This window comes from Aureimonas sp. Leaf427 (genome assembly GCF_001425485.1).
Taxonomy (GTDB): Bacteria; Pseudomonadota; Alphaproteobacteria; order Rhizobiales; family Rhizobiaceae; genus Plantimonas.
Map to the genome: position 1 here is coordinate 55862 of NZ_LMQW01000004.1, position 57671 is coordinate 113532.

Below are 57671 nucleotides of genomic sequence, written 5' to 3' on the forward strand. Positions count from 1 at the left end.
AGCGACTGGAGATAGGCCGCGAACGCCCTGGACCCCTCATCGATCTCGCGATAGGTCGTCGTCGTCCCCATGAACTCCACGAGCGGCCGGTCGCCGAAGCGCGCGAAGGATTCCGTCAGAAGCTCGGTCAGCGAGCGATACGGAAATTCCGGCAGCTCATGCGGCATGCTCGCAGGGTAGTGCTGAAGCCAGGGCCTGTTCACGCGTTTCCTCCCACCGTTTTCACATAGGGATACAGGAGACTGCGGCAGAACGAAACATATTACGTTTACGTAAGCGTCGATGATTTTCGAGGGTTGTTAACGCGCCCGGAGGGAGACCCTGCCGGCGGAAGGCGGCGGCGGCGCGGGCGGGCGTTTCGCGCCCCGAGCCAAGCCGGCAGGCATCAGGCGCCCGTGGTGGGCTCCGGTCCGTATCCGGCCAGGAAGAGGTCGATGCCGCTCTCGATTCGCCGCTTGGTCGTCCCCGGCGCATTCGGAGCGATGCCGAGCAGGCCGCGGGTCGGCACGTCGCCGGCCATCAGCTGCACGAACTGGATGGCGCCGAGACCGGGATCGTCCACCCGCAACAGTCCGCGGCGGGTCGCTTCGGACAGGAACTCGGCCAGACGCAGCTCGAAACGTTTGGGGCCCGCCTCGTAGAAGCGCTCCCCCAGTTCGGGAAAACGGACGGTCTGGGAAACGACGCTGCGATAGAGCCGCATCGTCTCCGCCTGTTCCAGCAATTCGACGAACTGGCGGCCGAACCGGCAAAGCTCGTGCCGGACGTCGCCAAGCTCGGACGAGGAATCCCAGACGTCGTCCGCGATCTTGTTGCAGCGCGCGCCGATCAGCGTGGAGAAGAGATTCTCCTTGCTGCTGAAATAGGCGTAGAGCGTCGCCTTCGACACCTTCGCCTCGCGCGCGATCGCATCGGTGCTGACCGCCTCGTAGGGCAATTGCATGAAGAGGCGCCCGGCCGCTTCGAGAAGCTGCCGGACCTTCGGATTGTCCTGATCGAGACGATGGGGATCGAAAGCGTCGCCGACGTCGGCCGTGCCGCTTTCGGCCATTTCGGCCTGCTTGTCGCTCTTCAGGGTCACGGCATCCTCCCCCTACGGAACCGGTTCGCATCGAATTAAACTGCACGGTTCAGTTTTCCCGTTGACGGGTGACGGATTCTGCGTCATCCGTCAACACTGAACTGAACGGTCTAGTCGAACGAGGCTCCGCGCCCTCATGCCCCTTCCTCATCCATCGAGCATCAAGCGCTCGCCGGTCTCCCGTGCGTCCCTCTGGGCCGCGGGCCTCGCCGCCCTGTTCCTGTCCGGCTGCGGCGAGCCCGAGGCGCCGCCGCCCAAGACCGCCGAGCTCGTGAAGGTCGCAACCGTCCGCTACGAGTCGATCGCGCGCACCGTCTCGCTCGCCGGCACGGTGGCGGCGCGTGTGGAGAGCGATCTGTCCTTCCGCGTCGCGGGGCGCATCGCCGAGCGGCGGGTCGATGTCAGCGACATCGTGAAGAAGGGCGATATCCTGGCGACGCTGGAAACGGCGGAACAGGAGTCGGACCTCCAATCCGCGGAGGCGACGCTCCAGTCCGCACGCGTCACGCTCGCCCAGGCCGAGACGAACTTCCGGCGCCAGAAGACGCTGAACGAATCCGGCTACACGACCCGCAGCACGCTGGACGCCGCCCAGGAGCAGTTCCGCACCGCTCAAGGCTCCGTCGAATCGGCGGAGGCCGATGTCGGCACGGCCCAGGACCAGCTGTCCTTCACGGTCCTGCGCGCCGATGCCGACGGCGTCGTGACCGCCCGCAACGCGGAGGCCGGACAGGTCGTCGCCGCCGCGCAGACCGTCTTCGCCATCGCGCAGGACGGCGAGCGGGACGCGGTCTTCGACATCTACGAGGCGCTTCTCGCCACCTCGACGCCGGCCGGCGCGATCGATGTCGGCCTCGTCTCCGATCCCAGCGTTCAAGCCGTCGGCAAGGTGCGCGAGATTGCCCCGACCTTCGACACAGCGACCGGCACCGTGCGCGTGAAGGTCTCCCTCCTCGCTCCGCCGCCCTCCATGAGCCTCGGGGCGGCCGTCGCCGGCAGCGCCGCGTTCGAGCCGAAGCGGCTCTTCGCCCTGCCCTGGCGCGCGCTTTCCTCCGGCCCCGGCGGCCCGCGCGTCTGGATCGTCGATCCCAAGACCTCGACGGTCTCGCTTCGCGCCATCACCATCGACCGCTACCGCACCGGCGAAATCCTCGTCCAGGGCGGGCTCAACGACGGCGAGATTGTCGTCACCGACGCCAGCCGATTCCTGCGCGAAGGCCAGACCGTCGCCATCTCGACCGGAGACGTCTCGTGAAACGCCTGGCTCTCCTCGGCTCCCTTCTCGCCGCCGCTTCCGCGCTCGCCGCCTGTCAGGGCGAGGAGGAGGCACCGCCTCCCCCGGTGCGACCAGTCCTGTCGGTCGTCGTCGCCCCGCAGGTGCAGGAGCAGGCGGGCTATACGGGCATCGTCGAGCCGCGCTTCTCGCGCGATCTCGGCTTTCGCATTCTCGGCCGCATGGTGGCGCGCGAGGTCGACATCGGCCAGGACGTGAAGAAGGGGCAGCTCCTCGCCTCGCTCGATCCGACCGCCGTCGCGCTGACCGTGCGCCAGCTCGAGGCCGAATATGCCAAGGCCGAGGCGCAGCTCGTCAACGCGAGCGCGACCCGCCAGCGCCAGCAGGCGCTCGTCGAGCGCCGCGTCAACTCGCAGGCCGAGCTCGACCAAGCCGAGCAGGCCCGCGCCAGCGCCGACAGCGCCGTGCTGCGCGGTCGCGCCGCCCTCGACAAGGCGCGCGAGCAGCTCTCCTATTCTCGCCTGATCTCCGACACGGACGGCGTCGTGACCGCGGTCGGCGCGGAGGTCGGCCAGACCGTGACGCCCGGCCAGACCGTCGTCACGGTCGCGCAGGCCGAGGTCCGGGAGGCCGTCGTCGACATTCCCGACGAGGTCGCCCAGCGCCTCAGCGAGGGAGACCGGTTCGAGACCGCGCTTCAGGTCGATCCCAAGATCGTGGCCGAGGGCATGATCCGCGAGATCGCGCCCGAAGCCGATGCGGCCACGCGCACCCGCCGCGTGCGCATCACGCTCGACGACCTGCCGCCCGCCTTCCGCATCGGCACGACCGTGACGGCGCGCCAGAAGGTCAAGGATCTGCAGTCGATCGACCTGCCGCGCACCGCGCTTCTCGAAGAGGGCGGCAAGAGCTTTGTCTTCGTCGTCGACGAGGCGGCGTCCAAGGTCGTGCGCCGGCCGGTCGAGATCGACGGACTCGCCGGCTCCCTCTTCCGCATCAAGAGCGGCATCGACATCGGTGCCCGCGTCGTCACCGCCGGCGTTCACACGCTGAAGGACGGCGATCCCATCAAGCTCGGCGAGGAGATCGCCCCGTGACCGAGAAGCAGCCCTTCAACCTGTCGAGCTGGGCGCTCAAGCACCGCTCCCTCGTCTGGTACTTCATGCTGGTCGCCTCGATCGCGGGCACGCTGGCCTACATGAACCTCGGCCGCGAGGAAGATCCGAACTTCACGATCAAGACGATGCTGATCACGGCCACCTGGCCGGGCGCATCGGTCGACGACACGGTCGATCAGGTGACGGACCGCATCGAGAAGAAGCTCGAGGAGATCACCACGATCGACTTCACGCGCAGCCAGACCACGCCCGGCCGCACGACGATCTACCTGCAGCTTCTCGACACGACGCGCGGGCGGGCCGTGGCGGACGCCTGGCTGCGCGTGCGCAACATCCTGTCCGACATCAAGGGCGAGCTGCCCGCCGGCGTCCAGGGACCCTTCTTCAACGACGATTTCGGCGACGTCTTCGGCAATATCTACGCCTTCACGGCCGACGGCCTGTCGCAGCGCCAGCTGCGCGACTATGTCGAGGCCGCGCGCGCCCGCATCATGACCGTGCCCAATGTCGGCAAGGTCAATCTCGTCGGCGAGCAGAACGAGGTCGTCTATCTGGAATTCTCCACCCAGCAGACCGCCGCGCTCGGCCTGACCCAGCAGACCATCATCGACGCCCTCGCCGCTCAGAACGCGATCTCGCCCTCCGGCACGATCGAGGCGGACGGCGAGCGCGTCTCGGTGCGCGTCAACGGCCAGTTCGCCTCCGAGGACGGCCTGCGCGACGTCAATCTCTACATCAACAACCGCTTCTTCCGCCTGTCGGACGTCGCCACCATCACGCGCGGCTATGCCGATCCGCCGACCTCCCTCTTCCGCTACAACGGCGAACCGGCGATCGCGCTCGCCATCGGCATGAAACCCGCCGCCAACCTTCTGGAGTTCGGCGAGGCGCTGACCGAGGAGATGCGCGTCATCACCGAGGAACTGCCGGTCGGCGTCGGCATCCACCTCGTCTCCGACCAGCCCAAGGTCGTCGAGGAGGCCGTCGGCGGCTTCACCAAGGCGCTGGCCGAAGCCATCGGCATCGTTCTCATCGTCTCCTTCATCAGTCTCGGCATGCGCGCCGGCCTGATCGTCGCGCTGTCGATCCCGCTCGTTCTCGCCATCACCTTCGTGACGATGCAGTATTTCGGCATCTCGCTTCAGCGCATCTCGCTCGGCGCGCTGATCATCGCGCTCGGCCTTCTCGTGGACGACGCGATGATCGCGGTGGAGATGATGGTGTCGCGCCTGGAGGTCGGCGACAAGCTGGAGAAGGCGGCGACCTACGTCTACACCTCCACCGCCTTTCCCATGCTCACCGGCACGCTGGTGACGGTGGCGAGCTTCATCCCCGTCGGCCTCAACAATTCGGGCGCCGGCGAGTTCACCTTCACGCTCTTCGTCGTGATCGCGGTCTCGCTCCTCGTCTCCTGGGTCGTCGCCGTGCTCTTCACGCCGCTGCTCGGCGTGACCTTCCTGCCCAAGACCATGAAGAAGCACCACGACCGGCCGGGCTGGTTCACGCGCGGCTTCCGCGCCCTGCTGCTCGTCTGCGTGCGCTTCAAATGGCTGACCATCGCCGCGACGCTGGCGATCTTCGCCACCTCGCTCTACGGCATGGGCTTCGTCCAGCAGCAGTTCTTCCCCTCCTCCGACCGTCCCGAAGTGATCGTGGACTGGACCGCGCCGCAGAACGCCTCGATCACCGAGACCAAGGCGGAGATGGACCGGTTCGAGCGGCAACTTAAGGAAGACGAGGACGTCGCCTACTGGTCGTCCTATGTCGGCGAGGGCGCGCAGCGCTTCCTGCTCTCCTACGACGTGCCGACGCCGAGCCCGAATTTCGGCCAGATCGTCATCATGTCCAAGGGGCTGGAAGAGCGCGACCGGCTCATCGCCCGGCTGCGCGAGATCGGCGAGACGCAGTTCATCGGCACCGACGTCTTCGTCCACACGCTCGACATCGGCCCGCCCGTCGGCCGCCCGATCCAGTACCGCGTGAGCGGGCCGGAGCTCCAGTCCGTTCGCGAAAAGGCGCAAGGACTTGCCGCCATCGTCGGCGCCAATGCCAACACGAGCCGCGTCACCTACGACTGGAACGAGCCGGCGCGCGTGGTGAAGGTCGATCTCATCCAGGACAAGGCGCGCCAGCTCGGCATCACCTCCCAGGATGTGGCGACCGTCCTCAACGGCGTCGTCGGCGGCTCCACCGCGACCCAGATCCGCGACTCCATCTATCTCGTCGACGTCGTCAGCCGGGCCCGCCCGAGCGAGCGCTCGTCGATCGAGACGCTGCAGAACCTGCAGATCCCCGCGCAGAACGGGCGTTCCTTCCCGCTCGCCTCGATCGCCCGCTTCCACTACGAGCTGGAGCAGCCGGTCGTCTGGCGACGGGACCGCATCCCGACCATCACCATCAAGGCCGCCCTCACCTCCTCCGTTCAGCCCGCGACCGTCGTGGCGCAGCTCAAATCCGAGGTGGACGCCTTCATCGAGAAGCTGCCGCCGGGCTACAAGGTCGAGACCGGCGGCGCGGTGGAGGAAAGCGCCAAGGGCCAGGGCCCGATCGCGGCCGTCGCGCCCATGATGCTGATCGCCATGACGACGCTTCTCATGTTCCAGCTGCAGAGCTTCCAGCGGCTGTTCATCGTCGTGGCCGTGGCGCCGCTCGGGCTGATCGGCGTCGTCGCGGCGCTTCTACCCTCGGGCGCACCGCTCGGCTTCGTCGCGATCCTCGGCGTCCTCGCCCTGATCGGCATCCTCATTCGAAACTCGGTCATCCTCGTCGTGCAGATCGAGGATCACATCAGGGACGGCCACGACAAATGGGATGCCGTGCTCGACGCGACCGAGCACCGGATGCGGCCGATCCTGCTCACGGCCGCCGCCGCCTCGCTCGCGCTGATCCCGATCTCGCGCGAGATCTTCTGGGGGCCGATGGCCTACGCCATGATGGGCGGCATCGTCGTCGGCACGGTGCTGACGCTGCTCTTCCTGCCCGCGCTCTACGTCGCCTGGTTCCGCATCAAGCCGCCAAAGACGGACGCCTCGGCCTCGACGGATGCTCCGGCGGCGCATCACGGCGGAGAGGCCCCCGCGCCCGCGGCCTGACGAAAACGGCTCGGCATTCTTGAAACGCGAAGGGCGCGGACGATCATCGTCCGCGCCCTTCCGATTTGCGACCCGCAGCTTCCTCGTCAGACGACGAGGTCGATCAGGAAAGGCCCCTCGCGCCGGAAACTGCCGCGAAGGAGATCGGCGCATTCGTCCAGCGTCGTTGCCCGCGCCGCTTCGACGCCCATCCCTTCCGCGATCTTCACCCAGTCGAGCCCGGGATTGCCGAGATCGAGCATGGCCATGGCGGTCGCGCCGGGTCTGGCGCCGACGGCCTCGTATTCCCCGATGAGGATCTGGTAGCGCCGGTTGTTGAGGAGGATCGTCGTCACCGGCAGCTTCTCTCGCGCCTGTGTCCAGAGCGACTGCACCGTGTACATGGCCGAGCCGTCCGCCTGGAGGCTGAGGACGCGCCGGTCCCGGCCGGCGGCGATGGAGGCGCCCGTCGCCACCGGCATGCCGTCGCCGATCGCGCCGCCCGTCAGCTGCAGCCAGTCATGCGGGGCGGCCGCATGGGTCACGCCGTAGAAGCTCCATCCGTAGGTGAGACTCTCGTCGGAGACGATCGCATTCTCCGGCAGGAGCGCGGCGACCACGCGCGCCAGCCCTTCCGGCGTCGGCGCGCCCCGCGCGATCTCCGTCACGGGGCCGGGATCGTCGAAGGGCACGTGCGGCGCGTCCAGCGCCTCGGCGAGAGCCTCCAGCGCCGCCTCGCTGTCCTGCTCGTAGCGGCAGAGCGTGTGGATCTCGGCATCGGGCCGGTGCTGGACGGAGGGCTTTCCGGGATAGGCGAAGAAGCCGACCGGCGGTTTAGCGCTGACGAGCACGATCTGCCGGAAGGGCGCCAAAGCCGCGACCGCGAGGTCGAACGGATAGGGCACGCGGTCGAGCTGCATGCGCCCGCGACCGCGCTCGATCCGCGCGTTGACATATTCCGCCTTCACCGACGCGCCCGTCGCCTTCGCGATCCGAAAAGCCAGCGCCTGCGCCTTGGCCGTCACGCCGCGCCCGCCCAGAAGGAGAAGCGTGCCCGGATGGGTGCGAAGGACGCGCGCGGCCGTCTCGATCGCCAGCGGATCGATCGCCGGCGGCGCCGGCGGCGGGTTCACCTCCGCCACCACGCCGCCCTCGCTCCAGGACGTGTCGGAGGGCAGAATCAGCGTCGCCACCGCGCCCGGCAGCGTGCGCGCCGCCGCGATCGTGGCCGCCGCGTCCCGTCCGACATCCGCCGCCCGCGCCGAGGTCCGCACGAAGCCGGAGACGGTCCGCGCCATCGCGTCGGTGTCGGCGGTCAGCGGCGCGTCGAAGGGCCGGTGATAGGTCGCCTGATCGCCCACGATGTTGACGATGCCGCTCCGCGCCCGGCGCGCATTGTGGAGATTGGCCAAGCCGTTGGCGAGGCCGGGCCCGCAATGGAGCAGCGTCGCGGCGGGCTTTCCGGCCATCCGGAAATAGCCGTCCGCCATGCCGGTGACGACGTTCTCCTGCAACCCCAGCACGCAGCGCATGCCCGGGATCTGATCGAGCGCCGCCACGAAATGCATCTCGCTCGTGCCGGGATTGGCAAAGCACGTATCGACCCCGCCGCCGAGCAGCGTGCGCACCAGACTTTCCGCACCGTTCATGTCGTCTCCTCCATCTCGGCGACGATGGAACCAGACATGGACGCCGAACGGAACCTCCGGGCGGACGGTGGCCGAGGTTTCTTGCCGCCGACGCGGTTCGGCGAGCCTTCGCAAAAGGACTTGCACCGCCGCGACCGGCGTGGATTGCTGAAGCTTCCAACAGGAGAAACGTTATGTCGCTCGAACATTGGCTGGCCTTCGTCGCGGCGTCTGCCGTTCTCCTCGCCATTCCGGGGCCGACGATCCTTCTCGTCATCTCCTACGCGCTGGGCCATGGACGAAAGGCCGCGTCCTCGACGGTCGCAGGCGTGGCGCTCGGCGACTTTACCGCGATGACCGCCTCCATGCTGGGGCTCGGCGCGCTGCTGGCGACCTCGGCCGCCCTCTTCACGGCGCTGAAATGGATCGGGGCCGCCTATCTCGTTTATCTCGGCATCAAGCTCTGGCGCGCGCCGGTCTCCCCCGGCGGCGTCGACGCCGCCGTCGAGGATGCGCCGACGGAACGGCCGCTCCGTATCTTCCTGCACACCTACGTGGTGACGGCGCTGAACCCGAAGAGCATCATCTTCTTCGTCGCCTTCCTCCCCCAGTTCCTCGACACCTCGCGCCCGCTCCTGCAGCAGATGGTCGTCTTCGAGGTGACGTTCCTCGTTCTCGCCACGCTGAACGCGGCCCTCTACGGCCTCCTGGCGTCCCTCGCGCGCAACTCCATCCGCCGTCCAGGCGTCCAGCGCGCGGTCAACCGGGTCGGCGGCTCCCTGATGATCGGCGCCGGCGCCCTCGCCGCCGGCTGGCGCCGCACGGCGTAGAGTTTGTCGGGCATCAGCGGAAACCGGCTATTCCGAAAAGACAAACGGAATCAGATGAATACAGAGTCTGACGGAACCCTCGGCGCCCGCGTTCCGGCGTTACATCACCGGGATGCTCCAAAGACTCGCCAGACGGGCTGACTCGCCGGGGCTCGGCACGAGGGGACGCCGTTTCCCGGCGAGCTAGGACCTTGCTCACGCCGGAAAAGCTCGCCACTTGGTCGCGTGGCGGGTCGAATATGATAGCGTCTCAGGCAGCATTTATCTGGGACGCTTAGTAGTTCGGAATGATCGAATTTATTGACAGCTATCTGAAGTCTCCAACCCTCGCGATCGTGGTCGGCTTCCTCTTTACGATAGTGCTTCCTCGATTGTGGAAGGCAATCACAAAAGTATTTTATCAAATCCTTCGGCACTCAAACGACCGAGTGTCAGAGATATTTCTTACATGGGAGATTGAGAAAATCCTTCATGCCCGCACCGAAATAAAAGAAAATCGCTTTATATACTCCTTTCATTTAATGAATACAAAATTCATTTTTTGGTCAATTGCATCTGTTGGAACGTATATATTCGCAATTCAGGCTGTATATGAATCGACAGATGGCGATCCAATAAGGGTTATAGTATGGATGTTTTTCTTTTACTGTGTCGCCGGCATGGCGCGGAATGCCCTCAAGATTGCGATGTCGATGGCTTTAGTGGAAAATCTTGAGAAGGAACTCAGCAATAACATTGCTAATTCAAAAATTCTGAAACGACGTGGATATGCGATTAAACCCAAATATCAATCTCTTTTAGACTCTGCTAATCGGGATGGGGAATTTCCATAATCGGTGCGCTTAAATACCGAGTCGGAGGAAATTTAAGATCTCAGCTACTCCGCCAATAAGGCAGTAAAGCGCGATTGTAGCCATTGAGATCGCCATCCATCTAGATGCGGTTACTTTGGCACCGAGATCATCGTCGTCTTTCGGCCACGCCTCTGACGTCTCGATCATACGAGGGTCCGCCCAATTATCGTAGACCTCTGTCGCAAACGACCAGTTGAACCATGTTGCCGCCCCGGCGACGAAGGTGAAGCCGATGCCTGCCACGAACCATGCTCCGGCAGCCATAAAGAGCGGCTTCGCCAAAGTATCCAACTGGGTGATTGCGACAATCGAACCGCCATTCATCAGAAGGAGCCAGTTCAGGAGCCAACGCCCATAAGCGACTTGCGCTTCAAACGCTCGTTGCCGGAGATCAATAAAGCTGTCGAAATGTGCCCGTGCGACGCGCTTTGTAAGCTTCAGAGGCTTCGTCAGGTTCAGCCATTAATCGGTCTCCATAGGGGGCTTTGATCGGTGCGCGGACGAATCATATCAATCGCCCGCGATATTGACCATGTTCCCTATTTGTTCCGATCATGCCGCATGAGTCGTTCGGTACGAACTCTCAGGGAAGCCATGCATCGGCATATGGACGTCGAGGTTCAGTGCTGAGCCTTTCGGCATTCGGCGCACTTCGTCGCGTCAGACCTCTTGCCGATCGCGAAGACCGTCAGCGTCGAGGAGCGGGCTTCAGATGCTTTCACTGCTAAAGCGACCAGTTCCGCGCCTATCCCCGCGAGATCGCGAGCAATACGGAGCACGTCATCATCTATCGGCCATGGTCTCGATGTACAGGTTCCATACGCCGGAAAACTGTTCCGGCTGCCTGTTCCGGCGAATCAATAAATATATGATTTTATTTGGGAATAGGACGCTGGCTGGGGCGCCAGGATTCGAACCTGGGAATGGCGGTACCAAAAACCGCTGCCTTACCACTTGGCGACGCCCCAATGCCGGTCGGGCCGGGGCCGTTTCATAGCGGGGTCGGGGCGTGCTGGCAACGGTGCTGCGAGGGACTCGGGTGGCAGCGCGTGCGTCGGCCCGGTCGAGGGCGCGAAACCGGAATGCCGATCGTCCTCACTTGTCGCTTGCAGGGCGCGGGAAGGGTCGCTATAGACGGCTCCGCACGGTCACGGAGTGTAGCGCAGCCTGGTAGCGCACCTCGTTCGGGACGAGGGGGTCGCAGGTTCGAATCCTGCCACTCCGACCATGCGCTTCAAAGCTTCCCGAAGGCCGAGCGTTTCCACTTTCAAGACATCAGCATCGACGACATCGGTACGCCGCCGCTGTGTCATCATGTCGCCGGACTCCCACCCTGGATCGGATCGCGATCCGTCCGTCTCGGGCAAGTCCCTCACGATCTCGCAAGATCGAGATACATCTCGGCCGATCGGGAGACCGTCGGCGGGGGGGTGAGATTTCCGGCGAGGGCGGGGCCGAGCGCCTCCTCCATCAGCAGCCGTCGCAGCACATCCGCCAGCGCCCGCGCGTCGCCCGGCTCGAAGAGGAGCCCGCCCACGCCGTCGCGCACAGCCTCCGCCATGCCGCCGAGGCGGGCGGCGAGGACGGGGCGGCCATGGGCGAAGGCCTCGTCGATGACGAGCGGGGCGTTCTCCCACCAGAGCGAGGGAACGAGGACCGCGTCGACCGCGGCCATGCGCCCGCCGAGTTCGCCGCGGGTGTAGGCGCCGCGCCAGCGGAGCACGCCCGCCTCGCGCAAGGGCTCGGCGAGCCGCTCGACCAGCGCCCGATACCAGCCCTCCTGCGCTTCGATGCGGCTCGCATTGACCTCCAGGCGGATGCGGGCGCGATGGACGGGCTCCAGATGATGGAGGGCGGCGAGCGCCAGATGGAGGCCCTTGGGCGGCCGGGCCTGCCCGAAGAAGCCGAGCGCCAACGTCGGGCCGAAGACGGGCGGCGCGATGGGCTCGCCCGGCCGCGCCATGCCGTTGGCGATCACATGGAGGCGCGCGGGATCGAGGCCCCAGCGGCGATAGCGCTCCGCGAGAAAGACGGATGGGCCGACGAAGGCGTCGACCTTCGCGAAGGCGGCACGAAAGCGGGCGAGACGCTCGGCGGCGACGGCTTGTCCGTCCTCCGGAAAGCAGCGGGCGCAAGGCTCGATGCCGCTTTCGGCGCAGAGGGCGCTGGATAGAGGCGGCGCGCCCGGCGAAACCCGGGTGATCATGAGCCCCTGGTTGCGGCAGATGCCGAGATAGTCGTGCAGCGTCAGAACGATGCGGGCCTTTGGAAGCGCCGATCGGATCTCGGCGATGACGTCGAGGCCGAGATGGACGACATGGTGGAGAAAGACCACGTCCGGCGAAAACGCCGCCAGAAAGTCCCGAAGCCCCCGCCCCGGCGGCGCCTCGTCCGGCCGGGCCTTCAGAAGCGGCCAATCCGCGATGTCGCGGCGGATGAGATACTCGCCAGGACGCAGGCAGCCGATGGCGCCCTGCGGCAGGCGGGGCTCGCCGGTCCGCGCCAGGAAGCGCGCTTCGCCGATGTCGGGGTGAACCGAAAGCCCCTGAAAGAGCGCGTAGGCCGCGAGTTCGCCGCCCCCGGGGCCGAAATCGGGATGGCCATGGGAGACGACCAGCGCTCTCATCGCCGCCTCACCGCTCGCGGAAGGCTTCGTCGAGATTCTCGGCCACGGGCGCGACGAGATACTGGAGCACGGTCCGCCCGGCGGTCGGCAGGATGACGGAGGCCTCCATGCCCGCCGAAAGCTTGCCGCGGATTTCCTCCGGCACGTCGTCGCGCCCGACCGAGACCTCGATCGAGAAATAGGGCGGAATGGCCGGATTGGCTTCCGCGATGGCGTCGCGCGAGACGTAGCGCAGCGTACCCGGGATCATCTCGCGCTTGTACTTCATCAGCGCGCCGAGATTGATCTTGGCCGCCATCCCCTCCTTCACGCGGTCGATGTCGGAGGGCGTAATCTTGCCCTTCACGACGAAGCGGTCGGAATCGGGCACGATGTCGAGAATGGGCTCGCTCGGCCGGATCACGCCGCCGACGGTGAAGATGCGCATCTGCTGCACCGTGCCGGAGGCGGGCGAGCGGATGGCCGAGCGGGCAAGCATGTCGAGCGCGACCTGCCGCTCCTGGCGGAACTGCGAGATCTGCTTGCCCAGTTCCACCAGCGCGTTCGAGGCCTCTTGCCGATAGTCGCGCCGCAGGGCCTCGCGGCGCTGCTTCAGCTCGCCGATCTTGTCGGCGGCCTTCTGCGCATCGTTGCGCGATTTGGAGGCGACGCTCTCGAACTGCACCTTCTGGCGCTCCAGCGCCGTCACGCGGCTCATCGGCACCAGCCCCTTGGCGAGCAGCGGGCGGACCGATTTCAGCTCCTTCATCACGGTGGCGAGCTGCGCGCTGGCCGAAGCCTCGTCGAGGCGCGTCTGCTCGATGTCGTTGCGGATCTGCTTCTCCTGCGTGTCGAGAAGCTCGATCGAGCTCTTCAGCACGAGCTTGCGGATTTCGAACTCGCGGTGATTGTCGTCGATCTCGTTGCCCTCGCCGGGGCCGAGCAGGCTCTTCACCTCGTCGGAGACGACCATGTAATCGACGAGGTCGCGCTGGGCGACGAGGCGCGCTTCGGTGGCGAGCGCGGTGGCCAGCGATTTGGAGACGGCGGTCGCAGAGGCCTCGAAGCGCGTCGTGTCGAGGCGCACCAGCGTCTGCCCCTCCTCCACCCGGTCGCCGTCGCGCACCAGGATTTCCGAGACGATGCCGCCCTCCAGATGCTGCACGGTCTTGCGGTTGGCCTCCATCGAGAACGTGCCCTGCACCACGACGGCGGAATCGATATGGGCGAAGGCCGCCCAGGTTCCGCCGACGCCGACGGAGAGGAAGAGCACGAGAAAGCCCAGACGCAGCGAAGCCCGCCAGTCTGTGGCGGGCTCGGGCGCGGCGGCAAGGGCGGGGAGCGCGAGGGTCACGTTCCGTAACCCTTGTTGTGCGTGAGATCGAGGATCGGCGGCGGCGCGGCGGCGGTCTCTCCGCGAAAGCGCGGCAGGCGGTTGAAGATCTGCTCGCGCGTGCCGAGCGCCTGGACCGCGCCCTCATTGAGAACGAGGATGTCGTCGCAGAAGCCGAGAAGGCTGACGCGATGGGAGACGACGATGACGGCCGTGCCCTTGTCGCGCAGCGAGCGCAGCGTGCGGCCGAGCATCTGTTCGGCGCCGGCGTCGAGATTGGAGTTGGGCTCGTCGAGCACGACGAGCTTGGGCGCCCCGTAGACCGCGCGCGCCAAGGCCAGCCGCTGGCGCTGGCCGCCCGAGAGGATGTGCCCGCCCATGCCGAGCCGCGTCGAGTAGCCGTTGGGAAGGCCGCGGATGATGTCGTGGATCGCCGCCTCCTCGACGGCGGCCAGAATCGTCTCGCTGGAGGCGTTCGGATCGAAGCGAGAGATGTTCTCGGCCACCGTTCCCGGCAGGAACTCCACGTCCTGCGGCACGTAGCCGACGAAGCGGCCGAGATCGTCCTGGCCCCAGTGGGAGAGGTCCTGCTCGCCGAAGACGATCGTGCCGCGCCGCGCCTTCCAGATGCCGACGAGAAGCCGCGTCAGGCACGACTTGCCGGCGCCGCTGGGACCCACGATGCCCATGATGCGGCCAGGATGGAGCACGAAGGAGACGTCCTGGATGACCGGCTTCTCCAGCCCCTGCGGCCCGCCGACGAGGCGGGTGACGACGAGCGGCCCGGTCGGCATGGGAAGCTGCAGATGGCGCGGCGCGCCCTCGACGGCCCGCAGCAGCACGTCCAGCCGGCGCGCCGCGAGCACGAAGGACTGGATCTGGCTCCAGTTGTTAATGAGATATTGCAGCGGCCCCTGCGCGCGCATCATCAGCATGAGGATGACGAAGAGCACGCTGATGTGGATCTGTCCCTCCAGGAAGAGGAACCCGCCGAGGCCGTAGACGATGATCATCTGCCCGTTCTGCAGCATGCGCGGCACGAGGCCGATGCGCGCGGCGCGCGTCTGGGCCGCGTGCCGCCAGCCGAGGCCGTCGCGGTGCATCTGGTACCAGCGGTCGGTCAGCCAGGGCAGCATGCCCATGGCGCGCAGCGTCTCGGAATTGCGCGAGACCGCCAGCGCGAACTCGTTCGCCTCGCCGTCGCAGCGCTGCGCCGCCTTCAGCGACCCGGTCACGGCGTAGTGCGTGGCGACCGACATGGCGGCGGAAAGGCCGAGCAGGCCGAGGATGAGGAAGCCGAAGGGCGCCGAGATCACGAACATGGCGACGACGAAGATCGGCGACCAGAAGGCGTCGATCAGCGCCGAGAGCGAGGGCCCGCCGAGAAAGCGCCGCGTCGTCTGGAGATCGGACAGGGCCTGCGCGGCCGTGCCGCCGCCCACGCTGCCCTTGTCGCGGTTGAACGCGTCGAAGCAGATCCGCGTCAGGCGCTGGTCGATGACCGTCCCCATCCGGTCGAGCACCTGCGAGCGGATGCTTTCGAGCAGCGTGTAGGTGACGGTCAGAACCGTGGCGATGACGATGAGGGCGGTCAGCGTCGATGCGTTGCGGCTGGTGCCCACGCGCTCGATGATGCCCATCGGAACGAGGGACATCGCCATGAAGAGAAAGGGGAAGAAGAAGCCGAAGGCGAAGAGCGCGGCATAGCCGGCCGAAAAGCCGCGCACGATGGCGAGCAGCGGCGAGGAGAGGACGGGGTTCACGACCGGCCCCCCGCAAGCACCCGCGGGCCGTTTCCCTTGGAAACGACACCGATCAGGGCACGTCGACCCGTCGGTCGCGGCACTCGGGGCATGGAGATGAACACGGCGATCGTGGTTCTTCTTCTCGCATCTCGGCCCTGCGACGTCACACCGCCTCAGGGTCTTTCACGAGAAACATGCCACATCCGTCTAAAGCTTTACCTAAGCTCCGGACCAGCTTTCCCTGGAGTCACATCCGAGGCCTTGGAAAGGACTCTCGAATGTCTGCTTCGGGGAACATCTCCAGCTTCGTGTCCAGGCGAGACATCCGCGATGTCTGCGGCAGCCGGATGTCGAGGCCTGCTCGCCCTTGGTGTCAGGCGTGAAGAACGGGAGCGGCCGAGAAGACCAGAGGCGGCAGGGAGGCTGCGGCGAGCGCGATGGCGTAGCGCGTGCGCAGTTCCTCGACATGAAGGCCGGCATCGTCGAGCATGAGGGCCAGATAGTCGAAGCCGCCGCGGCCGCAGGTGGAGCGCACGCCTGCCGCGACCGTTTCCTCGGCGAATTTCGCCGCGTCCGTCTCGGCAAGACCGAGGCGCCCCGCGATCCAGAGGCCGGCATCGCGATCGACCTTGGCGCGGCTGTGGAAGGAGCGCTCCTCGGTCAGAAGAAAGCTGCGTTCCGCCATGTCGGTGCGGTGCTGGATCGACTTCATCTGCGTCTCCTGAAACAAGATCTGTTGGACGAGACGGAGCATGCAACCATCAGCTGAAGATGACGCGAACTTGATCGATAGAATTGTTCCAATCCCTAGAGAAACCCGGCCGCGCCATGTCCGGTGAGATTGCGCGGCAAGGCAGGCCTCGGCCCGGACGGCGCCGCACCGCCGCGCTGCTGCAGGGCGCCCTCATCTCGACGCTCGGCGCCGCGCCGGCCCTCGCCGCCGGTCCGCTCGTGATCGCGCTCGCGGGCGAGGAGCGCGTCCTCATCGACCACGACCGCGACGCCTGCGAGGCCTGGGACATACCGGACACGCCGACGCGAGCCTATCGCGACGAGAAAGGGCTCGTTCACCTCTTCCAGACCCATCACCGCAACCGTGCCTCCATCGGCCCGAGCCTCGACGCGCTTCGCCACCGCTGCGACGTGGTCTTCGAGGGCGACGAGCGGGGCGACCCCGCATCCTTCGACAATCAGAGCTGGATCGCCGCGACGCACACGCTGGACGGGCGGACCGTCCATGCCATCGTCCACGACGAGTTCCGCGGCCATCGCAGCGGCGTCTGCGGACCCGGCGAAGCCTCCGCCTGCTGGTACAACGGGCTGACGGCGGCGGTCTCGACGGATGGCGGTGCCAGCTTCCGGGCCGCCGAGCCGCATCTCGTCGCCGCCCTGCCTTTCACGGCGGAGGAGACGCGCGGGCATCACGCCGGCTATTTCGAGCCGACCAACATCCTCGGCTTCGACGGCGCCTTCTACATGATGGCGAACGTCGTCTCTCCGCCGCCGCAGAAGCCGGGCAACTGCCTTTTGCGCAGCGAGAACCTCGCCGATGCCGGCGCCTGGCGCGGCTGGCGCGACGGGGCCTTCACGACGCGCTTTCGCAATCCCTACGGCCCGGAGAGGATCGCGCCGGACACGCAGCTCTGCGATCCCGTCGCGCCCGCCGCCCTGCCCTGGCCGGTGACGAGCCTGACGCGCTTTGCAAAGACCGGCACGTTCATCGCCACGATGAAGGGACGCAGACGGGATGACGGGGGCGTCGAGCGGACGGGCATCTACGTCGCGACGAGCCCGGACCTCGTCCGGTGGACGGGCCCGGAGCTTCTTCTGGAGGCGCCGATCTTCGGCGCCTGCGAGCCGGCCGAGCCGATCGCCTATCCCGCGCTGATCGACCCCGAGAGCACCGACCGCAATTTCGGAACGGTCGGCGGGACCGCGCTCCTGACCTATGTCCGTGCAAGGCCGGACGGCTGCGACCTCGGGCCGGACCGGGACGTCGCGATGCGCCCGGTCACGATCCGGGAGCGCTGATCCATCACATGCGTGATTTCACGCCGTTCTTCTCGATGAAGGCCTTCATCCGGTCGTAGCGCTCGGGGAAGAGCGACTGGAAGCGATCGAAACGCTCGGGCGCCAGGGCCTGCGCCAGCGTCTGTCGCTCGAAGGCTTCGGGGCTGAAGATCGGAAGGTCGAAGGTCTCGGCCAGCTCGCGCGAGCGCGTGTCGTAGGAGAAGAGCACGCCGGGCACGCCGACCGCCACCGCCGGCAGGACCGCATGGACGCGGTAGCCGAGAGCGGCGTCGAACTGGGGCGCGTAGACGTCGTAGTCGCCGGGCGCGCCGACATAGTAGAGGCGGTTCTCGTAGAGCTTGGTCAGCGTGGCGCCCGTCACCTCGTCGAACCAGCCCTCCGCCACGAGCTTGGCGCGGGCGGCTTCCATGTGGCGGGGCGCGCGGAAGAAGAAGGCCTTCTCCTCCGGCTCGCCATGGCAGGAGAGGTAGAGGTCGGAAACGAGGTTCAGCTTGGCGATGATGCGCTTCTGCGTCGCCGCGAAGGCGACGGGATCGACCGCATAGGTCGAGCCGATCTCGCGGCGGAGCGAGAAGGTCACGCGCTTGGGGCCGCCCGGCGTGTGGCGCAGCTTCATTTCGCGGTCGAGCCCGCGGAACATGGACGGGCAGCCGACGATCTCGACATTGTGAATGCCGTTGCGGTGCAGCGTCTCGGCGCTGAAGGCGCCGCGGACGCCGATCGAGGGCGTGCGGTCGGAAATCGCCTGCCAGACGCGCCGGTTCTCGGTCGGCAGAAGGATCGGACGCTCCTTCTCGGCTTGCGCGCCGACGCCAATGCAGAGCACCGGCATGTCGAGCGCCTCGATCCAGGCGAGGAAATGGCCCCAATCCATGTCCTCGTGGATGTAGTTGGAACCGCGCAGCAGGATGAAGTCGCAATTGGCCTTGATCGTCTCGACGGCCGCGTCGGTCACGGGCTCATCGATATTGACCTCGGTGCCGGCCGAGTAGTTCACGAGTTGCAGCGTCGAATCGTAAACGCAGATATCGCCGGTGTTGTAGTAGCGCTCCAGCGTGGATTGGAAGGTGGACTCGAACCAGACGGCCCGGTGATTGCCGATCCGCCGGCCCGAATATTTGACGAGAGCTGCGCGCATGGTCCTGAAGACGCCTTTTATGCCACCGGGGCGTGGGCCCACCCGAAAGCCGGTCGAGACGATCGGAATTTAATCCAAGTGTATGAATTAACGCTTGCGGCGCGGCCCCTAACCCAGCGGCCAGGCCCCGGGCTCGACGCATGCCCCCTGCCCGGCCGGCGCCGACGCTGGCGCCAGCGCCGGTGCGCCGGGCTCGATCCTCAGAATGCGCATCATCTCGGGCAGGCAGACCGTGCGCGTGTCGAAGCGCTCCACCGCCGTCTGCCGGGCCGCGATGCCGAGCGGGGCGAAGCGGGCGCGGTCGGCCAGCACTTCGGCGACCGCCTCGGCCAGCCTGTCCGGCTGATGAAAGGGCACGAGCACGCCGTTCACCCCGGTCTCGACGACCTCGCGCACGGGCTGCGTGTCGGAGGCGACCAGCACGCAGCCCGTCGCCATGGCTTCCAGACACGACCAGGAGAGGACGAAGGGATAGGTCAGATAGACATGCGCCGAGGAGACCTTCAGAACGTCGAGATAGGCCTCGTAGGCGAGCGGCCCCAGAAAGTGGACGCGGGAGAGATCGATCTCGCCAGCCACCTCGTCGAAGAAGATCTGGTGCCAGGTCTTTCCCGGCGGCGGCCGCTGCCCGTAGGAAACGCCGAAGCCCCCGACGATCAGGATGCGCGCCATCGGCCGAGCCTTCATCAGCGCGGGCAGCGCGCGCATGAAGACGTGATAGCCGCGCAGGGGCTCCAGATTGCGCGCGACGAAGGTCACGACCTCGTCGGCGCGGGTGACGGTGATGCCGTTCTCCAGCCGGCAGACCGCCTCCGCGTCCGGCGCGACCAAAGCGGTGTCGACGCCTTCGTGGACGACGTGGATCTTGTGCGCGAATTCCGGCGGAAAGGTCGATTTCTGCCAGTTCGTCGGCGCGATCGCGAGGTCTGCATCGGCGAGCGCGAGAAGGTTGGTCGCGTTGCGCGCGTTCAGCCCCACGAGGCCGTCGACCCCGAAACCGGGAAACTCGGGGTCGAAGTTCACGTCGGAATGCTGCGCGCGGTAGAAATACTCGCAGTAATGGATGATGCGCGCCTCCGGCCAGACCGCGCGCAGCGGCATGGCCTCGCCCCAGCCGCCATGGGCGACGATCACGTCCGGGCGAAACCCGTTGGCCGAGAGCATGGAGGCGACGTAGAGCGCCTGTTCCGCCCGCCGGCATTCCAGGTCGAAGCGCCGCGCGAAGGCATGCGTCTCTGGCGACTGCACGGGCTGGAAGCTGTAGCGGTGGAGCGAGACGCCCCGCGGCGCCGCCGCGCCCTCCGCCCCGATCGCGCGAACCTCGTTGGCGGGGTCCTTGGCCAGAAGCCGCGCCAGATGCCGGAACTGGGCGGGGAAGTTGTTGTGGACGAAGAGGACCTTCATGCCGGGACCGGCTGCGGCGCGGGCACCGGAGCGAGGAGATCGGCCTGCGCCGTCGCCGCGAAGGCGGGCGCAAGCGCCTCGATGGCGCAGTTTGGCATGAGGCAGAGCGCCCAGAGATCGAGCCGCCCCTTCGCCAGCCGCACCTCGGCAAAGCCCGCCTCCAGAACGACCCGCGCCAGCCGCGTCACGGTGAAGCCGGTGCGGTGCGCCATGAACCCGTGGCCGGCCGCGATCGAGGCGCCGTGGCCGAAGAGCATGTCGAGCGGCGTGACGGGGCCTGCGGGCGAGACATAGGCGACGGCGTCGAGACCCTTCTCCAGAACGAGCGCCGCGACGGCCTCGACATCGGGACAGGTGATCAGCGCGAAGCCGTCCCCCTTCAGCACCCGCCGGAATTCGGCGAGCGCCGTCGGCACCTCGTGGGCGTGCAGATGCTCGATATTGTGCGACGACCAGATCGCGTCGATGCTGCCATCGGCGACGGCATCGCCCATGTCGGTCATGCTGCCGATAATGTCGGGCTCGACGGCGGGATCGATATCGAGGCGCAGCTCGCGCCAGTCCGCTCCCCGAAAGGCCGGATGCAGCTTTTCCGGCCGCGCCGGTCCGCTGCCGATATTAAGGACGGTTCGGTGCATCGCGGCTCGGCTCGTCGGCATCGGTGGAGCTTTCGGCGACCCGGTCAGGCGACCGCCCGCTCGGGAACGGTCGTAGCGGCTTCATCTTGCGCGAGCGGTTCGCCCGGCCCTTCAGGGAGAAGGCCGAGCCCCTCCATATCCGTCATGTCGAAGAGATCGCTCCCGTCGAGCGCGAAGTTCATCGTCTCCAGATTGGCGAGCACGAAGTCCATCGGATCGGCCTGCGGCGCGGGTGCGGCAGCGCCCGGCCGCTGCGGCGCCTCGGCGGCGGGCTGCGGCAGGCGGTCGATCGAGAGATGGCGGCGCGAGAAGAGAAGGGCGTTGGCAAGGTCGAGGGCCAGGAAACTCTCGTGGGCGAGCGCCCCGATCGTGCCCTGGTCGAGCGCGCCGAAGCGCTGGGGATCGACGGTGAAATCGCCGGAGCTGCGGTCGTCCATCCCGCGCAAAGGGGTCAGCACGCCTGCGATCGTCAGGAGATCGAGCGCCCGCGACAGGCGCGCGCCGCCGGTGCGCATCATCAACAGCGTGTTGCGGATCGCGGACAGTTCCGGCCCGAGCTGCCCGCTCTCGGGATCGGAGCAGATCGCGACGCCCGTCTCGCCGAGCAGCCGGCTGGCCACGAGCACGTCGAGATCGTCGATCGGCCGGGGCCCGGCCGTCTTGGCGAGGAGGAACGGAAAGGTGCGCAGCGCGATCGGCATGTAGCCGCCGCGCCAGCGCCCGGCCTCGTCCACGAGTTTTCGCGCCAGATAGCCCGGATGCATCAAGACGCCGAGCCGGGGCTCGCCGCCGAGGACCCGGACGGAGAGCGGCAGGTGATGGGCGGAGAGCAGATATTCCGTGTCGTTCAGCGGCATCCAGCCCATGGCGCCGGCAAAACCGTAATGATCCGGCGCGCGGCAGCGCGCGGCGGCGAAGCGCGAAAGGGGCTGAAGCCCGCTCATGCCGCGGCCTGCGGCTTGGCCATCGCGGCGACGGCGGCCTGGGCCGCCTGAAGCAGCGCGCCCGCCCGGAAGAGCGAGAGCCGGTGATGGCCGAAGAGACGCGCCGCGCCGACGCCGAACTCGGAAAGGATCGGCGAGAGCGCGGGCGTGTCGAAGCTCTTCGGCGCAACGATCCAGAGATCGAGGATCTCGCAAGCCCGGCCGTGGCCGAGATCGAAGCGCAGCGGCCAGGGCTCGAAGAGCCCGCGCGTCTCGACCGCCCGGCCGATCGCGGCGGTCCGCTCCGTGTCCCATTCGTAGAGTTCGAGCGCGCGAAGCCGAAGCTCGGTGCCGCGGGACAGGCGCCCGTCCGCACCGGTGATCGAGGCCCCCGCGTCGGTCGGCTCGTCGGGCACGGCGACATCCACCATGCGCTTGCCGGCCCCGCTGCCGCCGCCCGAAAGGAAGGGATAGGCCTGGAAGACGAGCGGCAGCAGCGACAGGACGCGCTCCGTGCCCGGCGCATAGCCCGCCCCGTTCGGCAGAAGCGTGCGCAGGGTCACGAGTTCGGGCCCGTCCTCGCCGCGCCGCCAGACGATCGGAAAGCTGCCCGCCAGCCGCTCGGCCTCGGCCGCCACGATCGGCACGATCTGCGTCTGGCGCGGCAGCGGATAGGCGAAGGGCGAGTAGATGCGCGCCGTCATCAGTTCGCCCGTCAGCGCGTGCGGGTCCTCGGCCAGAAGCGGGCTCATGGCGCGGGCCGCCTCGGCACGAAGACGGTGAAGCCCGACCGCGCCTCCTCGAGGAACGTGTGGGCCGCATCGAGATCGAGCATCAGAAGATGGCGCTCCCCGAAGCCGTACTCGACCCCGCCGACGGCCCGCCCGCCCGTCCCTTCGAGATGCGAGCCCTCCGCCACGTTCACATGCAGCCGCGTGCGCGCCCAGAGCCCGACGATGGGCGGCACGAAGGGGAAGGCCGCGCGCGTCTCCCGGCGGATCGCGGCGAGATCGGCGGGCTTGGCCTCCTCGACGATCTCGATCTCGATCGGCTGCATCAGGTAGAGTTCCAGCTCCTCCCCCGCGACGAGCGCCACCGCCTCGGCCAACTCGGCCGGCGTACGCGCGCGCCCGTCGAGCCGCAGCGCCTGCACATGCGCGCCGAACTCGCCGAGCGTTCTGAGCGCTTCGTACTGCGCCCGGTCCAGCCAGCCGCGCTGGTGCATGAAGGCGAGCGCGACCGGGTCGCGCCCCTGCCGTCTCCGGTCCTCGCCGACACTGTCGCGCGGCACGAGGCGGGCATCGGACTGCTTCAGCTGCAGCGAGCTGCCGTCGAGGCGCACGTCCAGCGTGCGCGGATCGTGCCAGGGCTCCAGCGCCACGGGAAAGCCGAAGCCGACGACGCCGTCGCCGAGGCCGGCATCGAGAAGGTCCTGCCGGAAGCGCTCGACCGGTCCGCCGCCGACGCACTGGTCGTCGACGAAGGCGAGCACGGTCTGCCCGGTCAGCGCCAGCTTCTCGCAGAAGATCCAGCCCTCGACGCGCCCTCGCGAGACGAAGTCGATATGGCCCCGGATCATGCCGGAACCGCGTCCCGCGCGGCCGCGCGGTCCCCCGTTCCCGCGATCGACAGCGCGAAGAAGGCCGCGTAGCGCCGGGCCATGTCGCTGGCCGTCGTCACGTTCGGAATGCCGGCGCGAAGACGGGCGGCGTTCTCGGGATAGGAGGCCAGACGCATGGCGCGCAGGAGATCGGACGCATCTCCGAGCTTGAAATGCAGGCCGGACACGCCGTCCGGCACCTTCTCCGCCATGCCGCCGATGCCCGTGCAGATCACGGGCGCGCCGACCGAATAGGCCTCCTGGATCACGACCGGCGAGTTCTCCCACCATTTGGAGGGGATCAGCACGTAGTCGCACTCGCCCATCAGCCGGTGCACGGCGGCGTTCGCATAGGGGCCGGCATAGGTGAGGAACGGATGGGCCTTCAGCGATTCCTCGAAGCGCTTGGTGAAGGCCTCGGACTGGCCGATCATATTGCCGTGGATGCGCAGGCGCACGGTGCGCGCGAGCTCCGGGTCCTTCGCCACGAGATCGGCGGCGTCGAGAAGAACGTCGACGCCCTTGAACGGGTTGATCTGCCCGAAGAAGCCGAAGGTCCAGGCCCCGCCGGATTTGGCCGCGCGCGGATCGTGCGCGGGCATGGAGAGAAGGCCGTTCTCGATGACCGTCGTGCGCTCGGCCGGCAGGCCCCAGTCGATGAAGCGCTCGGCGAGAAAGCGGCTCGGCGAGACGAAGCCGTCGAAATCGCCGAAGCCGCTCAGCATGGTTTCCTTGCGCAGGCTGAACTGCGTTCGCATGTGCTCGGGAAAGCAGGAGACGCAGTTCTCGTTGGTCGCGCGCTCGCAGAGGCTCTGTGTCTGGCGCGTGATCATCTGCCCGTGGTTCTGGCAGATGCCGAGGAACTCGTGGATCGTCAGGAAGGAGCGCATGCCGGGCAGCTCGCTGGCGGCGCGCAGCGCGTTCAGCCCGAGATTGAAGAAATGGTGGAAGTTGACGAGCCCGACGCGCTCGCCCTCCAGGATGCGCAGGAGCTGTTCGGTCACGGCGCGGGGCGCCAGATGGAAGAAATGGTCGTAGCGCTCGCCCTCGAAGAAGACGGCGAACTCGGTCTCGCTGCCGAGCGCGAGCTTGTGCCGGTCCGAGACGTTGCAGGCGCCGACGAAGATCGCGTCGATCCCGATCTCGCGCAGGCCGCGATAGAGCGAATAGGCCGCGATCTCCGCGCCGCCCTTCGAGACGGAGGGATGGCTGTGCGAGACGATCGCGATGCGCTCGGGCAGAAGGCCCTCGCCGGGCGCGAAGCGGAAGCCGGGATCGTGCGTCATGCTCGCGCCTCCGTTTCGAAGAGGCGAAGGAGATCCTCGTCCAGAATGTCGGCAAGGCGCGAGGCGCGCGGGCGCTCCGTGCGCATGGCCGCGCCCTTCGCCACGCGGTCGCGGCCGGGCGTCCGCGGCAGGCCGCTATCCTTGTAGAGCCCGCGCGAGAGGCGCGGCGCGGAAAGGCTCCATTCGAGAAGGGCCGGCGTCGACCAGCCGAAGGCGGCGGCCGAGAGCGCGCCGTCCACCCGGTCGGGCGCGCCGGCATCGTCGACGATCTCGAACCGGTCGATCGCATGGCCGAGCCGGCCGAGACTGGCCTCGATCGCCGTCCAGCCGGCCGGCGTCGGCACGATCCCGCGTCCGAGATGCACGAAGCGCTCCGCCTTCAGCCGGCTGAGCAGCCCCGGCAGTTCGGCGAGCGCGTCGTTCTCGTGGCCGAGCAGGAAGAGCGAGAGCGGCGCGGTCAGCTCGGCCTTCAGCTCCTCGAAGCGCAGGAGCGCCTCGCTGCGCGCCCGGCCCTGGTCGCAGAGAAGGGCGATGCCGATATCGGCGGGAAAGGCGCTCGCATGGCGCGACAGGCGGTCGAGGCAAAGGTTGAGGTTCGAGACCTCGGCCGGCAGGCGCACGACGACGACGCGCCGCGCCGGCTGAAGCGCCAGCGCCTGCGGCTCGCCCACCCGCTCGGCATTGAGGCGCGCCGCGCTCTTCAGGAAGTCGGGATAGAAGCTCTCGTGGCGAAGCGCGGGAAAGAGGCGCAACACCTCCTCGCCGTCGGCCACCGGGTCCAGCCGGCGCAGGACCTTCGGCTCCACGCGCTGGACGGCCATCGAGCCGTCGTGATGGACGATGCGCAGGAGCGGCGCGCCCGACGCATCCGCGCCCAGCGCCCCGCGCAGCACGGCCGAGAAGCCCGCGCGCGCCACGACGGAGGAAACGCCGCCGAAGACCGGCTGGAGGTCCGGCCGCGGGCGGAAGCCGGTCGCGGCCTCGTCGGCGACGAGTACGCAGTCGCCGATCTTCATGTGGAAGGTCTCGACGCGCTTGGCCGGGCTCACCGCCCAGCCCTCCGCCAGGCAGCCGAAGCCCGGCAGCATCAGGAGCCGGTCGACCCCGCCCTCGGCGGCGATGCCGGCCGCCAGCGCATTGCCGGGCAGCCAGTTCGAGCCCGAATGGAGAAGCGCGGCCATCGCCTCGGCATGGCCGCCGGGCAGCGCCTGCGCCTGCCCGAAGGCGGCCAGAAAGGCGTCGGCCCGCAGGAGCCGCGTCTGCGGCCCGTAGCGCAGGTGATACTGGCCCTGGCGGCCGAGATAGACGAAGCCGTCCTTCATCGCGAGCGGCGGCGCCCAGGCCGTGTCCATCACGCCGATGAAGCCGACCGAGCTCGTCGCGAGGTCCGCCCGCTCGTATTGCAGGAGCGCGATGCCGGAGGGAAACTTCTGGCGGTCGACGACGGCGGCCGGAAAATCCGGCTCGATGCCGCGCTTCATGGAGCCGACGATCCAGACCTGCGATTCCGAGGCGGGATGGACGGCGTCGATCTGCCCGACATCGTGGTCGGAGAGCGGCCGCAGCGGGCGGTCGCGAAGCGCCTCGGCCTGCCCGCGCAGCGCCGCCAGACGCGCCAGCAGCCGGTCGCCCCGGCCCATCTTGTGCTCGGAGGGCGCGCCGGCGCCCAGAACCGCGCTCTGCCATTCCTCCACGAGATCGCCGACGCTTGGCAGGCCGCCCCGCGCCGGGCGCAGCGACACGTCCGAACCCGCGATGCGCACGCCGACCGGAAACGGCCGGCGATGGGCGGAGAGCCGGGCGAGGCGTCCGAAGATGTCCGGGCCGAAGCGGAAGCCGCACCGCGTTTCCTGCCCGAGGGCGCGGTCGATCTCCGGCCGGCGCTCCTCCGTCACGGTGAAGGCGAAGGTCTCGCCGCCGACGGTGAGCTCCAGCTCGACCGGCTCGCCCGGGGCCTCCAGCGAGAGCGCCCAGCCCTCGATGCCGACCAGAGGCTCGAACGTCTGGACAGCGCCGCGCAGCGGCTGGACCCCGTCCATCGACAGGTCCGGCGAAGCGTAGTGCGATGAGACGGCCAGTTGCAGCATGGAAGTGGACGCGCCGTCCGAAAGGATGAGAGTTCGTCGGGGATAGGTGGAAACCGGTTATCCCGGAATGACGAACGACAACGAAAGAGACGAGAGGCCGTCTGGTTCGGACCGAACCTGGCGGTCTCTAGGAAAGGCTCGGGACGGCCGAGATCATGTAGAGGACGCCGCCTTCGGGCAGGAGGATCTCGGCCCGGGCGCGCGCGTCCACGACGACGAAGTTCTCCGGCGAGAGCGCGTAGTCCACGAAGTTCGCGGCGCGCGCGTCCGCATCGGCCGCGTGGTCGCCGATATGCGAGCCCTCGACGACGCGAAGGATGGCGCGCTCCTGCGTATAGGCGGCGAAGATCGGCGCGGCGCCCTCGCCCTTGGTCAGGCGCGCGGCTTCGGCGGCGAACTCGTCGGCGCTGCGAACGCGCTCGACGCTCGTCTGAACCTCGGTCTGGAGATAGGCTTCGAGCAGCGAGGTCGCCACGCCCAGCGGCTTCTCCATGAGCGCGCCGTCGTCGGCGGAGCTGCGGCGAACGAGGCCGCGCTCGTAGACGCCCGTCGACCAGAGAATGCGCAGGAAGTCGAAGTCGCCCTGCGAGATGCGGCCGTGCTTCAGCGCCCATTTCAGCGAGGCGAGGCGCTCGCGAACCTCGGTGCGGCCGAGCTCCTTGCCGGAGGAGGCAGTGGTGGTCACGACCGCGCTCTTCTGGAGCAGCACCGCGTCGGAGCCTTCCAGCTTCACGACCACGGAGCCGATGTCCTGGAGCGGCACGGAGATCGGGAAGGTGAAGCCGAGGTGACCGTCGCCCATGCCGGCATCGGCGAGATCGGGACGAAACATGTTCACGCGGCCGGCCCCGACGCAGGCATCGCCGCGAAAGGCGAGGAGCGTGCGTTCACGGATATTGCCGTCCTCCGAATAGATCCATCCTTGAATCACGTCGTTCGTGACGTGCTCGATGCTTCCCCTGATCATTTCCGGATGTCCTCGTGACGGGCGTTTCACTAAAACTACGTCGGGAACGTTACGCTTCCGTATACGCTAGATGTGACTTCACCCGGCCGAGCACTGTTACGCCGCAATAAAGACGAGAGGCCTCTCGTATCTTCCGCAACGGCGAAAGCGAGAGCGGCGACCGCCTCATAAGGCCGGGCGCCTCCCGGCCTGGATACGCGCCCCGGCGGCAGGCGATGCGGCACCGCACACGCCTCCACCGCGCCCCACCGCGCCTCGGGCAACAGCGTCAACAACGCTTTAAATAAATCTCTAAAGCTCTTTTGTCACTTAAACTGCGATTCATCGTACGGCGCGCTATTGCCTGCAATTATAGGCATTTACTGCATGTAAACTTGCTTTCGATGCTTTTCGGCGGATGATCGGAACAAGATCAAGCGTCGAGGTCAACCGTGAACATAGGCGAACGCAAAGCTGTCCTTTCCGTCGAACGCGGATTGCACATGCTCGCCTATCGCTGGCGGGCGGACCTCGCCTCGCGCTCCGGTCCGGCGCCCGTCGCCGAGATCCGGGTCGCGTCCGGCGAGATCGTCCTGATCGCGGCACCGGGCATGGAAGAGGGCCTCCTGCCCGGCCCCGGCACCGGCCTCGTCCTGCGCGCCGAAACGGCCGGCACGATCGAGGTGACGCTGCGCTCCGCCTTCGAGGGAGGAAGCCTCGTCGCCGATCTCGAACTGAAGAACATCGAGACGCCCCGCCCCGTCGCGGGCGCGGTTCCCGGCGCGCCGCGCACCGAACTGCCGCGCGGCGCCTGCGACTTCTCCGTCACGGCCCATGTCTCGCTTCGCGGCGACCTGACGGCCGCGCGCGGCGACTGGATCTGCGGGCCGGGCGCGCCGGGCCGCATCGAGGGCCTGGAGATCAAGGCGCTCTCCGGCGATCTGCCCGTCGAGGTCCAGGTGGCCTCGGGCGGCCGCCTCAGCGGCTGGACGCCCTGGCTGGCGGCCGGAACCTATGCCGGCTCGCGGGGCAAGGCGTCTCCGCTGATCGGCCTTCGCCTGCGCCTCACGGCGGAGGCTCCGGCCCATCTCGCCCTCAAGGCGGATGCGACCTTCCTCGGCGCGCCGACGCTGACGCGCGTCGGCCGCGAGATCGAACTCTCCGGCGCCTCGCTTCTCGACCCGCTCGTCGGCCTGCGTCTCGACATCGTCGAGGCGGGCGCCGCCGACCTGCCGGCGCCCGCCGTGCCGGTGCTCGTGACCGCGCCGCCGAGCCGCCTTCGCGTCTTCCGCCGCGCGCCGGAAAGCGCCGTGGCCGCGTGAGAACCATCCATCCCCCGACGAGCCCCCGGCTCGCAGCCTTTCACGAGCGGTCACCGCCGGCGCATCCGCGCCGGCTTTGCGAGTTCGGCAAGAGGCGTGCCCTGGTAAAGGCGCGCGATGGCTGAGATCTACACGAGCGCCGAGAGCGCGACGCTGTCCAGCCTCTCGCCGGAAGCCCACGACCACATCAATGCCATCCTCTCCGATCTCGGCCTGTCCGGGACCGGGGACGTCGCCGTTCAGCCGATCGGCGCCGGCGAGGTCGCGGCGGGCGCGGACGACAAGGCGATCGTCGCCGTGCCGGGCACCGGACACGACCCGCTTCTCATCGACGGCGGCAGCCATGGCGCGGCGGTGATCCTGGCCGATAGCGGCGCCGTCACCCTGACGGGCATCGGCGACGACACGGTCTTCGCCAGCGACGGCGGCAATGTCATCACGGCCGGCAGCGGCCATTCCGTCGTTCATGGCGGGCTCGGCGACGACAGCATCTTTGCCGGCTCCTCCGGCGGCGACCACGCGCTCTTCGCAGGCGCCGGCGGCAGCGACACGCTGGTCGCCGGCATCGGCATGGACACGCTCTGGGGCTCTACCGGCGGCCATAGCCTGCTCGTCGGCGGCGCCGAGGGGCACACGGAGATCCATGCCGGCGGCGCGGGCGGCGACACGATCCTCTCCTCCGCCGGAGGCGACACGATCCACGGCGGCGGCGCCAGCATCGATTCCGCCGGCGACCACGCCACCATCTTCACCGTCGGCGATACGATCGCCTCGCACGGCGACCACGCGCTGATCGACGGATCGGCGGCCGCCGGCGGCTCCCATACCGACATCTTCGGCTCGCATGCCACGATCTTCGGCGGATCGGGCGGCGATACGATCACGCTCCACGACACCGCCTCCTTCACCTCCGTCTTCGGCGGGGCGGGCGACGACCACTTCCTGTCCTACGGCCTCACCGACAGCGTCTCGGGCGGCGACGGCTCCGACTATTTCAGCATCGCCGGCTTCGGCACGGGCCACGACACGATTTCGGGCGGCGCCGGCGACGACAGCCTCGTCTTCCAGGACCGCAACCTCGCCGACGCCCATATCACCACCTCGGGCGCGACGACCTTCGTCTCCTTCGACGACGGCTACAGCGCCAGCCTCAGCGGCATCGAGCACCTGCGCTTCAAGGACACGGTCTTCTCCGGCTGAATCCCCTGACAGCATCCGAACCATTCGATCGGATGCTTTAACGTCTTCGCGACATAATCGCCGGGAACCGCCCCGTCCCCTGCGATCGAAGTCCTGGCCGCCATGCCGCCCGTCTCCTCCTCCACCTTCCAGGCCGACCGGCGCGCCGGGCTCGACGACCGGCGGCGCGGGGCTCGCGGCGAGGCACTCCTGCGCTTTCGCGCGGCGGCCGAGGCCCATCCCGGCGACCGCTGGAACCGCAACGACATCGCCCTGGAGCTTCAGGCTCTGGACCGCCTCGACGAGGCGCAAGCCGAGGCCGAGACCCTCGCCGCCGAGGCGCCGGACTTCGCGCCGGCCCATCGCACGCTCGGCCTGATCGCCCGTGCCAAAGGCGAGACCGAGGCCGCTCTCGGCCATTTCGAACGGGCCGCCGCCTGCGACCCGCGCGACCTCTGGAACCGGCACGACGCCGCCGTGTCGCTTCGAACGCTCGGGCGAACGGAAGCCGCCGCAAGCGCCTTCCTCGCCGTCGCCGAAGGCACGCCTCTCGCCCACACGCTGCGGGCGCTCGGCGAGATCGCGCGCGAGGCCGGGCGGCACGACGAGGCGCTCGGCCTCCTCCAGACGGCGGCGCGGCTCGCCCTCGGCGATCCCTGGTTCCAGCTCGACCTCGCCACCGCCTTCGAACGCCTCGGCCGGCACGGCGAGGCCGAGACCGTCCACGCGCGTCTGCGCGACGCCCACCCGGGCTTCCTGCCCGCCTATCGGCGCGCCGCAGAGAACGCGGCCCGACGCGGCGATCCCGCTGCCGCCTGCGGCCATCTCGAAGCCGCGCTCGCTCTGGCGCCCGGCGATCTCGGCCTGAAGACGAGCCTTGCCGAGACGCTTCTGAAGCTCGGCCGGCTCGACGAGGCGGAGACGCGCTTCGTCGAGACGCTGATGCAGGCGCCCGGCGAGAGCGCCGCCTATCTCGGCCTTGCCCGCGCCGCCCGGCTTCGCGGCCTCCCCGATCTTGCGGCGGCGCATTTGAAGGCCGCGGAGGCCGTCGTCTCGTCGGACCCGCTGGCTCGGCTCTCCCTCTCCGCCGAATGGCTCGCCCTCGGCGAGCCCGCCCGCGCGCGCAGCCTCTATTCACGCCTCGACGCCGCGCCGGCAGCAAGCCTTCCCCACGTCGCCGAACTCACGACGCTCGTCCGACGCGCGGAAGGCCCCGCCGCCGCCCGCCGCCTCGTCGAGCGCGCCCTCGCGCTGCAACCCGACCACCCCCGCGCCCTGCTTCTCCTCGCCGACGACCATCGCGACCGCGGCCTCCTTTCGGAAGCGGACGCGCTCTACGACCGCGCGCTCGCGGCCAAGCCGGATCTCTACTGGGCCTTCGTCGGCAAGGCCGCCGTCGCCCGGGGCCTCGGCCGGCCCGGCGAGGCGACCCGCCATCTGGAGGCCGCCGAGGCGATCGACCCCGTCGAGGGTTTCGCCCGGATCGAGCGCGCCGCCGATCTTCGCAGTGCCGGACGCTTCGACGAAGCGCTGGCCCTCCTCGCCGCCCTTCCCCCCGGCTCGCCGCGACGCGCGCAGGCCGCCCTCGCGCGGGCGCAGATCGCGAGGGCCCAAGGCGATTGGAACGAGGCCTCGCGCCTCTTCGAAGCCGCCGCCCGAGCCTTTCCGGCCGAGACCGACGCGCTCGTCGAAGCCGCCGAGGATGCCTTTCGCAGCGGAGAGGACGCGCGCGCCAAAGCGCTTCTGGCGGAAGCTGCCGCAGCCGGCCCCGACCGGCCCGCGCGGCTCGAAGCCGAGGCCCGCCGCGCCCTCATCCGCGACGAGCCGGAGGCCGCGCTCGCGCTCTACCGAAGGTCGGAGGCAAGCGATCCGACGCGCCTCTTTCCCGCGCTCGCGAGCGCCCGCCTGGAGATCACGCTCGGCCGGACCGAAGAGGGCCTCGCCGCCTTCGACCGCGCCGCGGAACGCTTCGGCGGCCGGCCGGAGATCGTGCTCGCCAAGATCGAGATGCAGCGCCAGCGCGGGCTCGGCGAAATGGCCGACGCGCTTCTCTCCAAGGGACGGCGCGTCTTCCCCCATCATGCCGGCCTTCGCCTCGCCGACATCCACGCCCTCATCGAGGCCGGCCGCCACGACGAGGCCGAAGCCGCGCTGGACGCCCTTCCCACAACCACTCTGGCTGAAACCGGCCGCGTCGCCTTCGCCCGCTCGCTATCCCATGCCGCGCGCTTCGATCTTCCCGCCGCCATCCGCGAAGGCGAGACGGCCGCGCACCAGCTTCCGGGCGACGGCTGGGTGCTGAACCGGCTGATCCACGCGGCGCTCCTCCATCTCGATCTCGACCGCGCCGGCCGGTGCCTCGCCGATCTCGCGCGGCTGGAAGCGAGCGCGAACCGCCTGCGCGGCAAGTCCGCCAACCCGTCGCAGAGCCATTACGGACAGATCTTCGACGAGTTCCGGCTGGACGCGGACGCACTGGCCCAGCTCCAGGCGGCTCGCGATCTGCCCGACGCCGAAGCTCTGACGCGCGCGGCCGAGATCGTGCGCGAGCATCCCGGCAGCACCGCCGCCGCCATCCGGTTCTTCATCGCGCAGCGCCGCGCCGGCCGTCTCGACGCAGCCCCGGATGCGGTCAGCGCCGAAACGGCGATCCCGGCCTCGATCCATCAATATTGGAACGACCCGGAGCCGCCGCGCGATCTCGAACCCCTGATCGACAGCTGGCGCACGGCGCATCCGGGCTTTGCGCACCGGCTCTGGGACGACACGTCGGCGCGGGCCTTTCTCGAAAGCCTGCCCGATCGAAACATCCTTCTCGCCTATGACCGCGCGGTGGAGCCCGCGATGAAAGCGGATCTCTTCCGCCTTGCGCTGCTCGCGCGCCACGGCGGCCTCTATGCCGATGCCGACGACCGCTGCCGCCGGAGCCTCGCGCCGCTCCTCTGCGCCGGCTATGGGCTCGTCCTCTATCAGGAGGATCTCGGCTCGCTCGGCAACAATCTCATCGCCACCCGGCCGGGCCATCCGATCATCGAGCGCGCGCGCGATGGGGCGGTGGAGGCCGTTCTGCGCGGCGATGGCGACATTCTCTGGCTCTCGACCGGCCCCGGCCTTCTCACCCGCGCCGCCGCCGCCGTCCTCGCCGAGACGCCGGCGATGCTCGACGAGACGCTGATCCTCGACCGCCCGGCGCTCCTGGCGCATGTCGCGATCCACTGCCTCGCCGCCTACAAGGTGACGGAGCGCCATTGGAGCCGCACCGCCTTCGGCCGCGCGAGGCCGGCGGCAAAAAGCGCCTGACTGTCAGGCCGCGAGCGCGGGCCCGAGGCCGAGGGCCGCCGCCTGCGCCAGGAGCCGGCTGCGGATGCGCTGCGGCACCTGGCGGGCTGATTTGGCGCGCGGCCAGTCGAGCTCCGCCGCCGGCGCGCTTCCCTCGGGCAGCGCGGCGCGCTCCTCCCAATTGTCGAAGGCGAGGCGCTCGGGATTGTCGACGAAGCTCTCGGCCGGCGCGCCCTCCGCCAGGATCAGCGCATGCTCGGCCAGCTCGACATGGTGGTAGACGAGGACCTCCGGCACCTCGGTCTCCCGCGTGATCGAAAGCCCGTTTACCAGCGCGCTCGCATGGGCGAGGATGCCGTCCACGAAGAGCGCGTGGTCGGGCGAGACGAAGAGGTCGCGCGCCGGCACACCGTCGCCGAGCGCGCCGGCCCGGATGCGGATCGGATAGGCGCGCAGCGGATCGGCGAAGCGCGCGGAGAGCGTCTGCCGCCCGAGCCAGCGCACGGCAAGGCCCCGCCCATCCGCCAGCGTCACGAGATCGCCCGCCGCGAGCCGCTCCACGGGCACGGGACCGCCCGGCGTCGCGATCAGCGTGCCCGGCCGGAAGCAGACCGGCGCGGTCGGGGAGAAGCGCGTGGTGAGCGTGCCCCCGACCGACGACGTCGTCGTCCCGCCGACGCTGCCGCCCGCGCCTCCACCGAGCCCTAGAGGCGAGGAACCGGTGGAAGCGGTCGAGCCCGTCGACAGGCCGGAGGAGGTGGCGGAAGACGTGGACGCGCCGACATGCCCCGCCTCGGAGCCCGATGCCGCGGAGGTTCCGGCCGCGGCAGGCGTTCCGGCCGAGTTGGCGTTCGCGGCATCGGCGGCATTGCTGCTGCCGTTCGATGCGCCGCCGCCGCTCGTGCTCTGGCTTCCGCCGCCATCCGAGGCGCCCGCCTCGCCGCCGCCTTCACCCGAGCCTTCGCCCGAACCCGAGCCGCTCTCGCCGCCGCCGCCACTGCCGGATGCCGCCTCGCCGCCGCCTGCGGCGGCCGCCGCGGCCGTGCCGCCCTCGCCGGGCGCGCCGCCCCCGGCGCCACCCTCGCGCCCGCCGCCGCCGGACGATCCGCCGTCGCGCGCCGCCGTGGAGCCTGTCGAAGCGCCGCCGATGCCGCCGCCGCCGGTGCCCCCGGCCGAGCCGCCCGCAGCACCCGCGGAACCGCCCTGTGCGACGGAGCCTCCCGTGCCCGGACCGCGGGATACGGCGGCGGCCGAAGCGCCGCCGGCGGGGGCGGCCGAAGAACCGGCCTCGGACGCGCCGCCTTCGCTGGCCGCCTCGCTGGATGCCGCAGCCTCGCTCGCCGCACCCTCGGAGCCCCCGCCGTCGCCCTTCGAAGTGCCGGCGGCGCTGGCGGAGGAGGCGGTCGCGCTCATCGTCGTGGCGGAGGTCATGCCGCCCGCCATCATCGCGTTGGCGGCCCCCGCGCTCGCGCTGGCGCCGCCGTTGCCGCCGCCACTGCCGCCGCCGCGATCCTTGGACTCCGAGCCTTCCGAAGTCTCGTCGCCGGAAAGGTCCTCGTCCTCGTTCATCGCGCCGGCCTTGCCTGGAGGGTTGTCGCCTTGGAACCTTCAACCTCTCACGGCGACGCGAGGGAAGCGTTAAGCGGATGCTTCGCATTGCAGGCAATGATGCCGACGCGACCTCCAGTCCGGCGAAAGGCCGGTCGGCCACAGTGCCGGCCTCCGACCGATCCCGATCTTTGCGAGACCATGGACCCCACGACGGCAGGTCAGACGCTTCGACTCGACGATCGGGAGGCCCATGCCGGGAGCCTGACGCTCGCCGCGACGCGCCTGTTGCGCGCCGGGCAACCGCGCAAGGCCTTCGAGCTGGCCGACCGGCGCTGCCGCATGGACGCGCCCCCCGGACCGGCCGATCGCGCGATCCGGGCGCTCGCCGGCCGTCTCGCCGGCTGGCCCTTCTGGCAGGAGGATCTCGACGCCGCCCTCCGCGCCGACCCGCTCGATCCGACCGTCAACGCCACGCTCCTGCGCCTCGGCTCGCCCGCCGCGCGCCGCGAGGCCGCCCTTCGCCTGGTCGCCACGCCGGACGCCTCCGCCCATGCGCTGGAGGACGCGCTCGCCCATCTCTTCGAGGCCGGCGAGCGGGCGGCGCTTCGGCTCGACCTCGTCGACGACCGCCTCTCCGGCTGGATCGCCTGGACCGGGGCCGGGGCAAGCGTGCTCGAACTCGAAGGCCCCGGCGAGCCCCATCGCCTCGCGCTGACGCCGAGTGCTGCGGCGCTCCCTTTTCTGCCGCCGGGTTCGCAAGCCGCGCTGATCGAGACGCGCCTTCCCTTCGAGCGCGTGCGCCGCGCGGTTCTTCGCATCGACGGCGCACTCGTGGCGGAAACACCGCTCGTCGGCCGCAGCCGGCGGGGCGACGGCCCGCTGAAGGGCACGGCGCCTCAGACGGTGCCGCCGCGCGCGCCGCTCCTCGTGCTCGTCCCCGTCTACGAGGATTTCGAGGCCTCGGCCGCCTGTATCGAGGCCGCGATCGCCGAGACGGGCGGGCGCCCCGCGACGCGCCTTCTCGTCGTCGACGACGCCTCGCCCAATCCAGAGCTGGCCCGCCATCTTCGCGCCCTCGCGGAGCAAGGCCGGATCGAGCTGAAGCGCAACGAGATCAATCTCGGCTTCACCGGCGCCGTCCGCCGGGGGCTCGCCGAGGCGGGACAGTCCGACGTCCTCCTTCTCAACGCCGACGCGATCCTGCCCTCGGGCGCGCTCGATCGCCTCTCGGCCGCCGCCTATGGCGCGCCCGACATCGGAACGGTGACGCCACTTTCCAACAACGGCGAATATACGAGCTTTCCCCGCCCCGGCCTCGCCAACCCCGCTCTGCCGCCGGAGGAAGCCGCCCGCATCGACGCCGTTGCCGGGCGCCTCGACCCGTTCCCGGTCGATCTCCCGACGGGCACCGGCTTCTGCCTCTACCTGCGCCACGACGCGCGCGCGGCGGTCGGCGAGATGCCCTCGATCTACGGACGCGGCTATTTCGAGGACATGGAGTTCTGCCTGCGCGCCCGGGAGGCGGGCTTCAGGAGCGTCTGCGCCCCCTCGCTCTACGTCACCCATCACGGCTCGCTCTCCTTCGGCACGGAAAAGGCCGCGCTCGTCTCGAAGAACCTGCGCATCCTGCGCCAGCGCTTTCCCGCCACCCGCGCCGACTGCGCAGCCTATGTCGAGGCCGATCCCCTGCGGGCCGCCCGCGCCGCCATCGAGGCGGAGCTCGGCTTCGGTCCGTCGCTGCCGCTCCTCGTCGCGCGCGAGGGCGGCGCGCTCCTGCCGGTCCGCCTCGCCGATCACAGCGCCGGCGCGCTGCAGCTCCTCTGGTCCAGCGCAAGCGGCAGGCCCTCCGCCCGCCTTCTCGGCCCCGGCGGCACCGCGCCCCAGTCGCTGCGCTTCGGGCTCGACGAAGACGGCGCCGCCCGCCTCGGCGCCTATCTCGCCGCAGTTTCGATCGAGCGCATCGAGCTTCTCGGCGCAGATCCCCTTCCCCCCGGCCTTCTCGCCGCCCTCGGCTCCACCACTGCCGCGATCGACCTCGTCTTCGGCGACATCCCCCTCGGCGCGCACTCGCCCGAGGGCGCGCTCCTTGCGCCCTTCGCCGTCGCACAGACACGCCTCGCGCCGCGCCTGCGCCATGCGATCGCCGCCGAGACGCAGAGCTTCACCCTCCTGACGGAGGCCCCCGACCTGCCGGCGGGCATGAGCGTGGTCGACGCCCGTCCTGCGCCTGAGCCGGAGCCGGCAAGGCCTCGCAGCCGCCCGGCCGACGCCCCCGCCTCGCTCGGCCTTCTCTGCCCGCAGCCGATGCCGGGCGCCGACGCCTTCGCGCGAGCCCTCTCCGGCCTGCTCCATGTGAGGGCGCCGCTCGCGCGCATCGTCCTGCTCGGCCGGGCGATGGACGATCTGGGACTCATCGCGCGCGGCAATATCGCCGTGACCGGCGCCTTCGCCCCTCATGAGGCGGCCGATCTCCTCCGCCTTCTCGGCATCGACGCGCTCGTCCTTCCGCCGGCCTCGCCCTTTCTGGCAGAGGCCGAGCGGATGGCGTCGGCTCACGCTTTGCCGCTCGCCGCCGCTGACTGGACCTTCGGGCAGCTCCTGCCCGCCCCCTCCTCCCTCCTTCTGGATAGATCCGACCGTGACGCAGGAAACGCCCTCGCGACCGCCGATTGGTTCGCTCATCGCCTCCAAGCGGCGGCGGCGTGACGAAGGCGTCGGCCAGACGCCGCGCCCGCGCCCGCCCGTTCCCGCCACCGGCCTGCAGCTCACCCTGTCGCGCGCGGGCGAGCAGGCGTTCGAAGGCCATGCCTTCGATCCCGAAAAGCCGGACCACCGCCTGATCGTCGAGCTTCTCCTCGACGGCGAGCCCGCCGCCCTCCAGCGCGCCGAGAGCTTCGCGCCCGCGCTGGCCGGAATCGGCGACGGCTGCCACGGATTCCGCTTCGCCGTCGAGACCGATCGTCTCCAGCATCTCGGCCATGTCGGCGTGCGCATCGCCAATCTCGCGGAGAGCCCCGTGCGCAGCCTCGATCTGGCGAACGAGGCGCCTCTCGCCGCGCGCCATCCGGTCGGCGCGGTGTCCTGGCCGGGCGGCCTGCGCCTGACCGGCTGGGTCCGGCGCCCGGCGGACGGCGGCGCGCCCCCCCTCGTCGAAGCCTATCTCGACGGCGAGCGCATCGCCCATGCCTCGGCCGACGCCTGGCGCGAGATCGCGGAGGGCGGCGCGGCCTCGATCGAACCCGCCTTCACCCTGACCCTGCCGCGCTTTCTCGCCGACGGCGCCGCGCGGCGCATCGACGTGCGCCAGGGCGAGCGCGCTCTGTCCGGCAGCCCCGTGCCGATCCTCGCCTTCGCCGACGGCCTGGAGGCCGAACTGACGGCAAGGTCCGCGCTCCGCGACGAGGCGGCGCGCGCGGCGCTCTTCGACCTCGCCTGCCCCGACGCCGTGCCCTTCGGTGCCTTCGAGGCCTGGGACGCCCGCTTCTTTCCCGTGCCCGCCGGCCCCCGCCTCGCCAAGCCGCTCGCCGTCGCCGCGATCGGCGAAGCCACCGCCGGCCGCAAGACGCTGGACGCCCCCGCATCCTCGGGACAGGTCGGCGCCGTGCTCGCGCCCGACGGCGGCCCGACGCGCTTCGACGCCGGCGATCTCGTGCGCTTCCTCGAAGGTCCCGGCGCCTCCTGCCCCGTCATCGTCCTGGCACTGGCCGGAACGGTGCTTCGGCCCGGCGCCGCCGCGCGGCTGGCGGCGGCGCTCGAGGCCGATCCGTCCGCCGAAATCGCCTATGGCGACCTCCTTCTGGCAGGGCCCGACGGCCCGGCGACGCCGCTTCTTCTCCCGGCCTTCGACGAGGAGCGCTTTCGCGAGCAGGGCTCGGCGGCCTTCGCCTTCGCCATGAAGCGCGGCCCCGCGATCAAGGCCGCGCGGCGCGGCATCGCGGACCTCGTCCGCCTCTTCCTCGCCCCGCTCGAAGGCGGCGGCGGCCTCTCCGCCCATCTCCACCTGCCCGGCGCGGCCTTCGTCCTGCCGGAGTTCGACCTGCCCGCGCTGAACGAGGCCTTCGCCGAAGCGATCACGGCGCATCTTGCCGCGCGCGGCATCGCCGCCGACATCCACACCCGCCCGGAGACGAGCCTGCCCGCCATCCGCATCCGGCGCCGGAGCGCGGCCCGCCCCACGATCACCATCCTCCTCGACGCCGCGACATCGCCGGAGCCCGACATCGCCGAGGCGGTGGAGGCCCTGGAGGCCAGCCGATCGAAGGGCCGGGTGGAGCTTGTCGTCCTCGCGCGCGGCGCCGACGAGGTCTTGCGCGAGAAACTGAAGCTCGACGGCATCGCGCTTCTCGACGTCGAGCCGCGCGAGGGCTACGCCGCGCGGCTCGGCCGCGCCGCCGAGCCTCTGGAGAGCGACCTCCTCTGCTTCCTCGACGCGCGGCTGCGCCCGGAAGGGGCGGACTGGCTGGAGGAGATGGCGAGCCGCCTGGAGGACCCGCGCACCGGCGCGGTCGGCCCCGTCGTCACCTCGCCGCTCGGCGCAATCGTCGAGGCCGGCCTCGTGCTCCGGCCCGCCGGGCGCGCCGTGCCGGCCTTCCGAGACCGCATGGCGGGCGATCCCGGCACGGGCGACGCGCTGCATGTCGCCCGGCAGGTCTCCGCCCTCGGCAAGGCCTGCCTCCTCCTGCGCCGCACGGATTTCCTCGCCGTGGGCGGCTTCGATCCGCTTCTCTTCCCCCATTCGGGCGGGGAGATCGATCTCAGCCTGAAGCTGCGCGCGCTCGGCCGGCGGCTGGTCGTCGCGCCCGATGCGGCGCTCGTCCTCGCCTCGGACGTCCGCGAGACCGAAAGCCGCGCCGAGACGCGGCTTCGCGAGCGCGCCGAGCGCCTTCTCTTCGCGCGCTGGCCGGACGCCTTCGCTTCGGATGCCTTCTACAGCCCGCTGCTCGACCGGGGACCGGTGCCCTATTCCGGCCTCGCCTGGCCGCCCGGCCGCGCGCTCGCCAGACGCTCCACGCTCGCGCCCGCCCGTCCGATCCCGCCCGGCTGGTGAGGGGGGCGCGACCTGACGCCATCGGCGGCGGGTCGCTTCAGAGAGCGGAGATGCGGTCCTTGTTCTCGCCGAAGAGACCGAGGCCCGTCGCCCAGATCTCGGCGAGCCGCGTCCAGTTCATCGAGGCCGTTCCCTTGCGGCCGAGCGCAAAGCCGTGGCCCCCCGTCGCCACGCGGTGAAGCTCGACCGGAATGCCGGCCTTGCGGCACGCCTCGGCCAGGATCTGGCTGTTGCGGGCGTCCACGATCGGATCGTCCTCGGCATGGAGGAGAAAGGTCGGCGCGCCGCCCGGCCGCACATGGGTCTCCACCGACCAGGCGCTCGCCGCCTCCGGCGTCGGATGGAGGCCGATCAGCTGGCGGCGGCTCGACGTGCCGTCGAAGGGCGGCTTCAGCGTCACGACCGGATAGATCAGCGCGGCGAAGTCCGGCCGGGCGGAGGCCTTGTCCACCGCATCCATCGGCTGGTAGCTCGCCTCGCGCGCGCGCGCCGCGGCGAGCCCGAGAAGATGGCCACCCGCCGAAAAGCCGAGGAACCCCATGCGCGTGGGGTCGAGCCCGAGGGGCCGCGCCTGCGAGCGCATGGTGCGCAGCGCCCGCTGCGCGTCCTGGAGCGGCGCGAAGGGCCCGTCCGTCCAGCCCTCGCCGGGCAGGCGGTAGGTGAGGATGAAGGGCGTGACGCCGAGCCCGGCCAGCCACTCGGCCGCCGGCATCGCCTCGCCTGCTATGGAAATCTGCGTGTAGCCGCCGCCCGCCGCGATGAGGACCGCCGCCCCGTTCGGCCGTTCGGGCCGGATCATGTCCAGCGCCGGCTCGGCGATATGGCTGAGCGAGCCCCAGCGAAGCCCCTGGGGCGGGCCGGAGGGACCGCCGCCGCCGGGCATGCCGTTCGGCCAGAGCCTGATCGAGGAGGTCTGCATCTCCGCGCGCGCCGATCCGGTGAGGGCGAGGACGGCGGCCGCGCCCTGAAGGAAGGTTCTGCGGTCGAGCATGGCGAAGAAGACCGTTCGAGACCAGGGACCACGCGCCGCATTCGGCCCGCAAGTCCATGGTATTGCAGGAACCTTGTCCGGGGCGGGTGCAGCGCAACGGAAAAAGCGCCGCATCCGGGTCGTGTCGTGCTGTGCTAAGGCTGGCGCCGTGCCGCAGCGGTGCACGAGAGCGGAGCCCCGCATGTCCATTCGCAATCTCGACGCTCTCTTCGAGCCGAAGGCGATCGCCCTCGTCGGCGCCAGCAACCGGCCGGGTTCGGTCGGCGAGGTTCTGGCGCGCAACATCTTCGGCTCCGGCTTCAAGGGGCCGGTCATGCCCGTGAACCCGCACGAGCAGGCGATCCGCTCGACGGTGAGCTATCGCTCCGTCGCCGATCTGCCGACCGTCCCGGATCTTGCCGTCATCGCGACGCCGGCCCCCTCCGTCCCGGCCATCGTCGACGAGCTCGGCCGCCGGGGCTGCCGCGCGGCCGTCGTGATCTCCACGGGCTTTGCGGACGGGCGGCTGCGGCAGGAGCTGCTCGACGCCGCCAAGCCCCATCTCCTGCGCATCGTCGGGCCGAACTGCATCGGCCTGATCTCGCCGGCGGCGGGCCTCAATGCCAGCTTCTCGCACCTGACGCCGAAGGCCGGCGACATCGCCTTCGTCAGCCAGTCCGGCGCCATCGCGAGCGCGGTGCTCGACTGGGCCGACGTGCGCGAGATCGGCTTCTCCCATGTCGTCTCGGTCGGCGACATGAGCGACGTCGATATCGGCGATCTCCTCGACTATCTGGCGCTCGACGCCAAGACGCGGGCGATCCTCCTCTATGTCGAGAGCATCACCAGCGCCCGCAAGTTCATGACCGCGGCGCGCATCGCCTCGCGCACCAAGCCCGTCGTCGTCATCAAGGCCGGGCGCACCGATGCCGGCGCCCGCGCGGCCGCCTCGCACACCGGCGCGCTGGCCGGCTCGGACGCTGTCTACGACGCGGCCTTCCGAAGGGCGGGCATGCTGCGCGTCGGCTCGCTGCGCGAACTCTTCGAGGCGGTCGCGACGCTCGCCACCGGCATCCGCCCGCGCGGCGACCGGCTGGCGATCCTCACCAATGGCGGCGGCGCCGGCGTCCTGGCCACCGACACGCTCTCCGACTGCGGCGGGCGCCTCGCGCAGCTCTCGGAGGAAACGCTGCGGCGGCTGGGCGGCATTCTCCCGCCGGACGGGTCGCCCTCGAACCCGGTGGACATGCCGGGCGACACGCCCCCGGAGGTCTTCGCGCAGGCGCTCGCCGCCATTCTCGAAGACCCCGAGCAGGACGGCGTCCTCATCCTCAACTGTCCGCAGGCCGTGTCGGATGGCCTCGGCGCCGCCGAGGCGACGCTCGCCGCCGCCCGCACGCAAGTGTCGGGCGCCTCGCGCAAGGCCCCGCTCCTGACCTGCTGGCTCGGCGAGCGCGCGGCGCGCGGCGCCCGCCGCCTCTTCGCCGCCAACGGCATCCCGACCTACCAGACGCCCGACGAATCCGTGCGCGCCTTCATGCAGCTCGTCGACTACCGACGGAACCAGGACCTCCTGATGGAGACCCCGCCGGCGCTCGCGCCCGGCGTCTCCGACCTGTCCGAAGCCCGGCGGGTCGTCGAGACCGCGTTGGCGCAGGGGCGTCCCGTTCTGACCGAGCCGGAGAGCAAGCGCCTCCTCTCGGCCTACGGCATTCCCGTCGTGCGCACCGAGACCGCCCGCACGCCCGAGGAGGCGATGGAGCTTGCCGCCGCGATCGGCTTTCCCGTCGCCCTGAAGATTCTCTCCTCCGACATCACGCACAAATCCGAGGTCGGCGGCGTGCGGCTCGATCTCGACACGGCCGAGATGGTCGGCGAGGCCGCGCACCACATGCTGAAGCTCGTCGCCGAGCGCCAGCCGGCGGCGCGGATCGACGGCTTCACCGTTCAGGCCATGATCCAGCGGCCCCGCGCGCACGAGCTGATCGCCGGCGTCGCGACCGATCCCGCCTTCGGACCCGTGCTCCTCTTCGGCCAGGGCGGCACGGCGGCGGAGATCATCGCCGACCGCGCGATCGGCCTGCCCCCGCTGAACGAGCTTCTGGCGCGCGACCTGATCGGGCGCACCCGCGTGGCGAAGCTCCTCGGCGGCTATCGCGACCGGCCCGCAGCCGATCTCGGCGCCATCGCCTCGACCATGGTCAAGCTCTCGCAGATGCTGGCCGATTTCGACGAGATCGCCGAGCTCGACATCAACCCGCTTCTGGCCGACGAGAGCGGCGTCCTCGCGCTCGACGCGCGCGTCGTCCTGCGGCCGACCGACGACGGCGCGCACCGGCGCTCGCGCTTCGCCATCCAGCCCTATCCGAGCGAGCTGGAGGGCGTCGTACGCTCGCGCGGCGGCACGGCCTTTCACCTGCGTCCGATCCGGCCGGAGGACGAGCCGGGCATCATCCGCATGATCGAGGCCTCCGAGCCCAACGACATCCGCCTGCGGTTCTTCGCCTCGATCCGCAAGGTCGGCCATGCCTTCGCGGCGCGCCTCACGCAGATCGACTACAGCCGCGAGATGGCCTTCGTCATCCAGGCCGAGACCGGGCCGCATGACGACATTCTGGGCGTCGCGCGCCTCATCGCCGATCCCAACGAGGAGATCGCCGAGTTCGGCATCATGGTCCGCTCCGACCAGAAGGGGCGCGGCATCGGCTGGATGCTGATGCACACGATCCTCGCCTATGCGCGCAAGCGCGGCTTCGCGGAGATCTACGGCGAGGTCCTGACCGAGAACACGACCATGCTCGCCATGGCCCGCGACCTCGGCTTCACCCAGCGCTCCCATCCCGACGACGTCGGCCTGCGCAAGGTCGTCATCAAGCTCTGAGGCACCGGAGGGACGTGAGGGCGGCGACAGCCGCCCTCACCGGCGGATGCGGTTGCCGAGGATGTAGCCGAAGAGGCCCATGAGGATGATGCCGATCGCGCCCTGGAGCCCGACCAGGATATTGGCGAAGCGGCCGACGACGGAGAGGCCGATCTCCGGCGGGTTCGAGGTCATCATGTTGAGCGCGCTGTAGCTCAGGAGATCGACCACGTTGCGCGTCGCGCGGGGCGCGCCCTCCGGCACGAGTCCGCCGCTGATGCCGTAGAGCGCCGCGAAGACGAGGATCAGCATGACGAAGGCCCGCACGATCCGCGACATGCTCTCCCCGTAGTCGCAGAGCCATTCCACGAACCGGTCGGCCGCCCAGTGGTAACCCGAGACGAAGACCGTCTTCCAGGCCCGCTGCCGGAAGGCCGCGCGCGCCTTGGCGCCGGCGCCGAGACAGCCCATCTTGCGCCCGCGCTTGTAGGCCCAGCCCGCCTCCGCCTTGGCGCCGATGCTGGCGAAATTGGCTTCCAGCGCCGTGTAGCTGGCCTTGGCGCCCTCGTAGTCGCCCGCCACCTCCTCGCCGACCGCCCCGCCGAGCTGCTCGACGCGGATGCGGCAGCCCTCGATCCAGGCGCCGGCGAGCCGGATGTGGCGGAGCTGGCAGGTGGAGAGGTCCAGCCGCACGAGCTTGGTGTCGGAGAGATCGGCGCCGGTGAGATCGGTGCCCGACAGCGTCGCATTGGCGAAGACGGCGCCGCGCAGGCGCGACTTGGCGAGCCGCGTGCGCTTCAGGCTCGCCCCGGAAAAGTCGGAGAAGGTGAGATTGGCGTCCGAGAGGTCGGCCTCGTCGAGCCGGGCCTTGCGGAACGAGGTCCGGTCGGCATCCGCCCCGGCAAAGCTCGCGCCCCAGCCGTCCGCGCCCTCGAAGTCCGCTCCGTCGAGCAGCGCCTCCTGCAGCTCGGCGAAGCGCATGGAGGCGCCGCCGAATCTGGCGTCCTCCAGCATGGCGCGGCGGAAGATCGCCTGCCCCGCCACCGCGTCGCGAAACGAGGCGCCGCCGAAATCGCCGTCCGAGAAGTCCGCCTCCTCGATCAGCGCATCGTCGAGGCGCGCCAGCCGGCCGTTGGCGTCGGTCATCACCGCTCGCTTCAGATTGGCATGGGAGAGATCGGCGCCGGACAGATGGGCGCCGGCCATGTCGACATCGGCGAAATCGACGCCCTGCCAGCGCGCGTCCCACCAGAGCGGCGCCTCGTCGGTCTCTGCCAGCCGCGCCGCGATCACCGCGCCGCCCGCTTTCAGGCCCGTCAGCCGCAGCCCGGCGCCCGGCCTGTCCGCCGGCCGTGCCCCGCCGAGCCAGCCGAGAAAGGCCTCCAGCTTGGCACGCGGCGTCGGCTCGCTCGCCGCCACCACAACGACCGGCTCGCCTTCGTCCCGAACCGCGCTCACAAAAGCCGGCCTTCGCCGCCGGTCAGCACCGGGTCAGCCACGGGCGGCACCCTGCGGCGGCCCGAAGCGCCCGGCGGCGATGGCATCGACCAGCGCCCTGTGGTCGAGCGCGTTCCGGTCGCCGTAGCTCTCGGCCCAGTCGGCGAGCGCGGCATCGAAGCCGTGGTTCTCGGCCCCGCCGCAATAGCCCGAGATCGCGGCGGCATCGCCGGTGCGCGCATGGGCTCGCGCCAGAAGCGCGCCGTAGCCGAAGGCGAAGAAGACGAGCGAGCGCCCGGTGAGGAGCGAATGGGGAATCTCGCCCTTCATGTTCTTCATCTGGCGCACGTAGAAGGGCCGCCCGTCGATCGTCGTCCAGCCGAGCAGCGGATCGCCGACCGCCTGGAGCAGCCGCTGGCCGTAGACGACGCGCGCCCCGTCGTGCGAGCCGTAGGGCTCGGGCAGCGGCGGAACGTAGGGCGCGTGCGACGGCTTGATCGCCTCCTTCACCTGCAGAAACAGCGCATCCTGGTCGGAATTGCCGAAGAGCAGCGCGAGATAGGCGCGCGTGCCGACGCTGCCGACGCCGACGACGCGGTGGACGACGTCCACCACATGATAGCGGCTCAGCATGAAGCGCCGCTCGCGCGGCAGGGATTCGGCATAGTGTTCGAGGCCGGAGATCACGGCCTCGCGCGTCTCGTCGTCGACGCCGGTCAGGATCGGCGGGTCCTCGCGCAGGCGCCAGCCGCCGTCCACCTGCCGCTCGCCCGCCTTTTCCAGCATGGAGGCGTTGTTGCGCCTTCGGGCCTTCTCCACCGCCTTCTTCAGAACGGCCTGCGAATCCGGATCGATCTCGATGCCGTCGAAATCGAGCCTGTCGGCCCGCGCCGCCCGGTGCCAGACGTCGATCGGCCCCTGCGGCGCGAGTTCCACCATGGAGAGACGGTAGCCGGAGACGCAGCCCTCCACGATCCGCCGCCGATCCTGCTTGCCGATGCCCTCGTCGCGCGCCGCGACGTTGAGGCTCGCGACCAGCCGCTTCAGGTCCCACTCCCAGGGCCCGATCGTCACCTCGTCGAAATCGTTGAGATCGAGCACCACGTCGCGCTGCGGCGTGCCGAACAGGCCGAAATTGGAGATATGCGCGTCGCCGTTCATCACGACGTGGATGCCGCTGACCGGCGTGCGCGAAAGGTCGGATGCCATGACCGCCGCCGCCCCGCGCAGGAAGGCGAAGGGCGTCTCCGACATGCGCTGGAGCCGCAGCGGCACGAGCCGCGACTGCCGGCCAGCGTTTGACCCTTCGACGAGATCGACCGGGTCGGGCCGTCCCTCCTCTACGATCGGCCGGCCATGCGCCTCGTGCGGCACCGCGCCGCGCAGGCGCTTGCCCGCCGTGCGGCGCTTTTCCCAGGGCTCGCCCTTGGCGCGCAGGTCGATCCGGGGAAAGGCCTCGGCCGGCGCCAGCACGATTTCGGGCGCCGCCGCGGCCGGACCGGAAATCGCCATGCCGGTCTCGGGCTGCGGCTCCGTCGAAGGGCCCGGCTGATCAAGGGTCATGCGCGCCGCCTTTTCCCGTGGTTGCAGCCTTGGAGAGAGGACTCGGAAGGCGCCTTTCAAGACGCGGCGGGGCGCGGCAAGATGCGCGGGGAGCCTCGTGGCAGAACGGCAACAGCGGCAACCGCGCCCTTTGCGACGATCGCCCTCGAAACGAGCGCTGCCAAGCGCCATCTATTCGGAAAGGGCGGCCCCGCGCGTCGTCCGGCGCCGAACCATCGAGGCATCCCGTGACGGCTCATTTCTCCTTCGACAATTCCTATGCGCGGCTCGACGCGCCCTTCCACCGCCCGACCCTGCCGACGCCCGTGGCCGCGCCCCGCCTCGTCCGGCTGAACCGGCCGCTGGCCGAGGAGCTCGGGCTCGATGCGGACGCGCTGGAGACGCAGGACGGCGCCGATATCCTTGCCGGGAACCGCATTCCGAAGGGCGCCGAGCCCATCGCTTCGGCCTATGCCGGCCACCAGTTCGGCAATTTCGTGCCGCAGCTCGGCGACGGACGGGCGATCCTGCTGGGCGAACTCGTGGACCGGCAGGGCCGGCGCCGCGACATCCAGCTCAAGGGCTCCGGCCCGACGCCCTTCTCGCGCGGCGGCGACGGACGGGCGGCGCTCGGGCCGGTCCTGCGCGAATACATCGTCAGCGAGGCCATGGCCGCACTCGGCATTCCGACGACGCGGGCGCTGGCGGCGGTCGCGACGGGCGAACAGGTCTATCGCGAGACGCTCCTGCCCGGCGCCGTCCTGACGCGCGTCGCCGCGAGCCATGTGCGCATCGGCACGTTCCAGTTCTTCGCCGCCCGCGGCGACGCGGCCGCCATCCGCAGCCTCGCCGACCACGTCATCGAGAGGCACTACCCGGACGCGGCCAACGCGGAAAATCCCTATCGCGCTCTTCTGGAGGGCGTCTCGGCCCGACAGGCGGCGCTCGTGGCGCGCTGGATGCAGATCGGCTTCGTCCACGGCGTCATGAACACCGACAACATGTCGATCTCCGGCGAGACGATCGACTACGGCCCCTGCGCCTTCCTGGACGCCTACGACCCCGCCACCGTCTTCTCCTCGATCGACCGGGCCGGGCGCTACGCCTATGCCAACCAGCCCGGCATCGCGCAGTGGAACCTGACGCGCCTCGCCGAATGCCTCCTCGCCCTGCTTCATCCCAAAGAGGAAACGGCGATCGAGATCGCGCAGGACGTTCTCGCCGGCTTCGCGGAAAGCTTCAACGCCGCCTATGTCGGCGGCTTCGCCGGCAAGATCGGCCTTGCCGAGACCCGCGACGGCGACGAGGCGCTGATCCAGGACCTTCTCGCGCGCATGGCGAAGGGCAAGGCCGACTTCACCCTCGCCTTCCGCCGCCTCTCTGCAGCCGCCGAGGACGAGACGGCAGATGCCGCCGTACGGACGCTCTTCGCCGATCCCGGTCTCTACGACGACTGGGCCCCCCGCTGGCGCGCGCGCCTCGCCGCAGAGCCGACCGCGCCCCGCGCCCGCCGCGCGGCGATGGAGGCGGTGAACCCCGCCGTGATCCCCCGCAACCATCTCGTCGAGGAGGCGCTCGCCGCCGCGCTCGTCGGCGATTTCGCGCCCTTCGAGCGCCTGAACGAGGCGCTCGCCACGCCTTACGAGGACCGGCCGGACTTCGCCGCCTATGCCGAGCGTCCCCTCGCCCGCGAGGAGGCCTATCGCACCTTCTGCGGCACCTGAGCCTCAGAAAAAGCCGGATGGGGCTTGACCCGCCGCCCCCGTCTGACGTTCGTCCCGCCGAACGAGGAGCGCGCCATGCGCTCGGGGATATGGGCCGAGGGGGCGACGTGCCGGAGATCGAGACGAGGACGGGCCTCTACGGCCAGCCGCCGACGGACCTGGTCGAGGTTCCGGCCGATGCCTTGCAGCTCTCGCCGCTGCGCCCGGGCTCCGCCGACCTCGCGGACCTTCCGCCGGGCAGCCTCGACGCCATCACCATCGCCGCGCCGCCGGGCACGCTGGAGCGCCGCCGCATCCTGGCGCTGGCCATCCGGGCGCTGCGCCCCGGCGGCAGCCTCGTCGCGCTCGCCCCGAAGGCCAAGGGCGGCCAGCGGCTCGGCCGCGAGATCGCCGAGTTCGGCGGCGCGCCCGGCGAGACCTCCCGCCGTCACCACCGCATTCTCGAAGCGCTCCGGCCGGAGGCGCCGACCGGGCTCGACGCGGCGATCGAAGCGGGCGATCTCCGGCTCGACGAGACGCTCGGCCTCTGGACGCAGCCCGGCATCTTCGCCTTCGACCGCATCGATCCCGGCAGCGCCCTCCTCGTGGAAGAGTTGCCCAAGCTCTCCGGGCACGGCGCCGATCTCGGCTGCGGGCTCGGCATCCTGGCGCGAGCCGTCCTCGCCTCGCCGAAGGTCGGGGCGCTCCATCTCGTCGACATCGACCGCCGCGCCGTGGAAGCCGCCCGCCGAAACGTCGCGGACCCCCGCGCGACGATCCGCTGGGGCGATGCGCTCGCCGCCGACGCCGTGCCCGCCGGGCTCGACTTCGTCGTGATGAACCCGCCCTTCCACGACGACGGCGTCGAGGACCGCGCGCTCGGCCAGGGCTTCATCAAGCGCGCCCATGCGGCGCTGCGTCCGGGCGGCTTCCTCCACATGACCGCCAACCGCCACCTGCCCTACGAGGCCATCCTCTCCGGCCACTTCAAGACGGTCGCGGTGAAGGCGGAGCGCGGCGGCTACAAGATCTTCGAGGCCCGCCGATGAAGCCCGCGAGCCCCGTGCGCCTCGACAAGCTCCTCGCCAATCTCGGCTACGGCTCGCGCCGGGAGATCGGCCTGCTCGCCAAGGCCGGCCGCATCACGCTGGACGGCGCGGCCGTGCCGAGCGGCGAGACGAAGATCCGGCCCGATCCCGATCTGCCCCGGCGCATGATCGTGGACGGCGAGGCCGTCGATCCGCCGCCGGGCCTGGCGCTCCTCCTGCACAAGCCGCTCGGCGTCACCTGCTCGCACAAGGAGGCCGGCCCCCTCGTCTACGGGCTCCTGCCGACGCGCTGGCGCCGCCGCGATCCCGCGATCTCGACCATCGGGCGCCTCGACAAGGAGACGTCCGGCCTTCTCCTCATGACCGACGACGGGGCCCTTCTCCACCGGGTGATCTCGCCGAAGATGCATGTGCCCAAGCGCTATCTGGCGACGCTCGCCCGTCCGCTGCGCGGCGACGAGGCCGAGATCTTCGCGAGCGGCACGCTGATGCTGGACGGCGAGGAAAAACCGCTCCTGCCCGCTATGCTTGAGATTCTATCGCCGACCTCGGCGCATCTGACGCTGACCGAGGGGCGCTATCATCAGGTCCGGCGCATGTTCGCCGCCGTCGGCAACCATGTGGAGGCGCTGCACCGCGACCGCATGGGGCGGCTCGGCCTCGGCACGCTCGAACCCGGCGCGTTCCGGCTTCTGGACGAGTCGGATCTGGCGCTCGTCCTGCCGCCGCGCGAGGGTTGATGCCATGGCGCTCGACCTCGTGACCCGCTTCGAGGCCCGCCACGGGGAAGCCGTTCCCGTAGCGCCCGGCATCCTGCGCGTCACCGCGAGAAACGCCGGCGCCTTCACCTTCACCGGAACGAACAGCTACGTCCTCGGCACCGCCGATGCCGTCGTCGTCGTCGATCCCGGCCCGGACGAGGGGGCGCATCTCGAAGCGCTGCTGGCGGCCATCGGCGGCCGGTCGGTGGAGGCCGTGCTCCTCACGCACACCCATCGCGACCATACAGCGCTCGCCCCGAAGCTCCTTGCCGCCATCGGCTCGCCGCCGCTTCTCGCCGAAGGCCCGCACCGCCCCTCGCGGCCGCTGGAGCCCGGCGAGGAGAACGCCCTCGACGCAGCGGCCGATCCGATCCGTCCCGATCGGCTGATCGCGGACGGCGAGGTGCTCGACCTCTCCGCCGCCCGCATCACGGCCATCGCGACGCCCGGCCACACCGCCAACCATCTCGCCTTCGCGATCGGGGAGGACGGGACCGTGCTCTCCGGCGACCACGTCATGGCCTGGTCCACCACGATCGTCGCGCCGCCGGACGGGCGCATGTCCGACTACATGGCCTCGCTCGACAAGCTCCTCGCCCGCGACGACCGGCTCTACCTGCCCGGCCATGGCGGCCCGGTCGAGCGCCCGCAGGCCTTTCTCCGAGGCCTGAAAAGCCACCGCCGCATGCGCGAGACCGCGATCCTGGAGCGGATACGCCTCGGCGACCGTACCATTCCGGCCATCGTCGCCGCGCTCTACCGCGACGTCGATCCCCGCCTCCACCCGGCGGCCGCCCTCTCCGTGCTCGCCCATATGGAAGACCTCGTCGCCGGCGGCCGCATCGCGGCGGACGGTCCGGTCCGGCTCTCCGCCACCTACGCGCCCGTCTGAGGCTTCAGTTCTCCGCCGCGGCCGGGGGCACGACAGTCAGCGCGCCCGCCATCGCCGTGTCGAGACGGGTCAGGAAATCCTCGATGAAGCGGCGGTTCTGGCCGAGATCCCAGGCGACGTCGCGCGAGACGGAGCGCAGGTCCACGAAGGTCTCCGGCCCGTCCTCCACGATGCGGATGGAAACGTCGCTCGGCAGAGCGAGGATCGGGCCGGTCGCGACGGCCTCGATCGCATAGTCGCTGGAATCGGGCTGGTCCATCGGGTCCTCGCCCGCATCCTGATCGATGCTTTCGCGCGGCGTCGGCACGGGAATGCCGATCGTCCCGCTCGTGCCGAGATCGCCGTCCTCCTCCTCCACGGGCGCATTGGCCGCGACGCCGGCGACGTTCCAGCCGAGATCGTCCAGCACCAGCCGGGAGACGCCGAAGACCTGCGCGGCCGTCGCCTGGAAACGCCGCCCGCTGACGAGGCCGGTCTCGGCTCCGCCCGCAGCCGTTGCCGGCTCGGCCGCGATGTCGGTCGCCTCCATGCCGTCGCTGACGGCCGCCGAGACCTGCGGATTGTCGTAGGCGAGGACACCTGCGAAGGCGAAGGGCGCGAGCGTCAGGATCGACAGGGCGAGAGCCCCGACGGCGACCCCGCCACCCTCGTATCCGCGGCTCCAGGCCCGCACGAGGCCAAGGCCCGCGATCAGGAAGGACAGGGCCGCGAGGGCGAAAGCGACGACGAGGACGCCCTTCAGCGCCTCGAACTCGATCGCGCCGAGCCGGAGGACGAGAATGCCCGCGGCGAGGAAGAGAAGCGCGAAGGCCGCGAGCCGCCGAGCGGGTGCCGCGAGGCGCAACCGCTTGCGGATATAGTGACCCCTCGCCTTCATCCCGCCCGTCGCCGCCATCGCATCCGTGCCGCCCGCTTCGAGAAACCGGCGCGACGGGCTCTCTGTCCGACGCGCTCGACGCCTCTCCTACGCCACCCCGCCGCATCCGGCGAGGTGTCTGGAGGCACACTTGAGTTTGTCGGGGATAGGCCGGAACCGGTTATCCCGAAAAGACGAACGACAACAAGGGAATCGAGAGCCTGTCTGGTTCAGCATGAACCTGACGGACTCTCGGCTCGCGATCTGCGTCTCGCCCGAGACGTCAGGCCGTCGGTAGGCGGTAGTCCTTGAACTGGCGGCGCAGTTCCAGCTTCTGGATCTTGCCGGTCGCGGTGTGCGGGAGTTCGTCCACGAAGGCGACGTCGTCGGGCATCCACCACTTCGCGATCTTGCCGTCGAGGAAGGCGAGCAGAGCCTCGCGCGTCGGCGCCTTCCCGTCCTTCGGCACGACGACGAGAAGCGGGCGCTCGTCCCAGCGCGGATGCGCCACGCCGATGACGGCGGCCTCCGCGACGTCGGGATGGCCGACCGCCAGATTTTCGAGATCGATCGAGGAGATCCACTCGCCGCCCGACTTGATCACGTCCTTTGCCCGGTCCGTGATGCGCATCGTGCCGTTGGCGTCGATATGGGCGACGTCCCCGGTGTCGAACCAGCCCTCCTCGTCGAAGACCTCGGTTCCCTTTCCCCCGTAGTAGCCGGCCGCGACATGGGGGCCGCGCACCTTCAGGCGGCCAAAGGTCTGCCCGTCCCAGGGCAGGTCGCGGTTCTCGTCGTCGGTGATGCGCATCTCGACGCCGAAGGGCGCCTGCCCCTGCGCCTGCTTGTGGTCGAGCAGCGCCTCTCCCTTGAGGTCGGCCGTCTCGGGCTTCTGGACGTTCAGCGTGCCGAGCGGGCTCGTCTCGGTCATGCCCCAGGCATGGACGACCTCGACGCCGAAGCGCTCCTCGAAGGCCTTGGTCACGACGCGCGGACAGGCGGCCCCGCCGATGACGACGCGCTTCAGGTCCGGCAGGTCCGCTCCCGTGCGGTCGAGATGGTCGAGCAGCATCAGCCAGACCGTCGGCACGGCCGCCGTGAAGGTCACGCGCTCGGTCGACAGAAGCTCGTGGATGGAGGCGCCGTCCATCTTCGGGCCCGGCATCACCATCGCCGCGCCGACCATCGGGCAGGAAAAGGCGATGCCCCAGCCATTGGCGTGGAAGAGCGGCACGACCGGCATGGCGCGGGACATGGAGGAGAGGTTCATCGCATCCGGCGCGATGGCGATGAAGGAGTGCAGCACGTTGGAGCGATGCGAGTAGAGGACGCCCTTCGGGTTTCCCGTCGTGCCCGACGTGTAGCAGAGGCCCGCCGCGGCCGTCTCGTCGATGTCCACCCAGCGGAAATCCTCGTCGGCTTCCGCCAGCCACGCCTCGTAGGCGACGGCGCCGGGCAGCGAGGTCTCGGGCATGTGCGCCGCGTCGGTCAGAACCACGACCTTCGTCAGGCTCGGCACGGAGGGCGCGATCTTCTCCAGGATCGGCAGGAAGGTCAGGTCCACGAAGATCAGCCGGTCCTCGGCATCGTTCATGATCCAGGCGATCTGGTCGGGGAAGAGGCGGGGGTTCAGCGTGTGGTAGATCGCGCCGATGCCGACGATGCCGTACCAGGCCTCCAGATGCCGCCAGGTGTTCCAGGCCATGGTCGCCACGCGGTCGCCGGCCCCGATGCCCTCGCGCTCGAGCCGCTTGGCGAGGCGCAGCGCGCGGGCGCGGACCGAGGCGTAGTCGGTCCGGTGGATCGGCCCCTCGACCGAGCGGGAGATCACCTCGCGCCGTCCGTGATGGATCGCGGCGTGATCGATGACCTTGGTGCACAGCAGCGGCCAGTGCTGCATCAATCCCTGCAAGGGAGCCTGCATCGGGAACCTCCTCCGAACCTCGTCTGTTCCGAACCGTCGCTTCTCTTGAGGAAGCGTTCACGTCTCGGATCGTTTGCCGCGAAGAGTTGTGACGTCTCGCAGGTCTTGTCCAGCGCCCTTTCCATATGCCGGCGCATATGCCGGGGGCCGGGACGAAAACACGAAGAAGGATGAGGCCCATGAGCGCTGCCATCGACCACGGTGTCCATCGCGCGGTAGAGCGCATGGACGGGGCCTTCGAGCAGATCGAATTCGAGATCGCGCTCGATCTGGAAGATCCGATTCTCTCCGGCTTCAAGACCAGCGTGCGCACGGCGGCGGAAGCCGTCGGCGGAGAGTTCCTGTTCGACATGCCGGCCGACGGCATGATCGACGACGCCTCGCGCATCGCCGCCATCCGCATTCCCCGCCAGCCCCGCGACATCATCCTCTTCGCCCTCCTCGACGCCTCCGGCACCGGCTTTCGCATCGCCAGCAAGGACGAGATCGGCGAGCGTTTCTACGGCTTCGCGCGGGCGTTCGTGGGCGTGCTGGAGAAGATCAGGAAGGACGTTTCGCTCGACGCTGCCCGAGCCTGAACGCAAGACCTGAGGCTCCGAACGGTTGACCGCATTTCGCTTGCGCAGAATTCGTTTTTAGACGAATTTCCAAGCCATGATCGACGTGCGGCACTATCTCACGTCCAGCGGTCGGGATTTCGTAGCCGAGTGGATTGCAGACTTGCGCGATTTGCAAGCGAAGGCTGCGATCATCCGGCGGCTGAACCGGCTCGAAGGCGGCAATTTCGGAGACCACAAGCCGCTCCAGGATGGAGTGTACGAGCTGCGCATCGACGCGGGGCCCGGTTATCGCGTCTACTATGCGCGATCGGGCAAGACGGTCGTGCTGCTGCTTTGCGGAGGAACGAAGCGGACGCAGCAGAAAGACATTTCTTCGGCATGCGCCCTCTGGCGAGACTGGCAGAGCCGACCCGATGAATGAGAGGCAGACGATGAAGGACCGCAGCCACGAAGACGCGATGGTGGACATCTTTCGAGATGATCCTTCGGCCGCTGTCGCGACGCTCGACGCCATTTTGGCCGATGGCGATCAGGGCGAACTGCTGGTGACGCTTCGACAGATGGCGAAGGCGTTCGGGGGCATTCCCGCCATGGCGAAAGCCGCGGATCTGAACCCCACTCAGCTCTACCGGACGCTGTCCGAAACAGGAAACCCGGAACTGAAGAGCTTGAACGCGCTCCTTCGGGCGATGGGTTTGCGGCTGGCGGTCCAGCCTCTGGCACAACCCGCCCCACACATTCGATAGGTCAATTGTCTCGACACCGAGACGAAGAGAGCCGCCTCCCGACCCCTCACCCCCTCGGCCGCCCCTTCGCCGTGCCGTGCACATGCCCTCGCAGCGCCCGCGTCGCCCGGATGGCGGCCTGGGCCGCCGCGAGCCTTGCGATCGGCACGCGGAAGGGGGAGCAGGAAACGTAGTCGAGGCCGACCTGCTCGAAGAAGCTGATCGAGGCGGGATCGCCGCCCTGCTCGCCGCAGATGCCGAGCGAGATGTCGGGGCGGGTGCGGCGGGCCTTCTCGACCGCCAGAGCGATGAGTTCGCCGACGCCCTCGACGTCGATCGACTGGAAGGGATCGCGCGCGATGATGCCCTTGCGCTCGTAGGTGGAAAGGAAGTTCGCGGCGTCGTCGCGCGAGATGCCGAAGACGGTCTGCGTCAGGTCGTTGGTGCCGAAGGAGAAGAAGTCGGCGATCTCGGCGATCGTGTCGGCGCGGATCGCCGCGCGCGGCAGCTCGATCATCGTGCCGACGAGATAGGTCACGCGCTTGCCCCGCTCGGCGGCGACGAGATCGGCCACCTCGTCGACGACGCGCTTGACGAAGTCGAGCTCCTTGCGAAGGCCGACCAGCGGAACCATGATCTCCGGCACCACGGCCTCGCCGGCCCGCTCGCCCGCCTCGATCGCCGCCTCGAAGATCGCGCGCGCCTGCACCTCCACGATCTCGGGATGCGAGATGGCGAGGCGGCAGCCGCGATGGCCGAGCATCGGGTTGAACTCTTCGAGCTTCTCGATGCGCTCGCGGATCACACGCTCCTCGACGCCGAGCTGCAGCGCGGTCTCGGCGATCTCCGCCTCGCCCTTGGGCAGGAACTCGTGCAGCGGCGGATCGAGGAGGCGGATCGTGACGGGCAGACCCGCCATGATCTCGAACAGCTCGACGAAGTCGGAGCGCTGGATCGGCAGAAGATGCTCCAACGCCGCGCGCCGACCGACCTCGTCGGGCGCCAGGATCATCTCGCGCATGCGCCGGATGCGGTCGCCCTCGAAGAACATGTGCTCGGTGCGGCAGAGGCCGATGCCCTCGGCGCCGAAGGAGCGGGCGGCGCGCGCCTCGATCGGCGTCTCGGCATTGGTGCGAACGCCCATGCGCCGCGCCCGGTCCGCGAACTCCATCAGCGTCGCGAAATCGCCCGAGAGAAGCGGGCGCACCAGCTCGACCTCGCCGCGGATCACCTCGCCGCTGGAGCCGTCGATCGTGATCCGCTCGCCCGCCTTGAGCACCAGCCCGCCCGCGACGAGTTCGCCGCGCTCCAGATCGATCCGCAGCGAGCCGACGCCGGTGACGCAGGGCTTGCCGATGCCGCGCGCGACGACGGCCGCATGGCTCGTCGTGCCGCCGCGAACGGTGAGGACGCCATCCGCGACATGCATGCCGTGAATGTCCTCGGGATGGGTCTCGTTGCGCACGAGGATGACGGGGCGCCCCTCGGAGGCGATCTCCTGCGCGCGCTCGGAGGTGAAGGCGATCTCGCCGGAGGCCGCGCCCGGCGAGGCCGGCATGCCCTTGCCGATGAGGACGAGGTCGTCGCCGCGCCGGATGGTCGGATGGAGAAGCTGCTCCAGCGAGGCCGGATCGATGCGCAGGATCGCCTCGCTCTCCTCGATCAGTCCTTCCTTGACCAGCTCGACCGCGATCCGCACGGCTTCGGGCGCATCGCGCTTGGCGACGCGCGACTGGAGCAGGAACAGCTCGGAATCGCCGACCATGAAGTCGACCTCGACCGCATCGCCGACATGCGCCTCGAGTCGCCGGACATGGTCCTCGAGCGAGGCGATGTCGCTGGGAAAGCGGCTGGCGCCGGGGGTCCCGGCCTCCGCCACGAGATCGGCCAGGAGCCAGCGGTCGGCCCGGTCGCCGATCTCCTCGCGCTCGCGCCGGCCGAGCCCGAACTCGCCGGTGAGCCTTGCCTTGCCCGTCGTCAGATCGCGCGAGAGCGCGCGGCCGGTGCCGGAATTCTGGTCGCGCTCGTTGAAGATCATCGCGTGGGCGGTGACGGAGAGACCAGCGTTTTCCGGAATTCCGTGCGCGACGCGAAAGGTGCGGGCGATGGGGTTGCGCCAGCTGGCGAAGGCCGATTCGACGACCTTGTAGAGCTGCTCCATCGGCGTTTGCGGAACCGTCTCGCCGATCTCGTCCTCGACGAAGGCGAGGAACCGCGCGACGAGCGCCCGCCATTCGGCGAGCGAGCCCGGCAGCGCGCCGTTCCAGCCGGCCTCCGCCCGCTCCAGATCGGCCAGATCCTCGAACTCGCTTGGATCGACGTCGTAGACGAGGCTGCAGAAGGATTCGATGAAGCGGCAATAGCTGCCGAAGGCGAAGTCGAGATCCTCCAGCTCGGCGGCGAGGGTCTCGACCGTGCGGTCGTTCATGCCGACGTCGAGGACCGTATCGGCAAGGCCGGGG

The 57671-nt window shown here is 69.7% G+C and carries 43 protein-coding genes and 2 tRNA genes (2 of these 45 running past the window's edge); 20 read left to right on the forward strand and 25 right to left on the reverse strand.

All coding sequences use genetic code 11. From position 1 onward, the window contains the following. Positions 1-203: the 5' end (the start) of an AMP-binding protein gene (locus ASG62_RS04855; RefSeq protein WP_200944779.1), read on the reverse strand. 1465 nt of this gene lie to the left of the window's left edge; 203 of the gene's 1668 nt are visible here — the first part of the coding sequence; it begins with the start codon at positions 201-203; its stop codon lies off the left edge, out of view. 182 nt (positions 204-385) lie between these two features. After that, a complete protein-coding gene (locus ASG62_RS04860) occupies positions 386-1081 on the reverse strand; it encodes a TetR/AcrR family transcriptional regulator (protein WP_056699645.1) in 696 nt (231 codons plus the stop codon). Positions 1082-1217: 136 nt separating this feature from the next. Here ASG62_RS04860 and ASG62_RS04865 point away from each other — a divergent pair, with 136 nt between their 5' ends. From ASG62_RS04865 to ASG62_RS04875, 3 genes are read left to right on the forward strand one after another with little or no spacing between them, the layout of a single operon-like run. Then, positions 1218-2336, forward strand: a complete 1119-nt coding sequence (locus ASG62_RS04865; protein WP_056699649.1) for an efflux RND transporter periplasmic adaptor subunit — start codon at positions 1218-1220, stop codon at positions 2334-2336. Beyond that, positions 2333-3412, forward strand: a complete 1080-nt coding sequence (locus ASG62_RS04870; protein ID WP_056699652.1) for an efflux RND transporter periplasmic adaptor subunit — start codon at positions 2333-2335, stop codon at positions 3410-3412. Before ASG62_RS04865 ends, ASG62_RS04870 begins: the two co-directional genes overlap by 4 nt. Continuing rightward, positions 3409-6525 carry an efflux RND transporter permease subunit gene (locus tag ASG62_RS04875; protein ID WP_274532603.1) on the forward strand — a complete coding sequence of 1039 codons (3117 nt, stop codon included), beginning with the start codon at positions 3409-3411 and terminating at the stop codon, positions 6523-6525. Before ASG62_RS04870 ends, ASG62_RS04875 begins: the two co-directional genes overlap by 4 nt. 86 nt (positions 6526-6611) lie before the next feature. Here the strand turns inward: ASG62_RS04875 and ASG62_RS04880 are convergent, their stop codons facing one another. Then, complete coding sequence (locus tag ASG62_RS04880; protein ID WP_056699654.1) at positions 6612-8153, reverse strand: acetolactate synthase large subunit; 1542 nt, start codon at positions 8151-8153, stop codon at positions 6612-6614. 173 nt (positions 8154-8326) lie between these two features. On the opposite strand from ASG62_RS04880, the gene ASG62_RS04885 reads away from it, so the two are divergent. Both ASG62_RS04885 and ASG62_RS26205 read left to right on the forward strand, forming a co-directional pair. Beyond that, positions 8327-8962: a LysE family translocator gene (locus ASG62_RS04885; RefSeq protein ID WP_056699657.1), complete on the forward strand. Its 636-nt coding sequence runs from the start codon at positions 8327-8329 to the stop codon at positions 8960-8962. 287 nt (positions 8963-9249) lie between these two features. Next, positions 9250-9795, forward strand: a complete 546-nt coding sequence (locus ASG62_RS26205; RefSeq protein WP_156381970.1) for a hypothetical protein — start codon at positions 9250-9252, stop codon at positions 9793-9795. A gap of 9 nt (positions 9796-9804) precedes the next feature. Here the strand turns inward: ASG62_RS26205 and ASG62_RS04890 are convergent, their stop codons facing one another. Both ASG62_RS04890 and ASG62_RS04895 read right to left on the reverse strand, forming a co-directional pair. Next, positions 9805-10140 carry a hypothetical protein gene (locus ASG62_RS04890; RefSeq protein WP_056699661.1) on the reverse strand — a complete coding sequence of 112 codons (336 nt, stop codon included), beginning with the start codon at positions 10138-10140 and terminating at the stop codon, positions 9805-9807. A gap of 569 nt (positions 10141-10709) precedes the next feature. Further along, positions 10710-10784 (reverse strand) — tRNA-Gln (locus tag ASG62_RS04895). A 183-nt stretch (positions 10785-10967) separates the two neighbouring features. On the opposite strand from ASG62_RS04895, the gene ASG62_RS04900 reads away from it, so the two are divergent. Then, positions 10968-11044 (forward strand) — tRNA-Pro (locus tag ASG62_RS04900). Positions 11045-11188: 144 nt separating this feature from the next. Here ASG62_RS04900 and ASG62_RS04905 read toward each other — a convergent pair. The 4 genes from ASG62_RS04905 to ASG62_RS04920 all read right to left on the reverse strand — a co-directional run bounded on the left by ASG62_RS04905 (position 11189) and on the right by ASG62_RS04920 (position 16211). After that, entirely contained in the window at positions 11189-12442 is a 1254-nt protein-coding gene (locus tag ASG62_RS04905) for a glycosyltransferase (protein ID WP_056699665.1), read from the reverse strand. A 7-nt stretch (positions 12443-12449) separates the two neighbouring features. Next, entirely contained in the window at positions 12450-13775 is a 1326-nt protein-coding gene (locus tag ASG62_RS04910; RefSeq protein WP_056699667.1) for an HlyD family type I secretion periplasmic adaptor subunit, read from the reverse strand. Further along, positions 13772-15517 (reverse strand): type I secretion system permease/ATPase, encoded by a 1746-nt coding sequence (locus ASG62_RS04915; protein WP_056699670.1) that lies wholly within the window; start codon positions 15515-15517, stop codon positions 13772-13774. Before ASG62_RS04915 ends, ASG62_RS04910 begins: the two co-directional genes overlap by 4 nt. A gap of 355 nt (positions 15518-15872) precedes the next feature. Next, positions 15873-16211 (reverse strand): ATPase inhibitor subunit zeta, encoded by a 339-nt coding sequence (locus tag ASG62_RS04920; RefSeq protein WP_162246064.1) that lies wholly within the window; start codon positions 16209-16211, stop codon positions 15873-15875. A gap of 116 nt (positions 16212-16327) precedes the next feature. Between ASG62_RS04920 and ASG62_RS04925 the strand changes: the two genes are divergently transcribed. Further along, the gene (locus ASG62_RS04925; protein ID WP_056699675.1) at positions 16328-17530 is read left to right on the forward strand and encodes a hypothetical protein; all 1203 of its coding nucleotides are present in this window, start codon (positions 16328-16330) and stop codon (positions 17528-17530) included. Positions 17531-17534: 4 nt separating this feature from the next. Here ASG62_RS04925 and ASG62_RS04930 read toward each other — a convergent pair whose 3' ends face one another. The 9 genes from ASG62_RS04930 to ASG62_RS04970 form a co-directional block, all read right to left on the reverse strand. Beyond that, positions 17535-18668, reverse strand: a complete 1134-nt coding sequence (locus ASG62_RS04930; RefSeq protein ID WP_056699678.1) for a polysaccharide pyruvyl transferase family protein — start codon at positions 18666-18668, stop codon at positions 17535-17537. A 108-nt stretch (positions 18669-18776) separates the two neighbouring features. Further along, positions 18777-20072 carry a glycosyltransferase gene (locus tag ASG62_RS04935; protein ID WP_056699682.1) on the reverse strand — a complete coding sequence of 432 codons (1296 nt, stop codon included), beginning with the start codon at positions 20070-20072 and terminating at the stop codon, positions 18777-18779. Continuing rightward, positions 20069-20731, reverse strand: coding sequence for a class I SAM-dependent methyltransferase (locus tag ASG62_RS04940; RefSeq protein WP_056699686.1), 663 nt, complete (start codon positions 20729-20731; stop codon positions 20069-20071). The genes ASG62_RS04935 and ASG62_RS04940 overlap by 4 nt, the downstream gene beginning before the upstream one ends. Before the next feature lie 23 nt (positions 20732-20754). Then, positions 20755-21654 carry a SapC family protein gene (locus tag ASG62_RS04945; protein ID WP_056699688.1) on the reverse strand — a complete coding sequence of 300 codons (900 nt, stop codon included), beginning with the start codon at positions 21652-21654 and terminating at the stop codon, positions 20755-20757. Next, positions 21651-22385 (reverse strand): SapC family protein, encoded by a 735-nt coding sequence (locus ASG62_RS04950; RefSeq protein ID WP_056699691.1) that lies wholly within the window; start codon positions 22383-22385, stop codon positions 21651-21653. Before ASG62_RS04950 ends, ASG62_RS04945 begins: the two co-directional genes overlap by 4 nt. After that, a complete protein-coding gene (locus ASG62_RS04955; RefSeq protein ID WP_056699695.1) occupies positions 22382-23212 on the reverse strand; it encodes a hypothetical protein in 831 nt (276 codons plus the stop codon). Before ASG62_RS04955 ends, ASG62_RS04950 begins: the two co-directional genes overlap by 4 nt. Next, entirely contained in the window at positions 23209-24519 is a 1311-nt protein-coding gene (locus ASG62_RS04960) for a glycosyltransferase family 4 protein (protein WP_056699697.1), read from the reverse strand. The genes ASG62_RS04955 and ASG62_RS04960 overlap by 4 nt, the downstream gene beginning before the upstream one ends. Next, positions 24516-26606 (reverse strand): hypothetical protein, encoded by a 2091-nt coding sequence (locus tag ASG62_RS04965; RefSeq protein ID WP_056699701.1) that lies wholly within the window; start codon positions 26604-26606, stop codon positions 24516-24518. The genes ASG62_RS04960 and ASG62_RS04965 overlap by 4 nt, the downstream gene beginning before the upstream one ends. Positions 26607-26733: 127 nt before the next feature. Beyond that, positions 26734-27573 (reverse strand): hypothetical protein, encoded by an 840-nt coding sequence (locus ASG62_RS04970; protein ID WP_056699704.1) that lies wholly within the window; start codon positions 27571-27573, stop codon positions 26734-26736. A 482-nt stretch (positions 27574-28055) separates the two neighbouring features. Between ASG62_RS04970 and ASG62_RS04975 the strand changes: the two genes are divergently transcribed. The 3 genes from ASG62_RS04975 (at position 28056) to ASG62_RS04985 (ending at position 33353) form a co-directional block, all read left to right on the forward strand. Further along, the gene (locus ASG62_RS04975) at positions 28056-28874 is read left to right on the forward strand and encodes a hypothetical protein (RefSeq protein WP_056699706.1); all 819 of its coding nucleotides are present in this window, start codon (positions 28056-28058) and stop codon (positions 28872-28874) included. 117 nt (positions 28875-28991) lie between these two features. Then, positions 28992-30074 (forward strand): calcium-binding protein, encoded by a 1083-nt coding sequence (locus ASG62_RS04980; protein WP_056699709.1) that lies wholly within the window; start codon positions 28992-28994, stop codon positions 30072-30074. Positions 30075-30176: 102 nt separating this feature from the next. Beyond that, a complete protein-coding gene (locus tag ASG62_RS04985; protein WP_056699712.1) occupies positions 30177-33353 on the forward strand; it encodes a tetratricopeptide repeat protein in 3177 nt (1058 codons plus the stop codon). A 3-nt stretch (positions 33354-33356) separates the two neighbouring features. Here ASG62_RS04985 and ASG62_RS26210 read toward each other — a convergent pair whose 3' ends face one another. Beyond that, positions 33357-34901 carry a Hint domain-containing protein gene (locus tag ASG62_RS26210; RefSeq protein ID WP_056699715.1) on the reverse strand — a complete coding sequence of 515 codons (1545 nt, stop codon included), beginning with the start codon at positions 34899-34901 and terminating at the stop codon, positions 33357-33359. A 180-nt stretch (positions 34902-35081) separates the two neighbouring features. On the opposite strand from ASG62_RS26210, the gene ASG62_RS04995 reads away from it, so the two are divergent. Further along, positions 35082-37589, forward strand: a complete 2508-nt coding sequence (locus ASG62_RS04995) for a glycosyltransferase family 2 protein (protein ID WP_056699718.1) — start codon at positions 35082-35084, stop codon at positions 37587-37589. Beyond that, the gene (locus ASG62_RS05000) at positions 37522-39930 is read left to right on the forward strand and encodes a glycosyltransferase family 2 protein (protein WP_056699721.1); all 2409 of its coding nucleotides are present in this window, start codon (positions 37522-37524) and stop codon (positions 39928-39930) included. The genes ASG62_RS04995 and ASG62_RS05000 overlap by 68 nt, the downstream gene beginning before the upstream one ends. A gap of 37 nt (positions 39931-39967) precedes the next feature. On the opposite strand, the gene ASG62_RS05005 is transcribed toward ASG62_RS05000, so the two are convergent. Further along, positions 39968-40921 (reverse strand): alpha/beta hydrolase, encoded by a 954-nt coding sequence (locus ASG62_RS05005; RefSeq protein ID WP_056699724.1) that lies wholly within the window; start codon positions 40919-40921, stop codon positions 39968-39970. Between the two features lie 181 nt (positions 40922-41102). Here ASG62_RS05005 and ASG62_RS05010 point away from each other — a divergent pair, with 181 nt between their 5' ends. Continuing rightward, entirely contained in the window at positions 41103-43781 is a 2679-nt protein-coding gene (locus tag ASG62_RS05010) for a bifunctional acetate--CoA ligase family protein/GNAT family N-acetyltransferase (protein WP_056699727.1), read from the forward strand. Positions 43782-43817: 36 nt separating this feature from the next. On the opposite strand, the gene ASG62_RS05015 is transcribed toward ASG62_RS05010, so the two are convergent. Both ASG62_RS05015 and ASG62_RS05020 read right to left on the reverse strand, forming a co-directional pair. Continuing rightward, the gene (locus ASG62_RS05015; protein ID WP_244487690.1) at positions 43818-45218 is read right to left on the reverse strand and encodes a pentapeptide repeat-containing protein; all 1401 of its coding nucleotides are present in this window, start codon (positions 45216-45218) and stop codon (positions 43818-43820) included. Between the two features lie 33 nt (positions 45219-45251). After that, the gene (locus ASG62_RS05020; protein WP_244487691.1) at positions 45252-46760 is read right to left on the reverse strand and encodes a DUF2252 domain-containing protein; all 1509 of its coding nucleotides are present in this window, start codon (positions 46758-46760) and stop codon (positions 45252-45254) included. A 227-nt stretch (positions 46761-46987) separates the two neighbouring features. On the opposite strand from ASG62_RS05020, the gene ASG62_RS05025 reads away from it, so the two are divergent. The 4 genes from ASG62_RS05025 (at position 46988) to ASG62_RS05040 (ending at position 51144) form a co-directional block, all read left to right on the forward strand. Then, entirely contained in the window at positions 46988-48463 is a 1476-nt protein-coding gene (locus ASG62_RS05025; RefSeq protein ID WP_056699730.1) for a protein adenylyltransferase SelO, read from the forward strand. Between the two features lie 89 nt (positions 48464-48552). Continuing rightward, entirely contained in the window at positions 48553-49491 is a 939-nt protein-coding gene (locus tag ASG62_RS05030; RefSeq protein WP_056699733.1) for a class I SAM-dependent methyltransferase, read from the forward strand. After that, a complete protein-coding gene (locus tag ASG62_RS05035; RefSeq protein ID WP_056699736.1) occupies positions 49488-50231 on the forward strand; it encodes a pseudouridine synthase in 744 nt (247 codons plus the stop codon). The genes ASG62_RS05030 and ASG62_RS05035 overlap by 4 nt, the downstream gene beginning before the upstream one ends. A 4-nt stretch (positions 50232-50235) precedes the next feature. Then, positions 50236-51144, forward strand: a complete 909-nt coding sequence (locus ASG62_RS05040; protein ID WP_056699738.1) for an MBL fold metallo-hydrolase — start codon at positions 50236-50238, stop codon at positions 51142-51144. Positions 51145-51148: 4 nt separating this feature from the next. Here the strand turns inward: ASG62_RS05040 and ASG62_RS05045 are convergent, their stop codons facing one another. Both ASG62_RS05045 and ASG62_RS05050 read right to left on the reverse strand, forming a co-directional pair. Continuing rightward, on the reverse strand, positions 51149-52039 hold the full coding sequence (locus tag ASG62_RS05045) for a DUF1499 domain-containing protein (RefSeq protein WP_056699741.1): 891 nt from the start codon (positions 52037-52039) through the stop codon (positions 51149-51151). A 244-nt stretch (positions 52040-52283) separates the two neighbouring features. Continuing rightward, positions 52284-53912, reverse strand: coding sequence for a long-chain-fatty-acid--CoA ligase (locus ASG62_RS05050; protein WP_056699808.1), 1629 nt, complete (start codon positions 53910-53912; stop codon positions 52284-52286). Between the two features lie 191 nt (positions 53913-54103). Between ASG62_RS05050 and ASG62_RS05055 the strand changes: the two genes are divergently transcribed. The 3 genes from ASG62_RS05055 (at position 54104) to ASG62_RS05065 (ending at position 55230) form a co-directional block, all read left to right on the forward strand. Then, entirely contained in the window at positions 54104-54502 is a 399-nt protein-coding gene (locus ASG62_RS05055; RefSeq protein WP_056699744.1) for a hypothetical protein, read from the forward strand. Positions 54503-54578: 76 nt separating this feature from the next. Further along, the gene (locus tag ASG62_RS05060) at positions 54579-54905 is read left to right on the forward strand and encodes a type II toxin-antitoxin system RelE/ParE family toxin (protein WP_056699748.1); all 327 of its coding nucleotides are present in this window, start codon (positions 54579-54581) and stop codon (positions 54903-54905) included. Positions 54906-54915: 10 nt separating this feature from the next. Beyond that, a complete protein-coding gene (locus ASG62_RS05065) occupies positions 54916-55230 on the forward strand; it encodes a DNA-binding protein (RefSeq protein WP_056699811.1) in 315 nt (104 codons plus the stop codon). Positions 55231-55276: 46 nt separating this feature from the next. Here the strand turns inward: ASG62_RS05065 and ppdK are convergent, their stop codons facing one another. After that, on the reverse strand, positions 55277-57671 hold the 3' portion of the coding sequence (gene ppdK / locus ASG62_RS05070) for a pyruvate, phosphate dikinase (protein WP_056699751.1). 308 nt of this gene lie beyond the right edge of the window; 2395 of the gene's 2703 nt are visible here — the last part of the coding sequence; the start codon falls outside the window, past its right edge; it ends in the stop codon at positions 55277-55279.

What these genes read in the sequence shown, in the direction of transcription:
- ASG62_RS04865 (WP_056699649.1), top strand. Translation starts at nt 1,218, where the DNA reads ATGCCCCTTCCTCATCCATCGAGCATCAAGCGCTCGCCGGTCTCCCGT.
- ASG62_RS04880 (WP_056699654.1), bottom strand. Translation starts at nt 8,153, where the DNA reads ATGAACGGTGCGGAAAGTCTGGTGCGCACGCTGCTCGGCGGCGGGGTC.
- ASG62_RS04885 (WP_056699657.1), top strand. Translation starts at nt 8,327, where the DNA reads ATGTCGCTCGAACATTGGCTGGCCTTCGTCGCGGCGTCTGCCGTTCTC.
- ASG62_RS26205 (WP_156381970.1), top strand. Translation starts at nt 9,250, where the DNA reads ATGATCGAATTTATTGACAGCTATCTGAAGTCTCCAACCCTCGCGATC.
- ASG62_RS04890 (WP_056699661.1), bottom strand. Translation starts at nt 10,140, where the DNA reads ATGAATGGCGGTTCGATTGTCGCAATCACCCAGTTGGATACTTTGGCG.
- ASG62_RS04905 (WP_056699665.1), bottom strand. Translation starts at nt 12,442, where the DNA reads ATGAGAGCGCTGGTCGTCTCCCATGGCCATCCCGATTTCGGCCCCGGG.
- ASG62_RS04920 (WP_162246064.1), bottom strand. Translation starts at nt 16,211, where the DNA reads ATGAAGTCGATCCAGCACCGCACCGACATGGCGGAACGCAGCTTTCTT.
- ASG62_RS04925 (WP_056699675.1), top strand. Translation starts at nt 16,328, where the DNA reads ATGTCCGGTGAGATTGCGCGGCAAGGCAGGCCTCGGCCCGGACGGCGC.
- ASG62_RS04930 (WP_056699678.1), bottom strand. Translation starts at nt 18,668, where the DNA reads ATGCGCGCAGCTCTCGTCAAATATTCGGGCCGGCGGATCGGCAATCAC.
- ASG62_RS04935 (WP_056699682.1), bottom strand. Translation starts at nt 20,072, where the DNA reads ATGAAGGTCCTCTTCGTCCACAACAACTTCCCCGCCCAGTTCCGGCAT.
- ASG62_RS04940 (WP_056699686.1), bottom strand. Translation starts at nt 20,731, where the DNA reads ATGCCGACGAGCCGAGCCGCGATGCACCGAACCGTCCTTAATATCGGC.
- ASG62_RS04945 (WP_056699688.1), bottom strand. Translation starts at nt 21,654, where the DNA reads ATGAGCGGGCTTCAGCCCCTTTCGCGCTTCGCCGCCGCGCGCTGCCGC.
- ASG62_RS04950 (WP_056699691.1), bottom strand. Translation starts at nt 22,385, where the DNA reads ATGAGCCCGCTTCTGGCCGAGGACCCGCACGCGCTGACGGGCGAACTG.
- ASG62_RS04955 (WP_056699695.1), bottom strand. Translation starts at nt 23,212, where the DNA reads ATGATCCGGGGCCATATCGACTTCGTCTCGCGAGGGCGCGTCGAGGGC.
- ASG62_RS04960 (WP_056699697.1), bottom strand. Translation starts at nt 24,519, where the DNA reads ATGACGCACGATCCCGGCTTCCGCTTCGCGCCCGGCGAGGGCCTTCTG.
- ASG62_RS04965 (WP_056699701.1), bottom strand. Translation starts at nt 26,606, where the DNA reads ATGCTGCAACTGGCCGTCTCATCGCACTACGCTTCGCCGGACCTGTCG.
- ASG62_RS04970 (WP_056699704.1), bottom strand. Translation starts at nt 27,573, where the DNA reads ATGATCAGGGGAAGCATCGAGCACGTCACGAACGACGTGATTCAAGGA.
- ASG62_RS04975 (WP_056699706.1), top strand. Translation starts at nt 28,056, where the DNA reads ATGCTCGCCTATCGCTGGCGGGCGGACCTCGCCTCGCGCTCCGGTCCG.
- ASG62_RS04980 (WP_056699709.1), top strand. Translation starts at nt 28,992, where the DNA reads ATGGCTGAGATCTACACGAGCGCCGAGAGCGCGACGCTGTCCAGCCTC.
- ASG62_RS04985 (WP_056699712.1), top strand. Translation starts at nt 30,177, where the DNA reads ATGCCGCCCGTCTCCTCCTCCACCTTCCAGGCCGACCGGCGCGCCGGG.
- ASG62_RS26210 (WP_056699715.1), bottom strand. Translation starts at nt 34,901, where the DNA reads ATGAACGAGGACGAGGACCTTTCCGGCGACGAGACTTCGGAAGGCTCG.
- ASG62_RS04995 (WP_056699718.1), top strand. Translation starts at nt 35,082, where the DNA reads ATGGACCCCACGACGGCAGGTCAGACGCTTCGACTCGACGATCGGGAG.
- ASG62_RS05005 (WP_056699724.1), bottom strand. Translation starts at nt 40,921, where the DNA reads ATGCTCGACCGCAGAACCTTCCTTCAGGGCGCGGCCGCCGTCCTCGCC.
- ASG62_RS05010 (WP_056699727.1), top strand. Translation starts at nt 41,103, where the DNA reads ATGTCCATTCGCAATCTCGACGCTCTCTTCGAGCCGAAGGCGATCGCC.
- ASG62_RS05020 (WP_244487691.1), bottom strand. Translation starts at nt 46,760, where the DNA reads ATGACCCTTGATCAGCCGGGCCCTTCGACGGAGCCGCAGCCCGAGACC.
- ASG62_RS05030 (WP_056699733.1), top strand. Translation starts at nt 48,553, where the DNA reads ATGGGCCGAGGGGGCGACGTGCCGGAGATCGAGACGAGGACGGGCCTC.
- ASG62_RS05035 (WP_056699736.1), top strand. Translation starts at nt 49,488, where the DNA reads ATGAAGCCCGCGAGCCCCGTGCGCCTCGACAAGCTCCTCGCCAATCTC.
- ASG62_RS05040 (WP_056699738.1), top strand. Translation starts at nt 50,236, where the DNA reads ATGGCGCTCGACCTCGTGACCCGCTTCGAGGCCCGCCACGGGGAAGCC.
- ASG62_RS05045 (WP_056699741.1), bottom strand. Translation starts at nt 52,039, where the DNA reads ATGGCGGCGACGGGCGGGATGAAGGCGAGGGGTCACTATATCCGCAAG.
- ASG62_RS05055 (WP_056699744.1), top strand. Translation starts at nt 54,104, where the DNA reads ATGAGCGCTGCCATCGACCACGGTGTCCATCGCGCGGTAGAGCGCATG.
- ASG62_RS05060 (WP_056699748.1), top strand. Translation starts at nt 54,579, where the DNA reads ATGATCGACGTGCGGCACTATCTCACGTCCAGCGGTCGGGATTTCGTA.
- ASG62_RS05065 (WP_056699811.1), top strand. Translation starts at nt 54,916, where the DNA reads ATGAAGGACCGCAGCCACGAAGACGCGATGGTGGACATCTTTCGAGAT.